Origin of the sequence: Zooshikella ganghwensis, assembly GCF_018263875.1 — a bacterium.
Taxonomy (GTDB): domain Bacteria; phylum Pseudomonadota; class Gammaproteobacteria; order Pseudomonadales; family Zooshikellaceae; genus Zooshikella; species Zooshikella ganghwensis.
Genome location: NZ_JAEVHG010000005.1, coordinates 230,686 through 288,356, shown reverse-complemented (window position 1 = coordinate 288,356; position 57,671 = coordinate 230,686). Strand labels below are relative to the sequence as shown.

At 41.2% G+C, this 57,671-nt stretch carries 46 protein-coding genes (2 of these 46 only partly in view); 22 read left to right on the top strand and 24 right to left on the bottom strand.

Annotated elements, in window-relative coordinates:
* Both KHS79_RS10240 and KHS79_RS10235 read right to left on the bottom strand, forming a co-directional pair.
* On the bottom strand, positions 1-440 hold the 5' portion of the coding sequence (locus tag KHS79_RS10240) for a DUF4399 domain-containing protein (RefSeq protein WP_267910733.1). Its footprint begins 10 nt before the window's first position; 440 of the gene's 450 nt are visible here — the first part of the coding sequence; the start codon lies at positions 438-440; its stop codon lies beyond the left edge, outside the window.
* A gap of 608 nt (positions 441-1,048) precedes the next feature.
* Positions 1,049-5,926: an NAD-glutamate dehydrogenase gene (locus tag KHS79_RS10235; protein WP_212718680.1), complete on the bottom strand. Its 4,878-nt coding sequence runs from the start codon at positions 5,924-5,926 to the stop codon at positions 1,049-1,051.
* 358 nt (positions 5,927-6,284) lie between these two features.
* Between KHS79_RS10235 and KHS79_RS10230 the strand changes: the two genes are divergently transcribed.
* Genes KHS79_RS10230 through KHS79_RS10205 form a run of 6 tightly spaced genes read left to right on the top strand, consistent with a single transcriptional unit; the run spans position 6,285 to position 13,498 of the window.
* The gene (locus KHS79_RS10230; protein ID WP_027707921.1) at positions 6,285-7,247 is read left to right on the top strand and encodes an AAA family ATPase; all 963 of its coding nucleotides are present in this window, start codon (positions 6,285-6,287) and stop codon (positions 7,245-7,247) included.
* Positions 7,248-7,252: 5 nt separating this feature from the next.
* Entirely contained in the window at positions 7,253-8,188 is a 936-nt protein-coding gene (locus KHS79_RS10225; RefSeq protein WP_038290841.1) for a DUF58 domain-containing protein, read from the top strand.
* Complete coding sequence (locus tag KHS79_RS10220) at positions 8,185-8,700, top strand: DUF4381 domain-containing protein (RefSeq protein WP_212718678.1); 516 nt, start codon at positions 8,185-8,187, stop codon at positions 8,698-8,700. Before KHS79_RS10225 ends, KHS79_RS10220 begins: the two co-directional genes overlap by 4 nt.
* Complete coding sequence (locus KHS79_RS10215) at positions 8,670-9,695, top strand: vWA domain-containing protein (protein ID WP_212718676.1); 1,026 nt, start codon at positions 8,670-8,672, stop codon at positions 9,693-9,695. Before KHS79_RS10220 ends, KHS79_RS10215 begins: the two co-directional genes overlap by 31 nt.
* Positions 9,696-11,717, top strand: a complete 2,022-nt coding sequence (locus KHS79_RS10210) for a vWA domain-containing protein (RefSeq protein WP_212718675.1) — start codon at positions 9,696-9,698, stop codon at positions 11,715-11,717. It abuts the gene before it with no gap.
* On the top strand, positions 11,711-13,498 hold the full coding sequence (locus KHS79_RS10205; protein ID WP_212718674.1) for a BatD family protein: 1,788 nt from the start codon (positions 11,711-11,713) through the stop codon (positions 13,496-13,498). Before KHS79_RS10210 ends, KHS79_RS10205 begins: the two co-directional genes overlap by 7 nt.
* A gap of 57 nt (positions 13,499-13,555) precedes the next feature.
* On the opposite strand, the gene KHS79_RS10200 is transcribed toward KHS79_RS10205, so the two are convergent.
* From KHS79_RS10200 to KHS79_RS10190, 3 genes are all read right to left on the bottom strand, one after another.
* On the bottom strand, positions 13,556-14,209 hold the full coding sequence (locus KHS79_RS10200; RefSeq protein ID WP_094787182.1) for an outer membrane beta-barrel protein: 654 nt from the start codon (positions 14,207-14,209) through the stop codon (positions 13,556-13,558).
* Positions 14,210-15,204: 995 nt separating this feature from the next.
* The gene (locus KHS79_RS10195) at positions 15,205-15,558 is read right to left on the bottom strand and encodes a hypothetical protein (RefSeq protein ID WP_094787181.1); all 354 of its coding nucleotides are present in this window, start codon (positions 15,556-15,558) and stop codon (positions 15,205-15,207) included.
* A gap of 48 nt (positions 15,559-15,606) precedes the next feature.
* The gene (locus KHS79_RS10190; protein WP_094787180.1) at positions 15,607-15,972 is read right to left on the bottom strand and encodes a hypothetical protein; all 366 of its coding nucleotides are present in this window, start codon (positions 15,970-15,972) and stop codon (positions 15,607-15,609) included.
* A gap of 780 nt (positions 15,973-16,752) precedes the next feature.
* On the opposite strand from KHS79_RS10190, the gene KHS79_RS10185 reads away from it, so the two are divergent.
* Complete coding sequence (locus tag KHS79_RS10185) at positions 16,753-17,583, top strand: HAD-IIB family hydrolase (RefSeq protein ID WP_212718673.1); 831 nt, start codon at positions 16,753-16,755, stop codon at positions 17,581-17,583.
* Between the two features lie 14 nt (positions 17,584-17,597).
* The gene (locus tag KHS79_RS10180) at positions 17,598-18,809 is read left to right on the top strand and encodes a glycosyltransferase family protein (protein WP_027709559.1); all 1,212 of its coding nucleotides are present in this window, start codon (positions 17,598-17,600) and stop codon (positions 18,807-18,809) included.
* Between the two features lie 165 nt (positions 18,810-18,974).
* Here the strand turns inward: KHS79_RS10180 and KHS79_RS10175 are convergent, their stop codons facing one another.
* The 5 genes from KHS79_RS10175 to KHS79_RS10155 form a co-directional block, all read right to left on the bottom strand.
* Positions 18,975-20,723, bottom strand: coding sequence for a sugar phosphorylase (locus KHS79_RS10175; RefSeq protein ID WP_212718672.1), 1,749 nt, complete (start codon positions 20,721-20,723; stop codon positions 18,975-18,977).
* A 137-nt stretch (positions 20,724-20,860) separates the two neighbouring features.
* The gene (cobB, locus tag KHS79_RS10170; protein ID WP_212718671.1) at positions 20,861-21,565 is read right to left on the bottom strand and encodes a Sir2 family NAD+-dependent deacetylase; all 705 of its coding nucleotides are present in this window, start codon (positions 21,563-21,565) and stop codon (positions 20,861-20,863) included.
* 7 nt (positions 21,566-21,572) lie between these two features.
* Positions 21,573-23,033: a DUF4139 domain-containing protein gene (locus tag KHS79_RS10165; RefSeq protein ID WP_212718670.1), complete on the bottom strand. Its 1,461-nt coding sequence runs from the start codon at positions 23,031-23,033 to the stop codon at positions 21,573-21,575.
* A 104-nt stretch (positions 23,034-23,137) separates the two neighbouring features.
* Positions 23,138-26,269 (bottom strand): efflux RND transporter permease subunit, encoded by a 3,132-nt coding sequence (locus KHS79_RS10160; protein ID WP_212718669.1) that lies wholly within the window; start codon positions 26,267-26,269, stop codon positions 23,138-23,140.
* Between the two features lie 646 nt (positions 26,270-26,915).
* A complete protein-coding gene (locus KHS79_RS10155) occupies positions 26,916-27,191 on the bottom strand; it encodes a hypothetical protein (RefSeq protein WP_027709556.1) in 276 nt (91 codons plus the stop codon).
* 1,197 nt (positions 27,192-28,388) lie between these two features.
* On the opposite strand from KHS79_RS10155, the gene KHS79_RS10150 reads away from it, so the two are divergent.
* From KHS79_RS10150 to KHS79_RS10120, 7 genes are all read left to right on the top strand, one after another.
* Entirely contained in the window at positions 28,389-28,940 is a 552-nt protein-coding gene (locus tag KHS79_RS10150; protein WP_212718667.1) for an NADPH-dependent FMN reductase, read from the top strand.
* A gap of 3 nt (positions 28,941-28,943) precedes the next feature.
* Positions 28,944-29,978 carry a pyridoxal-phosphate dependent enzyme gene (locus KHS79_RS10145; protein WP_094787172.1) on the top strand — a complete coding sequence of 345 codons (1,035 nt, stop codon included), beginning with the start codon at positions 28,944-28,946 and terminating at the stop codon, positions 29,976-29,978.
* Between the two features lie 58 nt (positions 29,979-30,036).
* Positions 30,037-31,245, top strand: a complete 1,209-nt coding sequence (locus KHS79_RS10140) for an ATP-grasp domain-containing protein (protein ID WP_212718665.1) — start codon at positions 30,037-30,039, stop codon at positions 31,243-31,245.
* A gap of 4 nt (positions 31,246-31,249) precedes the next feature.
* On the top strand, positions 31,250-32,443 hold the full coding sequence (locus tag KHS79_RS10135) for an ATP-grasp domain-containing protein (RefSeq protein WP_212718663.1): 1,194 nt from the start codon (positions 31,250-31,252) through the stop codon (positions 32,441-32,443).
* 160 nt (positions 32,444-32,603) lie between these two features.
* The gene (locus KHS79_RS10130) at positions 32,604-33,782 is read left to right on the top strand and encodes an ATP-grasp domain-containing protein (protein WP_212718660.1); all 1,179 of its coding nucleotides are present in this window, start codon (positions 32,604-32,606) and stop codon (positions 33,780-33,782) included.
* A 23-nt stretch (positions 33,783-33,805) separates the two neighbouring features.
* Complete coding sequence (locus KHS79_RS10125; protein WP_212718659.1) at positions 33,806-35,032, top strand: MFS transporter; 1,227 nt, start codon at positions 33,806-33,808, stop codon at positions 35,030-35,032.
* Between the two features lie 8 nt (positions 35,033-35,040).
* A complete protein-coding gene (locus KHS79_RS10120; protein WP_212718657.1) occupies positions 35,041-35,703 on the top strand; it encodes a class I SAM-dependent methyltransferase in 663 nt (220 codons plus the stop codon).
* A 176-nt stretch (positions 35,704-35,879) separates the two neighbouring features.
* Here KHS79_RS10120 and KHS79_RS10115 read toward each other — a convergent pair whose 3' ends face one another.
* A complete protein-coding gene (locus KHS79_RS10115) occupies positions 35,880-37,373 on the bottom strand; it encodes a RimK family protein (protein WP_212718655.1) in 1,494 nt (497 codons plus the stop codon).
* 421 nt (positions 37,374-37,794) lie between these two features.
* Here KHS79_RS10115 and KHS79_RS10110 point away from each other — a divergent pair, with 421 nt between their 5' ends.
* Both KHS79_RS10110 and KHS79_RS10105 read left to right on the top strand, forming a co-directional pair.
* On the top strand, positions 37,795-38,952 hold the full coding sequence (locus tag KHS79_RS10110; RefSeq protein WP_233468361.1) for a GNAT family N-acetyltransferase/peptidase C39 family protein: 1,158 nt from the start codon (positions 37,795-37,797) through the stop codon (positions 38,950-38,952).
* Between the two features lie 761 nt (positions 38,953-39,713).
* Positions 39,714-41,432 (top strand): LVIVD repeat-containing protein, encoded by a 1,719-nt coding sequence (locus tag KHS79_RS10105; protein WP_212718654.1) that lies wholly within the window; start codon positions 39,714-39,716, stop codon positions 41,430-41,432.
* Positions 41,433-41,439: 7 nt separating this feature from the next.
* On the opposite strand, the gene KHS79_RS10100 is transcribed toward KHS79_RS10105, so the two are convergent.
* On the bottom strand, positions 41,440-42,246 hold the full coding sequence (locus KHS79_RS10100) for a substrate-binding periplasmic protein (protein ID WP_212718653.1): 807 nt from the start codon (positions 42,244-42,246) through the stop codon (positions 41,440-41,442).
* 548 nt (positions 42,247-42,794) lie between these two features.
* Between KHS79_RS10100 and KHS79_RS10095 the strand changes: the two genes are divergently transcribed.
* The 4 genes from KHS79_RS10095 (at position 42,795) to KHS79_RS10080 (ending at position 46,019) form a co-directional block, all read left to right on the top strand.
* Complete coding sequence (locus tag KHS79_RS10095) at positions 42,795-43,262, top strand: DUF6174 domain-containing protein (RefSeq protein ID WP_094787164.1); 468 nt, start codon at positions 42,795-42,797, stop codon at positions 43,260-43,262.
* Between the two features lie 482 nt (positions 43,263-43,744).
* Positions 43,745-44,788 carry an SGNH/GDSL hydrolase family protein gene (locus KHS79_RS10090; RefSeq protein ID WP_212718652.1) on the top strand — a complete coding sequence of 348 codons (1,044 nt, stop codon included), beginning with the start codon at positions 43,745-43,747 and terminating at the stop codon, positions 44,786-44,788.
* Positions 44,789-44,969: 181 nt separating this feature from the next.
* Positions 44,970-45,464 (top strand): GNAT family N-acetyltransferase, encoded by a 495-nt coding sequence (locus tag KHS79_RS10085; RefSeq protein WP_094787162.1) that lies wholly within the window; start codon positions 44,970-44,972, stop codon positions 45,462-45,464.
* A gap of 192 nt (positions 45,465-45,656) precedes the next feature.
* The gene (locus tag KHS79_RS10080; protein ID WP_094787161.1) at positions 45,657-46,019 is read left to right on the top strand and encodes a hypothetical protein; all 363 of its coding nucleotides are present in this window, start codon (positions 45,657-45,659) and stop codon (positions 46,017-46,019) included.
* Positions 46,020-46,027: 8 nt separating this feature from the next.
* On the opposite strand, the gene sufT is transcribed toward KHS79_RS10080, so the two are convergent.
* From sufT to sufB, 6 genes are all read right to left on the bottom strand, one after another.
* Entirely contained in the window at positions 46,028-46,663 is a 636-nt protein-coding gene (gene sufT, locus KHS79_RS10075; RefSeq protein WP_212718651.1) for a putative Fe-S cluster assembly protein SufT, read from the bottom strand.
* Positions 46,664-46,675: 12 nt separating this feature from the next.
* Positions 46,676-47,122, bottom strand: coding sequence for a Fe-S cluster assembly sulfur transfer protein SufU (gene sufU, locus KHS79_RS10070; RefSeq protein WP_094787159.1), 447 nt, complete (start codon positions 47,120-47,122; stop codon positions 46,676-46,678).
* On the bottom strand, positions 47,119-48,402 hold the full coding sequence (locus KHS79_RS10065; protein ID WP_233468360.1) for a cysteine desulfurase: 1,284 nt from the start codon (positions 48,400-48,402) through the stop codon (positions 47,119-47,121). The genes sufU and KHS79_RS10065 overlap by 4 nt, the downstream gene beginning before the upstream one ends.
* On the bottom strand, positions 48,399-49,760 hold the full coding sequence (locus KHS79_RS10060; RefSeq protein WP_212718650.1) for a SufB/SufD family protein: 1,362 nt from the start codon (positions 49,758-49,760) through the stop codon (positions 48,399-48,401). Before KHS79_RS10060 ends, KHS79_RS10065 begins: the two co-directional genes overlap by 4 nt.
* Positions 49,761-49,849: 89 nt before the next feature.
* Positions 49,850-50,590 carry a Fe-S cluster assembly ATPase SufC gene (sufC, locus tag KHS79_RS10055; protein WP_212718649.1) on the bottom strand — a complete coding sequence of 247 codons (741 nt, stop codon included), beginning with the start codon at positions 50,588-50,590 and terminating at the stop codon, positions 49,850-49,852.
* Between the two features lie 13 nt (positions 50,591-50,603).
* The gene (gene sufB / locus KHS79_RS10050) at positions 50,604-52,052 is read right to left on the bottom strand and encodes a Fe-S cluster assembly protein SufB (RefSeq protein ID WP_212718647.1); all 1,449 of its coding nucleotides are present in this window, start codon (positions 52,050-52,052) and stop codon (positions 50,604-50,606) included.
* Between the two features lie 352 nt (positions 52,053-52,404).
* Here sufB and KHS79_RS10045 point away from each other — a divergent pair, with 352 nt between their 5' ends.
* Complete coding sequence (locus KHS79_RS10045) at positions 52,405-52,887, top strand: SUF system Fe-S cluster assembly regulator (RefSeq protein WP_212718645.1); 483 nt, start codon at positions 52,405-52,407, stop codon at positions 52,885-52,887.
* A gap of 1 nt (position 52,888) precedes the next feature.
* Here the strand turns inward: KHS79_RS10045 and KHS79_RS10040 are convergent, their stop codons facing one another.
* The 6 genes from KHS79_RS10040 to KHS79_RS10015 form a co-directional block, all read right to left on the bottom strand.
* On the bottom strand, positions 52,889-53,296 hold the full coding sequence (locus KHS79_RS10040) for a phnA protein (protein ID WP_212718643.1): 408 nt from the start codon (positions 53,294-53,296) through the stop codon (positions 52,889-52,891).
* Between the two features lie 10 nt (positions 53,297-53,306).
* Positions 53,307-53,843: a hypothetical protein gene (locus tag KHS79_RS10035; protein WP_212718642.1), complete on the bottom strand. Its 537-nt coding sequence runs from the start codon at positions 53,841-53,843 to the stop codon at positions 53,307-53,309.
* A 125-nt stretch (positions 53,844-53,968) separates the two neighbouring features.
* Positions 53,969-54,904, bottom strand: a complete 936-nt coding sequence (locus KHS79_RS10030; RefSeq protein WP_094789398.1) for a sensor domain-containing diguanylate cyclase — start codon at positions 54,902-54,904, stop codon at positions 53,969-53,971.
* A 72-nt stretch (positions 54,905-54,976) separates the two neighbouring features.
* On the bottom strand, positions 54,977-55,363 hold the full coding sequence (locus tag KHS79_RS10025; RefSeq protein WP_027707414.1) for a response regulator: 387 nt from the start codon (positions 55,361-55,363) through the stop codon (positions 54,977-54,979).
* Between the two features lie 2 nt (positions 55,364-55,365).
* The gene (locus tag KHS79_RS10020; RefSeq protein WP_027707415.1) at positions 55,366-55,881 is read right to left on the bottom strand and encodes a chemotaxis protein CheX; all 516 of its coding nucleotides are present in this window, start codon (positions 55,879-55,881) and stop codon (positions 55,366-55,368) included.
* 118 nt (positions 55,882-55,999) lie between these two features.
* Positions 56,000-57,671, bottom strand: the 3' portion of a protein-coding gene (locus KHS79_RS10015; protein WP_233468367.1) for a transporter substrate-binding domain-containing protein. 4,589 nt of this gene lie beyond the right edge of the window; 1,672 of the gene's 6,261 nt are visible here — the last part of the coding sequence; its start codon lies off the right edge, out of view — the gene reads right to left on this strand; the stop codon is at positions 56,000-56,002.

The window sequence follows — 57,671 nt, the reverse complement described above, 5'->3', positions numbered from 1 at the left end:
ACAGTAATCGTTATTTTCTCTGAAATAATGGGTTTATCATGAGGAATGTGTAAATAATTTCCCATTAGTAATTGTAATGTGTGTTTTCCTGGTTTTAACGTTATCGTTGTTTCTGTTTGCCCACCGCCAAAGTGTTTAATATGATCATTCGCAGGTAATGGCAGCTTTATATCAGGCAATGTATCAACATCAATCAACAGGTGGTGATGTCCTGTACCCTCTTTTTTTATACCTGCAGGTGCAACGCCCATACCTTGTAACCCAAACTTGACCGTCACTGTTTTTGATACGGTTTCGCCATCCTGAGGACTAATAAAATACACTTTTGCACCCTCAGGTGCTTTTGAAATTAAACTTTCTGTGCTAGCCGTTGCTGTCAATGAAAGCAATCCCATCGCTAAACCAAATATAACTTTCTTTGAATTGATAGTCAGACGCATAATGTTCACCATATTGTTAAAGTATACCCTTCACGAATCATTTTTATGTGCACTATGAATAGCGCACATAAAAACCCTTCTTTTGGGTATAGTTTTTATAATTGTTAAGTAATAAGTGCCTTTATAGAGGTACTCTCAATATTATTTTAAAATTATTATTCGTTGATAATGCAAGCATTTATAATTACACCAGCTCCTTCACTGAAGTTGCTCCGCAAAGGGTATACAACCACAAAAAAGAATATTGACGCACTAACAGCCACTAAAAATCACATACTTTTTTTCAGGATATATCCTGCCCTGCTTTAGGGATATTCTGTAAAAACTTTCTGTAAAAGTAACATGACATATGACATACTCACAATATTAAACTTTAAGGTTTACCCTTCACGAATGGTTTCTAGGTTTTGTTATCTTCACTCCTCACCCCAATCACCTATTAATATAGGCTCATGGGGTTTCGTCACTCGATGGCCGCACCTAAAAACCATTCGCATTGGGCATATAATACCTCTATATCAATCCACACTAAAAAATACATTTGTTTTTTTATGTAAAAAGGCAGCTAATGCTGCCTTTTTAGTGACCCAGTATACGTTAGTATCTTACTAACTTTCTACCAAGCCACATCGTGCAATATCAGTCAGCTCTCTATTTGCCACCGTAAACATCGCAAGCTCAGAAGCACCCTGACTATGTAAATCATCCAGCATAGAGTCCCAACGTTTGACTAAAACTTCATTAACATCTACCCAACGTTGTATTAACACAGGAATATCAACAGCCTCAATATCAGCCTCTTTAACCGAGGTATCTGTTAACAGCGCACTCACTGTCAATGCCCGCTGTAAAGAGTACAGCTCATCGCGGATACTTTCCCGGGCTAACGATTGCCAGTGATTATCCGCAGGTAATTTACCAAGTTCTTGTGTAAACCAGTTTAAGTGTAAACGTTCAGCCATAGCAAAATAAACACGTGCGACTAATGGTAAGGGACATCCAGTTTGATCTGCCGCCTGAATAATCGCTAAACCACTCACCACATGACGAAAACCAACAACAACCCCCGCTAGCACATCAGGAACACCCTGATTTATCAGCTCGTCTGTTTCAGTTTGCCAGCGTTGACATGTTTCTTCATTAAGCAATGTTGGAAACACTTCAATAAACTCGCGCATACGAGGCCCATAGTGAGCAACACAGATACTGGGTGACAGGTCTGCTCGATGATTACGAATAAACCAACGCGATGCACGCCGTAACAGACGTATTAAATTCTGCATCATTTGCAACTGAAGTGCTGCGGCCACATGATTATCTAAAGCCTCAATTTGTTGCCAATAATCACTGACAGCAAAAACATCTCGGGCAATCACAAACGCTTGAGCAATTTCAGCCGCATCGCCTCCGGTTGACAACTGCATACGGTGAACAAAGGTAATACCCATCATGTTAATTAAATGATTCGCTAATTGCGTTGCGACAATTTCGCGATGAAGCCGGTGTTTGGGAATTTCCTCGCCAAAGCGCTCAGCAAGCACAGCCGGAAAAGCAGTAAGCGCTTCTTGTGCTAAATAGGGATCATCAGGCACCTTAGAACTTACCAGTGCATTTTTCAAATCAGACTTACTATAAGAAATCAATACTGATAATTCCGGGCGGGTTAAACCTTGGTGCTGTGCTATTCGCTCTGCAAGCGTATCATCATCCGGTAAGTACTCAATACGACGATTGAGTTTTCCTTGCGCCTCCAAGTGATGAATAAAACGCTGATACTCATCTATTTTCTGTTGCGCTTGCCATGCCTCAAGAGAGATAGCCTGCACTTGTCGATAATTATTTAGCAACACCAACTCAGCCACAGCATCAGTCATGGTTTCCAGCAACTGATTTCGCTGTTTAATGGTCATATCCCCGTTAGCAACAATACTGTTTAGCAAAATTTTGATATTGACCTCATGGTCTGAGCAATCCACGCCACCCGCATTATCTATAAAGTCTGTATTAATGGCTCCCTTATTAAGTGCAAACTCCACTCGACCAAGTTGCGTCACCCCCAAGTTTCCACCTTCCCCCACTACACGGCAACGCAGATCTATACCATTAATACGTAGCGAATCATTGGCTCTATCCCCTACCTGATTATGCGTCTCCCGTTGGGCTTTAATATATGTACCGATACCCCCATTCCAAATCAAATCAACAGGCGACTTTAACAAGGCGTGAATTAACTCATTTGGTGTTAATCTAGGTGCGTGTATACCAAATCGTTGCTTCATCTCAGGAGAAATAAGGATCGATTTTGCATCTCTGGAAAAAATACCACCCCCACTAGAAATCAGCTCCTGATCATAATCCATCCAGCTTGAGCGAGGTAACTTAAATAACCGTTGACGCTCAACAAATGACGCGGCTACATCTGGATTTGGGTCAACAAAAATATGCTGGTGGTTAAATGCAGCCACCACCGCAATTTGTTTTGATAACAACATACCATTGCCAAATACATCACCAGCCATATCACCAATACCAAGAACAGAAACAGTCTCTTGCTGGACATCGATACCTTGCTCTCGGAAATGACGCTGAACTGACACCCACGCTCCACGCGCGGTAATTCCCATTTTTTTGTGGTCATAACCTACACTGCCACCTGAAGCAAAAGCATCGCCTAGCCAAAATTGATACTCTTGAGCAATTTCATTGGCAATATCAGAAAAAGTCGCGGTGCCTTTATCCGCAGCGACAACCAAATAAGAGTCTTCATCATCATAACACACCACCTGTGGTGGTTTAGTGAGTTCATTTGCAAGCAAATTATCAGTTAAATCCAATAACCCACGAATAAAGAGCTGGTAGCAGGCAATTCCTTCGCTCATAATCGCCTCTCGATCGCCAGTGGGTAACCGTTTAGGCACAAAGCCGCCTTTTGCACCCACGGGCACAATAACGGCATTTTTTACCTGTTGCGCCTTTACTAGTCCTAACACTTCAGTACGGTAATCTTCTAGCCGATCTGACCAACGTAACCCACCTCGGGCAACTTTTCCGCCCCTCAGATGAACACCTTCTACCCGAGGAGAGTACACAAATATTTCGTATTTAGGATGAGGCAGAGGCATTTCAGGAATACGCGTTGGATCAAATTTAAATGAAATATACGCCTTAGGCTGTTTACTGGTATTCGACGAATTTGAATCCACCGACTGAAAAAAATTAGTCCGTAATGTTGCACTGATAACATCAACATAGCGACGTAATGTGCGGTCCTGGTTTAATACATTAACCTCATCCAATGCCGCATCAATTTGGTATTCAATCGACTGCTGCTGTTGTTGTCGGTGTGCAATTGTTCCCTCGAATTCTGGATTAAAACGAATATTAAACAGTTCAACCAACAGCTTAGTGATGACAATGTTTTGAATTAATGTCGACTCAATATAAGGTTGGCTCAAGCTGAATCGAATCTGTTTTAAGTAGCGTGCATAGCCACGCAACATCGCCACTTGACGCCAGTTTAACTGTGCCCCAAGTATCAACCGATTAAAACCATCATTCTCTGCTCGACCAAACCATATTTCACGAAAAGCTTCCTGAAAAATACGATTAACCTGCTGAAAATTGATGGTTTGTTGGCTGTTACCTGGCTGCTCAAGCGCATACTCCAGAGTAAAATCATGGGTCCAGAAAATTTCCCCTGATTTTTTACGAATTTTATAAGGGTGTTCACTCACCACCCTTAAACCTAAATTCTCAATAATCGGTATTAAATCAGACAGCGGTAAAGGTTGAAAATAGTGATAAACCTTAAAGTGCAGTGTGGTTTCAACATCATCAATAGACTGATAAAAGCTGATTTCAAGAGGCTCATCAATACTTAAAGACTCAAGGTGCCCAATATCAACAACCGCCGTACGGGGTGAAAAAACATCACAATAGCCAGCAGGAAATCCATCAGCATACTGCGCAATAAGGTGATTGCCTAACACCTCACCTTTTGCTTCAAGCAGTGTGTCTCGAAATTCATCCTCCCATGAATACGCAACTTGTATTATTTCATTTGTCAAAGTTTGCAAGTTATAATCATGCTCGTGATCAGGGTTGACGCGTAAAATAAAGTGTACACGTGCTAAGACCGACTCAGAGAAATAAGTGGTAAACTCTGCATCCTGTACATTTAATCGATCTTCCAGAATTTGTTGCATTTTTATCCGCAACCGTGTGGTGTACACATCCCGAGGAATATACACTAAGCATGAATAAAACAGTTTATTCTTATCCTGTCGAATAAACAGCCGGATTTGCCGCCGTTCCTGAATTTGTAAAATGCCTAATGCCGTGTGGTATAGCTCATCAAATGACATTTGAAACAGCTCTTCTCTCGGCAACACCTGAAGTACTTGATTAAGCTCTTTACCATGATGTGATTTAGGATGAATACGAGACCTAGCAATAACCTGCTTTACTTTTTTACGTAATAAAGGGATATGGTGTGGACTTTGGTGATAAACAGGTGAAGTATAAAGGCCAAGAATTCTAGCCTCACCAACAACGTCGCCATGCTCATTTAACTGCTTAATCGAAATATAATCGGGGTACGCAGGCCGGTGAACCGTTGACCGCTCTCCAGCTTTTGCAAAACTAACGATTGATTCATTATCGTAAAAATCACAGTCCACTTGCGAGGATAACCTTCCAGATTTGAGTAGACCATAAGTCATCCCTTTTACTGGTTTAATGGTTTTTCGCTGTCCTTTTTGCTCAACCTTTAATTCTTCGTAACCTAAAAACGTGAAATTATCTTTAATTAACCACTGTAGAAATGCTTTGATCTCTTCAATCTCATCGTGTTCCCCCACAGGCCATTGAGTAATTTGTTCAGCCAAGGCCACTACCCGCTTCGTAATAGCTTTATGATCCATCACCACCAGACGAACATCCGATAAAACTGCCGTTATTTCTTGCTGTAATGCTTCTAGTTCGTACTGACTATCCAGCCGATCAATCTCAAGGTAAAGTAGCGCCTCTTTATGTTTAACCGTATCCGTTGTGTTTTTTCCAGACAGCACTAAGTGGTGCGAGGCATCACGCAGATGATTGAAAACACTGTTTTGTAGATAGTGTATCGTTGACCCTCGCTGATTTAATGTCATCCGCACCGAGTCAACAATAAAAGGCAAATCCTGATGCAATATTTGAATAATTGTATGCGTGGAGTGCCAGCCATGATGCTCATACTCAGGGTTTATAACCGTTATCTTTGGTTGAGCGGGATCATGATACCGGATATAACGCCATAGTGATAATGTACTTCCTATAACATCACTTTTACTAAGCCGAGCGAGGTCTTCAAAGGCCGTGACAGAAAAAAACTGCTGAGTAAAAGCCCCAAGTGGCTCATACTGCTCTTTAGGCACATGAGACTCTAGCTCATTGACTAGTTTGGCCAGGAAGTCCGCTTTGTTATCCGCCGCTATATAGCCCATACCACTCACTCCAAGAGAAGCTAAACACTACACAAGGTAGCTAAAAAATTAATAACTGGTGTGCAAGGGATAACGTAGTATGCTTCAAAAGGTATTGTTGGCGCAGTCACCCAAGCCAGCAGCTTTTTCTAATTAGTCTCAAAATTATAGGGGAACTTTCAAAAGCCTCTTAAGTCGTATTTTCCGAATACAGCCCGCTGTATAAATGTGTAAAGGGAAAAAAACCAATGTTTAGTCCTATTGAAAAACCATAGCATAACCCCCATAGCTAGCAGGACTAAACACTAAAACATAATTCATTACCGGACACTCTGTGTTGGCATGATGTGTCGTATGAGTTTTACAAAGAGAAAGGTGTATGAGTCATCGAGCTGCCATAAATGCATTACGTGATTATCTGGCTACGGTCATTATTGGGCAACAACATCTCATTGAACGCCTGCTTATTGCCTTACTGGCGGATGGCCATTTACTCGTAGAAGGTGCTCCAGGCTTAGCCAAAACCAAAGCCATCAAAATGCTAGCCCATGGGCTTGAGGCGAATTTTCACCGTATTCAGTTTACACCTGATCTACTCCCAGCCGATGTGACGGGTACGGATATCTACCGCCCTGAAAATGGTACCTTCCAGTTTCAACAAGGCCCTATATTCCATAATCTTGTCCTCGCGGATGAAATCAACCGAGCCCCCGCAAAAGTTCAGTCTGCCTTGTTAGAAGCTATGGCTGAACGGCAAGTGAGTGTTGGTAAACAGACCTATTCACTGCCTGAACTGTTTTTGGTGATGGCAACTCAAAACCCTATTGAGCAGGAAGGGACATACCCATTACCCGAAGCGCAACTTGATCGCTTTTTATTGCATGTTCTTATTGATTACCCTGATGCAGCCGCTGAGCGACAAATCTTGCAACTAGTGCGCGGGGAAGCCAAAAGCCATACCCCAGCGCCACCCTCTGAGCCTGTATCTCAAGCAACTATTTTTGCTGTACGCCAGGAAATACTTGATTTACATATGGCTGACAGCGTTATCGAGTATATTGTGCAGCTTATACAAGCCAGCCGCCATCCAGGCCAATATGACCAGCAGCTAGCCGGTTGGATTGAGTATGGCGCCAGCCCTCGCGGCACCATAGCCCTTGATAGGTGTGCCCGGACTTACGCTTGGCTACAGGGCAAAGATTTTGTCAGCCCTGATGACGTGCAAGCCGTTGTCCATGATGTATTACGCCATCGCCTTTTACTTTCGTTTGAAGCAGAAGCTGAAGGTATTCGTCCGCAACAAGTCATAGACACATTAATTTCTGTGGTGCCAATAGCCTAATTAATATGACTTATCGAGCCTATTCATCACTAGATGACTTAATTCAGCTGCGCCTTCATTCTAAGGAGCTAAGCCTGTTTCGACCACGCATTGCCAAAAGTGCATTGAGTGGACAATACCGCTCCAGTCGTAAAGGACGGGGTATTGAATTTGCCGAAGTACGAGTCTATCAGCCTGGTGACGATGTACGCACAATCGACTGGCGAGTGACTGCCCGCAGCCAAGAGCCACATACCAAAGTATTTCAGGAAGAACGAGAACGCCCAGTATTTATTCTGGTAGATCAGAGCCAGTCACTGTTTTTTGGTAGTCAAGGTGACTTTAAGTCAGTGATTGCTGCAGAAGCTGGCTCAGCGCTGGCATGGGCAGCCTTGGCCAATAGCGATCGGGTGGGTGGTATCGTTTTTTCTGAGAAAAACCATCAAGAAATCAAACCCCGGCGTCAAAAGAAAATTGTACTGCAGTTGTTACATAATATACATGCGTATAATCATGCGCTTAGTATGACGACACAGCCTACGCCCCCCTCTACCACCTACTTTGCTGACGTGCTGGGTCATGCTTGCCGACTGATAAAACCGGGTTCAACTGTCGCTATCTTTAGTGATTTTTTACGCTTTTCTGAACGTGCACGTCAGTATTTATCGCGGCTTGCCAGTCATAATGATGTGCTCATGTTTCATATTCAGGACCCTCTGGAGAGTCAATTACCACCACCAGGTTACTATACCTTTACTGATGGTCAACGACGTTGCTCAATCAATACTCAGCAAAGGCAATTGCGTCAACGCTTTGCTGAACAAGCTCAACAGCATCAGCAAACCTTAATTTCATTTTGCCGTCGCTACCGGATGGCATTTCACCCCCTGACAACTCAACAGCCAGCCATTGATCAACTAAAACAGGTATTTCATTCACCCTGGAGTAAACGTGTTGTATGAATGCCCTCAATCCTCAGCTAACACAAGCCCTGTCCGAGTTAAAGCCTATTCATGAGCCTCCGCCCATCAGTTGGTGGCCTCTGTCACCAGGCTGGTGGATATTAGCGGTAATGGCGATTGCTGTTATTATTTTTTGTGGTTGGCATCTGTTTCGGTATTGGCAGCGTTTCCAACATAAGCGGCGCCTCTTGGCTGAGCTTGATCAAATTTGGCAGCACTATCAACAGCATCAAGCCACAAGCACCTATTTGCACCAGGCTAACCAGTATTTAAAACAAACCCTGCTACAAACACAGTCACGTGCGAATATAGCCTCACTCAGTGGCCAGCAGTGGCTACAAATCCTTGATCAGGCAAGTCACTCCAAAGCCTTTACAGAAGGTGTTGGTCAAGCCCTTGGAGTGACAAGCTATCAACCTAACCCACTCTGCAATACTGAACACTTGCATGCGCTGTTAATTAACTGGACCAAAAAAGCATCATGGTTGAATTACACTGGCCCTGGATATTAATTTTATTGCCATTGCCTTGGCTTTGTTATCAGCTATTCCGACCAGCTCCCCGGGAGGAATCAGCATTACATGTACCTTTTTACCGAACGATTACCCAGCTAACAGATAGCTCATCTTCATCAACAACAGTAAGACGACGCTGGTCGTTGTTTTTTCTCATACTGATTTGGATAGCTTTACTTTTGGCGGCAAGTCAGCCTCGTTGGGTTGGAGAGCCTGTCCCCATATCAAGCAATGCACGAGACCTTATGCTTGCTATCGATTTATCTCGAAGTATGGAAATAAGAGACCTCACCCTCAATGGCCAACATGTTGACCGACTGACAGTTGTTCAGTCCGTACTGGATGACTTTTTAACCCGCCGTAAAGGGGACCGCTTAGGACTTATCCTGTTTGGTTCCCAAGCTTATTTACAAGCCCCGCTAACCTTTGATCAAGACACATTACGTATTCTACTGGAAGAGTCTTTTATCGGTATGGCCGGCAGCTATACCGCCATTGGTGATGCCATTGGCTTGTCCATTAAACAGTTAAGAAAACGCCCTGCTGAAAGTCGGATACTGATTTTACTGACTGATGGTAATAATAGTGCAGGCCAGGTCAAACCTTTGCAGGCTGCTAAGCTAGCCGCTAAAGAAAATATTAAAATCTATACCATTGGTGTAGGCGCTGAGGAAATGATTCAGCCAGGCATTTTAGGTTCTCCTCTGGGCCGAAGAAAAGTAAACCCTTCAAGTGACTTAGATGAAAAAACACTAAAAACCATTGCTGAAAAAACAGGCGGTCGCTACTTTCGCGCTAAAAACACAGAACAGCTTGAAGACATCTATCAACAACTGGATAAACTCGAACCCGTTGAACAAGAGGCGCAATTATTCCGCCCAATTAAAGTACTGCACTACTGGCCATTGGGCTTTGCCTTGTTAATTAGTTTGCTTTGGGCAGGATTTATCCTTGCCCAATCCAGTCAGCGGTGGTCAATGAGGAAGTCTTAAATGGATATATTGACCCACTTTCACTTTTTACGTCCAGGCTGGCTATTACTGCTCATTGCACTGATTCCACTGGCCATTGCATTATGGTATGTCAAACAGCAACGTGGTACCTGGCAGCAAGTCATTGCCCCAGAATTGCTACCCTACTTAGTAGGTCAACAATCACAACACTTCCAACATCGCTGGCCACTTATTGCTTTATTTTTTGGCTGGTTTCTTGCCACCATTGCACTGGCCGGCCCAAGCTGGAAGCAAATCAGTGTCCCTGTTCACCGAAGTGAAACACCACTGGTTATTGTGGTTGACCAAACGCTTTCGATGTATGCCGAAGATGTTAAGCCCAGTCGATTGGTAGCCACCAAACGAAAACTCCAAGACCTTTTCAAGCTTCGAACAGAAGGGCTCACTGGACTTGTCGCCTATTCAGGAGATGCCTTTGTCGTCAGTCCACTCACAGAAGATACTAAAACTGTCGCCAATCTCACTAAAGCGCTTCAGCCCGAAATCATGCCAAGTGTCGGCAATAATGTAGTTGCTGGCATCAAACAAGGACTGAGCTTGTTACAACAAGGAAGCAAAGGCCAAGGGCACCTGTTATTAATGACTGATGGTATTACTAAGCAAGCCTTAAAAGATATCAGTCAGCTGCTAGCTGATGAGCCTGTATCACTGAGTGTTATTGGTGTAGGTACTGATCAAGGTGCCCCCATCAAGCTTGGCAACCAGGGTTTATTAAAAGATGATAATGGTGCCATTATTATTGCCAAGCGAAACAGCAAAAGACTCGCACGTTTAGCCAATCAAAATCGTGGCACTTATAGTAACTTGACGCTGACTGACAATGATTTACACAATGTATTGCCTAATAATAATCGCACACAGCAGCGTCAGATTACTCAGCAAGGCTTCGACCAATGGCAAGACCAAGGAGTCTGGTTAACCCTTATGCTTCTGCCTATTGCGTTGCTTGCATTTCGTCGTGGATGGCTAGTCTCATTATTATTATGTTTTTATCTACCACTGCAATCTCCTTCTACACAGGCCGCTGCTTGGCAAGACTTGTGGCAAACCCCTGATCAGCAAGGCGCCAAAGCACTACAACAGAATAACCCTAAACAAGCACAAGCACTGTTCGAAGATCCTGCCTGGAAAGCCACAGCAGCCTATAAAAGCAAGGACTATAAAACAGCTGCCGAACTATTTGGCCAGCTTAATACCGCTACAGGCTTTTTCAATCAGGGCAATAGCCTGGCTAAACAAGGCCAGCTTAAGGAGGCTATTGATGCATATGAAAAAGCCTTAAAGCTTGAGCCAAAACATAATGATGCTCAACACAATAAAGCTTTGTTGGAAAAATTACTGCAAAAACAGCAACAGCAACAGCAACAGCAACAGCAACAGCAACAGCAACAGCAACAGCAACAGCAACAGCAACAGCAACAGCAACAGCAACAGCAACAGCAACAGCAACAGCAACAGCAACAGCAACAGCAACAGCAACAGCAACAGCAACAGCAACAAGAGAATTCATCATCCCAACAGCAGGGTCAATCCCAAGACCAAAAAAACGCTGGGCAACCATCACCCCAAATGGATAACCAGTCTGAAGCAAGTGAGTCCAATACCAGCTCACAGCCTAGTAACCAACAAACACAACAGAACCAATCGAATCACCAAGACAACTCACAAGAAAAAAACCCAAAAAAAGGTGAACAATCCAAAGCCGCTAAAGATAACCAACACACTGAGCCTGAAACCCAAAAGCAAGAAAATGAGCTAGCCAAAGGTAATGAAAAACCACAGCCCAGCTCGCCACAGCCTGATAATGCCAAGGGTGAAAAAAGCCAGGCTATTGCCCCTCAACATGCTGAAGCTGATGACGGGCAAACTGAAAATCAGCAAGCAGTAGAAGGCTGGCTTCGCCAAATTCCAGATGATCCTAGTGGCTTATTACGCCGTAAATTTTTGTACCAACAGCGCATGCGCAATCAACAGCAACAGGAAGATGACACGCTATGGTAAAACATGACTTCCCTTTCGTGTTTTGGTTATACCTTCGCTTATGCTTTTTGCTTTGCTGTGTCGGAGGAGTGACTCTACCTGCTTATGCGACACTGACGGCATCCGTTGATCGCACCACAATCAGTGAAAATGACACGGTAGAGTTAACGTTGCGAAGTGATAAGCAACAGTTTTTTAACGAACCAGATTTAACGCCTCTTAAAGAACATTTCAGTATCTTATCAACCCAGCAACGTAGCCAGTTTCAGTCAGTTAACGGTAAAAGCCAGGCCTGGACAGACTGGATTGTTACCATTAAACCTAAGCGCAGGGGTTATGTGATTATTCCCCCTATCACGTTAGATGGAGAACGTAGCCAACCTATCACTCTTGATGTCAAAAAAGGTAACGCAAATGTCAACAATGGCAATGTTGATGTTTTCATGGAGTCCAGACTGGATAAAGAAGAAGTTTTTGTTCAAGGGCAGGCTTTATTAACGGTACAGATATTTCATTCAGTCCCACTATACAGTGATCGTGAAATTTCAGAATTAGAGATTGCAGATGCTATTGTCAAACCGGTTGGAAAACCTCGCTCTTTTGACCGCATTATCAATGGCAAACGCTTCAGTGTGATTGAGCTACAATATGCGATCTTTCCGCAAAAAAGTGGTGAAATCACCATTCCTCAGCAAACCTTTACTGCCACAAAAGTTTTTCGCCAGCAGCCTTTTGACCGCTTTTTTAACAGCACGCTAGGTAAACCTGTCCAGGTCAATACGGCACCTATCAACTTAATGGTGCTCGCTGCACCAAGTGATTACCCTAAGCATCAACCCTGGCTACCTGCATCCGATATAACCCTAAAAGAAAAATGGAGTGGTGAACGTGAGCAACTACAGGTAGGTGACTCCATTACTCGAACAATCACCATTACGGCTGATGGAATGAGTGCTGCACAACTTCCACCCCTCCCCTCTTTAAATATGCCTGGACTAAAGACCTATCCTGATCAAACCAAAACTGAAAACCAGGCAACAGCTAATGGCATTGTTGGGCGTCGACAAGAGTCTGTTGCCCTAGTACCTACTAAGCCAGGCACATACAACTTGCCTGCTGTTAAATACACCTGGTTTGATACCGCACAACAGCGCACGAGAACAGCTAAGCTACCCGCAAGAACGCTTAAGGTGATTGCGGCCCCAGGTAGTCAAACCACCACCGAACAACCAGCAAGTACAAACCCTGCAACCTCAACGTCTACTCAAATAAATGACAGTAACACAGCCCAAAGCCAATTACCCAATGATCATTCGTCTCCTGACACTATTGATCAACCCCAAGCAACAGGCTGGATGTGGTTAAGTCTGTTATTTGCTTTGTTATGGATCTGTACACTTATCCTTTGGTGGTTTAAAGCCAAGGTTGCAGTTCGTAATATTGACAGCGCCTTAACCGTTAACCACAAAAACGACACAGAATCATCTGCATTCAAAGCACTAAAAAACGCCTGCCAACAACAGGACTACCCAACACTTTGTCAGAATTTTATAGCCTGGAGCCAACTGCATTTAAAAGCCCCACAGGCAGCAACTCTGGTGAACTGCTTACACCTTTGGCATGATGAAAAATTGAAGCAATTATTTAATCGTCTACAGCAATCACGCTATGGCAAAAGTCATTCAGCAGAAGATCCCAGTCAGCTTTATGACCAACTGCTCCTGCAAATAAAGCAGCTTAGGTCAAATCCCCCTCAACAAGAGGGTAATATTCTTCCCTCACTTTATCCTCAACCACAATAATTTCACCCCACAAAAAAAGGCACCATTAGGTGCCTTTTTTTGTGGTTACTGAATATATTAAAACGTATACTGAACTGAACCACTAATAAAATCGATATCATCGTCATCAACGTAGCGATCATCACCTACGTTGTTAAAGCGCTCATAGTCAATGCCAAGTGACAGCTGATTGGTTAAATGAATATTAACCCCTACACCATACATTAAGTCTGTACCACGCTCATCATTGTCATAAGAGAATATAGCCTGACTTGCAGAATAGCCTGTTGCTGAAGTTTCAGATTGCCAATGAAAAGCACCTATCATTGCTTTGATATCCAGGTATTCATCTGCCGGGTATAGTGTCACTAACTGTACGGCATAACCTTTAATTTCCCGTGAACCATGAGCTGTTTCCCAGCTACCCTTATAGCCATTTTCAGCATCAGCAGTGGCTTCACCTAAATCATAGTAGCCACCTTGCAGTGCAAAAAAATCATTAAAACGATAGCCTGCAAATGCTTTGTAACCTTGATCTTTTCGATCACAATCCGTTATAGACGACGCAAAACTAGAGTCAACTCCATCACAGCCATCTTGATATTTCGCTAGGCCATACCCTCCACCAACATAAAATCCTTCTCGTTTAGGCAATGAGAATGCATCGTCTGCACTCACTGTTGGGGCGACTAAACATGGTGTAATTAAAAGACCCAGAAGTGTTTTTCTCATAAAATATACCTATACAACAGCTAAACTACAGCTTGTCAGCTATTCCATTGACGCTTAGTATTGCCCCTTACGAACCACTTCAAATACCCTGATAAACTCATGCTTGTATTTATAAAAATGTTTCGTAATAAGGTTTGATTTTTTAAATAAAAAAGCAGGACACTTTACTGTTTTGTTTATGGCTGAACATATTTAACGCATTATATTTCATATAAAAAACGTGAAATAAAACAACCATTATATTTCTCTGCTTCATGACATTAAAACGGATTCAATCTAATCCATTTAAACAACATTTATTTATTACAATTTAAACAAATAATTCAGCAGACTGCACAGTGAATATCTATTTCTCTAACATCATTCAAAAAAATCAAACAAACCATTTCGCTTTAAAAACAAGAACCAATCTATTAAGCAAACCAGTCGACTTATATAGAAAGCATCAAAGCACATCTAAAAACTGAAGTTAAACATATATTTGCGTGACAAAGTCATAAGCATAACATCATCATTTTATAAGTTTATGGAATATCAATTTATAAATAACAAGGCAGTTAAAATAATTAATGAGATATTAAACACACTAAAATACCTTCCTAAAGGTTTAGTTATTGCTAACAGTTTAACGAACATTACCCTGCGTTTATCTTGCTAAGCAGTACATCGTTATCATTAATGTTTATTTCAACGCGATTGGAAGATGGATATAAACAGGTTTGCGCGGATATTGAGATGTATACCCAATACGAAGGGCTTTTAGGTGCGACCATCGAGTGACGAAGTCCCATAAGCCTATATTAGGTGATTGGGGTGAGGAGTGAAGATAACAAAACCTAGAAATCATTCGTGAAGGGTATAGATGTGGTCATCAACACCTACAGTGGACTGTTCGTACATACACAATAAAGGATATAAAACAATCCACTGTAAGTTTTAATCAAGGTATACCTTTTTCCTTAATGATATACATTTTTTATAAGTATATTGACATACTACTTATTAAACACATTTTGAAGTTTAAACTCACCAATAGTGACAAGCTTTCCTGTCTTTTTATCTAATACCTTTGGTAATTTTACTTTAAGCTGCTGGCGATAAGGCACTATGAGACAATCTGGACCATCACTTTTCACTACCATTAAAGTGGCTGGCGTCGTTTCTGTATTTACATATGCCTTAAAAAGGCCTGCATTACAGCCAAAAACAGCCTCTGTCACAAGCTGTTCACCTTTTACAAAATAACCGCCATATAATTCAGTAGACCTCAAACTACTCTGCATACTTTCTGAGGCCATAACGCTAGATGACAGCAATGCACCAACAGCTAATAATGTCTTTACTTTCACAAATAAATTCCTTTTAGTTTAACCTTATTTTATACGCTTCTCAAAGGATCAAAATGATTTTTTAAACGTATTAGTTAAAACAAATTTATCTGCTACAACAAGATTACCTGTTTCTTTATCAATGATTTTTGGTAGTTTTAACTTTAACTGCTGTGGAAAAGGAACCATCATACAATCAATGCCATCTCCTGTTTTCACAACAGTTAGCTTCATGGGTGTATTTGTAGTATCAGCATATACTTTAAATAATCCTGCATTACATGCATATACAGCCGTAGTAACTAACTCATCCCCTTTAATCGAAAATCCACCGTATAAAGTAGCAGGTCCATAGCCATTCGTCACCGTAACATCTTGGGCAAATGCTTGAGTTGATAAAATCACACATGCGGCCATAAGTGATTTAATTTTCATTGATTAGCTCCTTCCATTTCTTATTAATATTAAGCGCACTTTAAAAAAGTGCTTTCAATCAAACAAATAAATATTATTAATCCATCTTATTTTCAAAAAAAAGATGACACTGTAGGGAAGCAAGGAAAAATCTGCAAAAAATGATGACATTTTTCAAAAAAACACCCTTCACGAATCATTTTTATGCTTGCTCTCCTTAATCAACTAGGCTAGCCTCGCTAAAAAATCTTCGTTTTGGCTATAATAGTAAAACGATGCGTCAAACTCCGACACAGATTGCCAAGAAAAAGTGCACTATTATAAATAGTAAACACACCTAATCTTCGCTAATAGCTTCTGCCGAAAAACTGCTAGACAATATGGCAAATGAACACAGTACTGCACAAAGTATCCTTTTCACTGCTTATCCTTACTTATTAACAGCAGGGCCATTATAGATACACAGACAAACAAAACAACCGTATTAATACTTATAAGACATAAGTCGTTTATAAGCTTATATTTTTTATATAAATAGTTTCAACCCACTTGAATTATTTTTAAATACCAATATATCCTATTCTGCTAATAGCAAAGGGTATTTTCACCTATTACATAATAACAGACTACTTCGGCTGTTTTTCACTTTTAAAAGCCCATCTCGATGAACAAAAATCAATCAAAATAAAACTAAAATGCATAACTTCAGCAGTCGATGAATAACTTTCACAAATATTACAAAATATATGTTTATAATAAGTTCATGCCCAACTCGTTTTTCGCTGTTGGCATCAGGAGGCGATGTTGAAAAAACTGATTATCTTTACAGACCTGGATGCAACGTTACTTGATCATAAACACTATGATTTTACAGCTGCCCAGCATGCATTAAACACCATTGCACGACACCAAATCCCGCTGATTCTCAATACCAGTAAAACGGTCGCAGAAACGCATGAAATCCGTAAAAAACTGAATATACATCATCCATTCATCATCGAAAATGGCAGTGGCGTCTGTTACCCGGCAGGCTATTTTTCAACGGAACAACATGACAATACCAATAATGACTGGAAAGTATTATCTTTTGGGTTGAGCTATCAAGACATTCAAAATATATTAACCAAAATCAATCAAATTCAACACTATAAATATCAAAACTTTAACCAGTTGAATCCTGAGGAAATTGCAAAAATCACCGGACTTACGATCGATCAGGCTTGTCTAGCCAAGCAACGCAATGGTACAGAACCCTTTCTCTGGGAAGATACCCCCGAAAATCTTACGACATTTATACAGCTTCTTGAAAATGATCACTTGCACGTTACTCAAGGCGGACGTTTTTATCATATCAGCTCCCCTTGTGATAAAGGCAAAGCGATGTTGCAACTACTTCGTGATTTTCAACGTGCTTATCCACACAATGACTGGCTGACGGTTGCGCTTGGTGATAGCCCGAATGATTACCCCATGTTAGAAAATGCGGATATTGCCGTGGTTATCAAACCATCGACTGAAAAGCCTCCTCTCTCACTCACCAATCACCCTCGGGTTATTTATACCACTAAACCTGGTCCTGAGGGCTGGCAACAAGCAATGGAACAACTATTTAACGAGTTTGCGCTTGATTAAAAAGGAGATAAGTGATGTCTGATTTTTATCAAAATGGCATTGTGACTACTTTACATAACCTCTCATCTCGCTCTGTCCGCGAGCTGGAAAAAGAACTGGTTGCTTTTGCACGTCACCGTCCCATGTCGCTGGTTTTACCCAGCTTGTATTCAGAACTGGCAGAGCCAGCCCTCGCAAAAATTGTTGATGAACTGTGTGAAGTGCCCTACCTGAGCGAAGTGATTATAGGTCTGGATATGGCTGATAAAGAGCAGTTTAATCACGCCAAAGAATATTTTTCACGGCTAAATATTCCCCACCGTGTTTTATGGCATGATGGACCCCGTCTCAAGGCATTGGATACCCTGCTAAGAGAAAAAGGTCTTGCTGCCGTAGAACGAGGAAAAGGTCGCAATGTGTGGTATTGCTATGGTTATGTATTGGCTTCAGGTAAAGCCGAAGCCATTGCCCTACACGATTGTGATATTAAAACGTACTCAAGAGATATGTTAGCACGGCTTTTATATCCCGTGGCTAACCCGAAGTTTAACTATGAATTCTGCAAAGGCTACTACCCTAGAGTCGCTGATGGCCATATCAATGGTAGAGTCAGCCGTTTATTAGTCACTCCCCTACTCCGGGCACTCAAACAAACCCTTGGTCAACTTGACTATTTAGAGTATCTGGATAGCTTCCGTTACCCTTTAGCAGGCGAGTTTGCATTGCGTGTCGACGCCTTAAATGACTTAAGAATACCCAGTGACTGGGGATTGGAAATTGGTGTCTTACTAGAAATAAAACGTAATTTCGCCAATAACCGGATTTGCCAGGTTGATATCGCTGATAACTATGACCACAAACATCAACCTTTATCCGTAGATGACCCTAGTAAAGGCTTAGCCAAAATGAGTATCGATATCTCTAAAGCGATTTTCAGAAAGCTAGCCACACGCGGTAATATTTTTTCGTTGGAAACATTCCGCACGGTTAAAGCAACATACTATCGTATTGCTTTGGATTTTATCGAGTCTTATTATAATGATGCGCTTATTAACGGCCTATCGATTGATCGCCATGAAGAGGAGCAAGCTGTAGAGTTATTTGCTCAAAATATAATGGCGGCAGGTGAAGCATTTCTCAATCACCCTATGCGGCGCCCGTTTATTCCAAGCTGGAACCGAGTGACCAGTGCAATACCTGATTTCCTTGAGCGTTTTTATGATGCTGTTGAGACTGATAATGCCTAAGCAATAAAATAAACGCATGCATTAAAATGACTACATATTCTATGCTACTCTCGTAGCCGACCTTGCCCTCCTTGCCCAAGGAGTAGCATAGAATATCAAGCTATTCAGTGTTAACGAGAAACGGCTGTTACTCAATAAGACACAAGGGGTAGAATTGCTTATTTATCATACCGCATCATCAACGCTCCCATGAGGATGACTCACATGCAGCCAAACGCACTGATAAGGTAACATCTTAAGCGTATCCTGAGCCTCATTTAAGCTCCTATCGCCCATTAGATCAGCGACAACCTGTTCTCCCTCGTCTAATAAATCATTCACGGCTAACTCAACATTTACTGCAGATACATTACACAATGCATAAATGATCTGTTCACGATCCAAACTAACACGTTTAATAATAAATAATGCTTTATTAAGTGATTTAACCGTTTGACCCGCATCAGGGTGAAACGCTGGTTGCTGCTTTCGAATTTGCAATAACCGACTTAATGTATCAAACACTTCTGCATTGGGTGTATTACTGTTAGCTAACCGGGTTTCTAAATCCTTGAGTTGCCAGCGTGTGCGATTAATAGATCGCATACGCCCTGTCCGTTCGACATTAGCTAAATCATTTGGCGTCGCCGTTAAACTATGAATATAAACTGCAGGAATTCCCCGCATCGACAACATAATTATCTGCGAGCAAATAAAGCGGGTAATTTGCCACTCATCAGGACCACGTCGACTGCCCATTAATGCGTCAAATAAAGAAACATTCATTTCATAAGGCGATTCCGTTCCATCGGTATTGGTTTTCATGGTGACAAACCCTCCATACCGACGCACTGTGTCAATCATTTCCTCAACTTCATTTGCCGGTAGTAAATTCTCTACAGGCCTCACGCCAATACCATCATGTGACGCAGTAAAATTTAAATAAGTACAACCTGGGGGTAAAGGTGGAATTTGCTGTGCCCAGCTGGTGAGATAAGCAGCATTACCACGGTAAAGTGCGTGTAATACCATAGGTGGTAAACCAAACTGGTAAACCATGTGAGCTTCATCGCCCATACCAAAATAACTGATGTTTTCTTCAACCGGAACGTTGGTTTCTGTAATTAACACTACTTCTGGAGCAACGCGCTCTAAAACATCCCGCATCAATTTCACCACTTCATGAGTTTGCGGCAAGTGTATACAGGATGTGCCGAGTGACTTCCATAAATAAGCAATGGCATCAAGTCGAAGAAAGCGTGCACCAACAGCTACATAACTGAGGAAAATATCAATAAATTCCAATAGCATGGAGGGGTTATTAAAATTTAAATCAATTTGGTCTTCACTAAACGTTGCCCAAACATGCCTAACACCTCGACGTGTATGCACGGGTACCAGCAAAGGGGTATTTCTTGGTCTAACCACCATAGACACATCAGTGCCTTTATCCTGCTCAATAAAAAAATCCCGCCCAGGTGGCTGATCATTCACAAAATCCATAAACCACACACTTTCCCTGGAGGCGTGGTTAATGACCAAATCAATCATTAAATCAAAGTCATTGTTAATAGCACGTACATCATCCCAAGTACCAAACTCAGGATTCACTTCTCGGTAGTCTATGACTGAAAAGCCATCATCCGAACTAAAGGGAAAAAAAGGTAGGATATGAATTGTCGTAAACAAATCACAGCAATATTCACTTAAAAACTTCTGAAGCATCACTAATGGGCGCTCACCCTCATGCAGGATACTATCCCCATAAGTGATTAAAAATGCATCTTGTTCAGTCCAAAGGCAATCTGGTTTTTCTTTTGTTAAACTCGCATAGCGTCTTACCAAGTCACAAATGCGTTCAACAATAACTTCCGCTTCATCATCACCATACAGAAAACGTACTCGCTCCAGCACACGCTGCTCAAAAGGTGTCATAGGCTACCTATGGCATACAAATAATGCGAACTTTCACTAAAGAAAATTACTGTAAGTCACAAGCCTTAAGTAAAAGCGAAACAGCGACTTACAATAAGATTAAGTCATTTGTTAGTGTAGACGTAAACGGTACAGATTCAGGCAATTTCTGCAAAAAACCTTGGTACAACCTCACTTGCAGGACCATAATGCTGCTCTTTAAATAAAGAGCCAGATACTGATGGCTCTAAATTCAGCTCAACGGTATGTGCACCATGGTGAGAAGCTTCTTGAAAAAAACCTGCAGCGGGATACACATTGCCAGATGTACCAATCGCTACAAAGAGATCACAAGAAGTCAGTGCCGAATAAATAGCATCTAATGCCAGGGGAATTTCGTTAAACCAGACAATATGTGGACGCAAATGACCAGATAATTGACAACAGGGACAAGGCGTCGTCATCTGCAAATCTTCCAAATAAGAAAAAATCTCTCCGCAGCCTTCACAACGAGATTTCAATAACTCACCATGCATATGCACAACTTGTTGACTACCCGCCCGTTCATGAAGATCATCAATATTCTGAGTGACCAATAAATACTGCCCTGAAAAACGTTGCTCAAAAGCAGCCAATGCTTTATGAGCAGCGTTATATGTTATTTCTGGTGATAATAGCTTTTGGCGACGAGCATTATAAAAGTCATGCACTAACGTTGGGTTCCTCCTGAACCCATCAGGTGTCGCTACATCCTCAATACGATGCTCTTCCCATAACCCGTCACTTGCCCGAAATGTGCGAATACCCGATTCAGCGGAAATACCCGACCCAGTTAATACAACAACGGACTGATAGGATGGCATATTCACCTCAACGTCGATGAGTAGAACGATAGGTCACCGTAGTTTTCTGCTTGGCAGGAAGCTTCACTTGCATACGGTTATGACCAATGATTTCAGCCCCTTCTAACAGAGAGAGCGACAATAAAGAAGCATCCTGATCAGCTAATACTAAAGATACTTCTTCTGTCTTACTATTTTGAATTTCAACCTGCCAGTCAATTTGTAATGTGTTTTTATCAATTTGTTTTACATCTTGCTTTTTACGCATAATATCAATATCAAACGACTCTCCTAGCCGCAGTTTAACCTTTTGCCCAGCGCCAGTATCCGCTAAGGATGATTGACCAATCCATTGCGAGCGTCCGCGACTATCTTGCTGAAAAACACGCACTTCGCCTGAGGGTAAATCGCTTTCTGTTGTAAATTCATACAATGTTACTGGTCGTTCATGTTCACTGCTCATCTGTCGGCTAAAGGGCGACGAATAAAAGGCGTGTTCGTAATGACGCTGATACGCAATACCCTGCTCAGAAAGTAATGTCAATTGTTGCTCTGAATGGGCCGGAATAGCAAAAGCCTCTTTAAAGTGGTAAAAGTTCAACTCACCTAAGGCTTCAGGTGGTGCCGCACCTACAGCATCAGGCGCCATTGCCATTTCCATACGAGCACGCTCTTTAAATTTTGGCGAATATGCTGGCATACCGAGATCCCCTGCTGCCAAAGTCACTTCAGCCTGATTGAATTGGGTACGTGTTTTATTGGCCAAAATCGTATTTACTGTAATATTGAGCTTTTTCTGTTCAGGTTCAATCGCAATAGCATAATGGTTAGAATAGGATAAACCTGTCGTCAAATAACGTACTTTGGCCTGCTCAGTATTTTCCTTACCCTGCCACTGCGCCATTAACTGTGGTGTAAAGTTTGCTTTGGGTAAAGTTGCTTTCGGTAAGGCTATTCGTAAACCATTCTGATCACGCAAATCCACCAGCAGGTGTTCTCCATCAGCAACAGAGACAATGCCCAGCTTATTTTCATAGGCCAACAGCGTACCCTGTCGACTACTGCTTAAATAATTGCCTGACTGATACACAGAGACTGACTTGCCTATAACACTTTTCATCAGCTGATCATAAGTTAACGGCTGTCGTGTAAGTTGTACTGACTTGACATAGCCTTGACCTTGAATAGTCAAACTATCCAGCAACACTTGGTCACTAATATTTTGTAAGACAATGGTTTGCACGCCAGGCTTGATCGGCTTATTAAAACCCTGCTCAACCAGAGCAGCATTCGGGTAAAGTGTCAGCGCAGTATGTTCTGCATCTTCTGCCGCATTGAGCGACAAGGTATCAGCAACACTCACTGGACTCATAACTAAAACACTGGAAATACATACCAGCGGTTTAAGCTTATGAACGACTGTGAGGCCCTTATTTAACACTGCTTTTTCTGGTAACCATTCAGGTAACAAAAAATTAGAAAGTTGCATTCACCACCCCTGTTAACATCCCACCTAAGTACAATTCACAGCTTAAATACCCTTCGTTTTGGATACCGCTGAAGCACTATAGGCATGAAAAGGTTAAATCGCGATTAATATCCATTAATCAGACCACGCCAGTGGTGTTTAGTTGTCTTTGATAACCATTCAACGTGTACCAAAAATGCTGGAACAACCAGTAAAATGATCACAGTGCCAAAGGTCAGGCCAAATACAATAGATGTTGCCATTGGAATCAAGAATTGCGCTTGTAATGATGTTTCAAAGAGAATAGGAGTAAGCCCCGCAATCGTTGTGAGTGAGGTTAATAGCACCGCTCGCAAACGTCGACAAGCCGCTTCTACAATCGCCTCATTCACCCCCATGCCTTGCAGGCGTAATTGACGATAAACACTGAGTAACACAATTGAGTCATTAACCACAATGCCCGTTAATCCAAACAGGCCAAATAATGACAAAATCGTCAAATTCATATCCATGATAAAGTGGCCAAAAATAGCCCCTGTTAAGCCAAAAGGGATAGCCATCATTACTGCAAACGGCCAACTATAGGAAGAAAAAACCCACGCTAAAATAATATAAATCAGTAGCAGTGCAATTAAACCACCGAGTACCATATCTTCGAGGGTTTTCCCTTGCTCCGCTGTACGCCCTTCGTAACTTAGGCGAATACCATGGGTTGCTGCTAACTGTGGAAAAAACGTTTGCTGTAGTTGACTCAAAATTTCATTTGTATTCGCCCTATTTTCATCGACATCCGCACTGACAATAATCGCTAACTCACCATCAACACGATTTAAACTGTCTACTCCCCGCCTGATCTCAAAATTGACAATATTGCTTAAAACTTCTGTTGACTGATCAGGTAACACCACAGGCAACTGCTGTAAAGCAGATAAATAATCTTGCTGAGCATCCGATAAACGCAAGCGCACTTCAAGCTCTTCATTGGCATCGTGAAATACTTGAATTCGTCGCCCTTCCAAGGCTGTTCTTAAATAAAGCCCTACCTCATTAAGCGTCAAGCCCAGTGCATACCCTGCAGGTGTCATTGAGTAAATAAGCTGTTCTTTGCCAAAGGGTAAGTCATCTTCGACATTAGTGACCCCCTGAAACTGTCTTAACTTATCTTGTACTTGTTGAGAGCCTGTTTTCAAATCCGTTAAGGATGAGCCTGTCAGTTTAATCTCAATGGCTTTCCCTGGAGGACCTGCACGACGCTGTGTTAATGTAAATTTTTCAACCCCCGCAGGTAGCACAATATGTTGTCGCCACTGTCGAATTATCTCAGCATCACTAAATGATCTCTTATCGGCAGCACTGATTTCCACTTCTACAGAACCTAATTCATCCCCCTCAACTTCTTGCCCGCGAAAACCAAATGAAGCCGCGCGATGAATGACCAATACCTGATCAATAAAAGACTGACCCAGTTGCTGTTCGGTGTAACGCAACTGTTGAACCAGCGTATTTAAAAATTGAGTCACCTCTTGTTGAGACGTTCCTGCTGTAAACTGCACATTGGCACGCAAGCTATTGCCATCAATCGTTGGAAAAAAAGTAAACTTAATATGTTGGGTAATCACTAGGCCAATACTAATCACTAACAAACAGCAGGCTGCGGTAATTGTCAGTCCTCGGTAATGAACGGCACGTTGGATCAAACAACGAAAAAAACCATTGCGAAACTGGCTGAAGTGATTATCAATTGTCTCTCGTAGTTTATAGCGGCGAGACGATAACCCATTCAAACTATGATGTAAGTGGCCAGGCAATATAAAAAAACACTCCAATAGTGATGCCACAATGACACAAATGACGATGATCGGAATATCTCGTAAAATATTGCCGATATCACCTTCTAGAATCAGCAACGGAAGAAATGCCGCTATTGTCGTTAATGATGATGCAACCACTGGCGCTAACATTAAATGCGCACCACTTACTGCTGCATGCAGTGGCGTATCCCCTCCCTGGATCCGCTGCAGTGTATTCTCCCCAACAACAATCGCATCATCAACAATGATCCCCAAGGTCATAATCAAACCAAATAAGCTGACCAAGTTGATGGTGCCACCAATTAAATAAAAAATGGCCAATGCAGATAAAAAAGAAACAGGAATACCTAATGTCACCCACCATGCAACCCTGGCATTTAGAAATAGAAATAGCATGATAATGACTAAGCATAATCCACCCACTCCATTTTTCAGTAATAAGGCAATACGCTCCTGCAAATACTGCCAACGTTCATTAAACACATGTCGGGTAATTCCCTCGGGTAACTCATTAGCAGATGCTGAAAGCCACTGATGTAAAGTTTTTGCGGCTTGAAGGGTGTCATCATTTTCTGTTCTAAGCAGTGTCATTTCAACGGCAGGCATGCCTTCACTACTCAATAAAATCTGATCATCTTTTGGTTGTCGTACCACATCAGCAACATCCCCTAACCTTATCAAGCGACCTTCAGGATCAATCACTAAGGGTAATGCCGCCAGAGCAGCTGGGTCACGTGCTTGACTTAAACTCCGTACAGGTTTGGCTCCTTCCTTTCTTGCTGCAGTGCCCGCAGGTAAATCCACACTACGCTGACTGATCAAGCTATAAAGTGACTGCAAGGTAATACCTAACTCATATAGTTTTTCTGGTGCAACTTTGATTGCTATTTCTTGCTCAGGTAAACCTCTAAAATCGATCTTGCGAATACCTAAACCTAATAACTGTCGTTCAAAGCGGTAAGCCAGTTTACGTAACTCATCTAAACTAACATGACCACGTAGCATCACTTTTGCGATAGGTTCATAACGTACTAATGAGCGTATTTCTGGTTGCTCTGCTGCCTCAGGCCAGTCCCGCAAATTATCAACCACTTGTTTTACATTATCTAAAACATCTGATAATTCAGTCTCCGGCTGAACTTCAATGCGTATTAAACTCACCCCATAGGTTGATGTGGCATAAACTTTATCGATGCCATTTACACCTTTTAAAGCTTGTTCAATCGGCATTGTCATACTACGTTGAATATCCTCAGCCGCAGCTCCACTCCACACAGAAGAAACCGTGACAACATCAACTTCAAAATTCGGAAAAAACTGTGTATTGGTATGCCGCAATGCCCAAAGACCGACAATGATCGCAATTCCCATTAACAAATGCGCAGCAACTCTATGACTCGCTAATAGTGGAATAAATCCAAAAAAAGAGGACTGATCAGTCTTCATTAAGGTACCCTTAATAAAGTGTCATATCCTTTAATAATAGTTAGTTAGGCTAGGGCCTGTTAACACTATTTGAATATCACTGTTATGACGGTAAAAGCACTAATCTAGGCGCGAGAGTGAAGTTTAGTTGTTCTAAATGAACAATGAGCAACAACGAGTAGTGCTTTTACCGTCATAACCCTTCGGGCCGTGATTATTTTTCCACCTAGCAGTGTTACAAGTCATTTATGTAGAATGACTACACAGCATTCCTTGTGCCTTGCTAGGCGAAAAAATAGTCTACGGCAGTGGTGATTCAAATAGTGTTAACAGGCCCTAGGGTAATCTCATATAATTTTCTTTTAAATCACCCTTGCCCAAAGTCTGCATAATGATCGTCGAACACGCCATAAATCCTTCCCTGGTAGCTTGAGAAAGATAGGTTTTTGTTAAATTTGAATGGGTTTGAGAAACAGGTGCAGGGATACACACTATTTTTTAATACAGTTACCGTGTTAGCCCACATTGAACTATTTTTGACAAAGCTAGGCGGCTAAGTCTTCAAGGGAAGATTCAAAGCAAGTTCAAAAGCCTTACTAAAGTGCTGGACAAATGTGCTATTGAAAATGGCTTATGTAAAGTGAATAGTATATACGGTTACTCTGATTTAAGACACTGCTTGGAATATAGCATCTCCTTTTCTAACTAATACAGATGCTTCATAGTGAATGCTATCCAGACAATCCCAGGGTATAATTTTACCTTCCACGTAAACCCCTATAGGTACCATATCTGGCTGTACAGTTAAAGCCGGCGTACCATTGGATGATACTTCACTTTTAGGTTGATCTTGATTTGAAGGTAAAGTTGCAATGAACTTTTCATAGACAACAGGTGCAATATAAAAAGCCCCCTTATAAGTTACACAGAGCAAATCTTCCATGACCACAGACTTACCTCACTTGCTTCAAGATGAGTAACTAGCCGTTAAACCCTGTATAGGGTGCAATATACCCTTCACGAATCAATTTTTGGATTTGTTGTCTTCGCTATGGGTATAAAGTGTTATTGTGACAAGCACTATTACATATTAAATTGATTAACAGACGCTTTCATTACGTTAGTCGCTCGTCCTACTGTAAGTTGATGACGCCTCTTTTCTTTATAGCAACATAGCAACATCTCTTTATGGCAGCATCAGTCAGCAGTATACAGCACCCTCACAGTTAAAATGATACCATTATAGGTATTATAGGTCTTTTACGTTACTTTCAATAAAAAAATACTACACAATAGTGATATTTCTTTTTCCGTGTTCAATCCAACTAGTGAATGCCACAAAACTTTCATTGAATGCCACGAAGTTATCATTGAAAAATTATGCATCTAAAAATCAGGATGATCTCATATAACTTGCGTTTCAAACATCATTGTCTAAAGACTGTATAACACCCGTCAAACACGCAGTCAATCCACCCTTTTAGGCTTGGTTACCATTTCCTTATGGTAAACAGAACAACGGACGTTATCTATCCTTCCTTTGTCTTACAGACCATACATCAAAATATCATATATTCAAAACGAAGGTTTTTTAGCTGGAATAGCCAGCTCTGTTAAGACCAGCGACAACAACCACCCATTAAATAAAATCAACGTACTAAAAGCAAAGAAATTAGTAAGACGTTTGTTGTATATTATATGAATTACTTGCTGTTCTCCCCGATTGCAGAAGTGATACAGTTGTGTTACTTTTAAACAGTACTTTGGAGTAAACTAAAAATAAGAATGAACGGTTACCGGTTTTCTTTGATATACATCAGTAGATTACTATAAACCAGTATATAAGCCAGTAGCATCTATGTAGTATAAAAGAAATTATACAGATAATAGCCAACATATAAAACACTAAAGGATTGGCTAACTCATTAATAAGGCATGTGATGTGATAATACCTGTTATATAAGACTTTTTTCAGATAACAGCGTTTTTATTTATCCTTTGACCTCTCTGTTAGTACTATTTACACAGTATTTATAACGTAAAGTGACACAGACATCCCCACTCAAAGATTTTTTTAAAGAGGCTTGGGTATCAAATAAAGAATATACAAATCACAATATAACAGTTTGAGAAGTGAAAAATGGAAGTTTTATTTATCAATGGCAGTTTGAGTAAAAAATCATACACTCAAGCACTGATCACGTATTTATCTTCTCTTTTTGATCAAACACATCAGCTTCGGGAGTGGTCTTTTAAAGAAACTCCTTTGCCTTTTATGATTCCTGAGCTTTATGGTTGTGACACTCGCACACATCCAAATGAAAATGTGCGTAGTTTTTTTGAGGCAGTTATTTCTGCTAATGTGATTGTTCTAGCAAGCCCAACATATCATGGTACGATCAGTGGTGTACTAAAAAACGCGCTAGACTATCTACAAAAAGGCATTTTTTCAGGAAAAACGGTCGTGGCCATCAGTGTTGGTGGTGGTATCAGAGTCAGTGCCCAGACATGCGAGGCTATTCGCTCAGTAGTAAGAGCATTAGGCTCAAACTGTTTGGTTGATGCTATTGCATCGGGCGCCCCGGATTTTACAGAAAATGAAAATGTTATAAAACTAATAGATCCAGTCATTCAATCACGATGTAGGGCTATCGTCGATGAAATCCTAAGTCGACACCAATGTAAGAGCTAAAACATGGATACGGTCAATATTAAATCAATAGCCAGTACAAAAGATTGCTTTAAGGGTCAAGCACTTAATATTTTAGAACGTTTTCGATCATTAATTGTGGGTACTGATCTGATCCAGGTTCCCTCACGTTTTGCTGAAGGGGGACAGGTATTCGCAAAACTTGAAAACCAGAATTATGGAGAAACGATTAAAGCACGAGCAGTATATGCCATGATGGCAAAGGTCGTTGCTGAAAAAACTGAGGCTGAGCTGAGAAATACACATATACTAGAATACACTGGCGGCACATTAGGTGTTTGTCTTGCCATGCTATGCCAGCAGCTTGGTATCAAATTAACATTAGTGCTTCTTGATAAAACCGCAGACTCACTTACTCAGCAAATGGTAAATTGCGGCGCAAACATTATTAAGGTTCCGGCTAAAGCTGGTTTTTACCAAGTCATGGAAACAGCAAAGGCGCTATCCGCAGATCCTAAATATACTTTTCTTTATCAACATGAAAATCTGGCTAATCAAGCGTTTCATAAAAAACAAACCTCAGTAGAAATAATACAGCAATTAGAGGCTAAAGGAATAAAAAACCTCAAAGCATGGTGCGCGTCAATAGGAACAGCCGGCACACTCATGGGCGTTGGATTAGGGCTTAAAGAACGCTGGTCTTCCTGTGAAATCTACGGAGTAACGCCATCTGAGCTACCCTATGGAAGTTATAGTGAGCCTAATGGTCTGCCAAAATACCTTGGCTCTGGAGGTATTGGCTATGGTATTAAACAACGGTTTGTTCGTGAAAACGAGCATATGGTTAAGGGCCATTTTCACTATAGCTTTAAGCAATCCATAGATGCAGTAAAGCAGATTTATGCATTAACGGGCTTAAAAGTAGGCTCATCGTCTGGCGCTAATTGGCTTGCTGCCACCCTATTAGCTCGTGGATTAAAAGAACATGAATGTGTGGTTACAATATTTCCTTCAGGAACAAATAGCAGTGAATGGCCAAAGGTTATTGGTTCAAGCTCAACTCATGGTGAAACAGGATAAAACTTAGGGGTGAAATACAGGTAGGTTGTCTATTTATCTATAGCTAAGTGTACTAATCATGAGAAAAAACCTATTGATTATTGATCGCAGTGGAATGACGCATTATCTGCGAAAAGAGGGTTGCTCTGCCTTTGATCGATCATTGTATCGTGTGGTTGTCATAACCAATGCCACAAAAGCATACTCGTTTAATACACAATTTTATGACGATATTTATATTTGGGACACTGATAACGATGAATCTGGTCTTATTGATTTTGCTATGCAACTTCATCAAACAACTCCTTTTGCTAGAGTGATTGCATTTTCTGAACGGTTGTTATTACCAGCTGCTCAAATTAGACAGCTGATAGGATGCGAGGGAGACCGATATAATGACGTTATTGGTTTTCGTGATAAACATGCTATGCATCGTATTGCAAAAGAGTTTTCTCTTAAGGTACCTAACCAATGGCTTGCAAGTGAATACCAAAACTGTCTTCCTGTCGTAGAAAAACATTTAAAGCTTATCATTAAGCCAAGAAGTGGTATGGGTTCTAGAGGCATTTGGATAGTCGACAATAAGAGTATGTTGCATCAGGTAATGGCTGACATCCAATCTCAAGGGGAAGACTTAGACCATTATGTAATTGAAACCTATATTGAAGGTAGTGTATTTCATGTAGATTCAGTGATCGCCAATGGAAATGTTATTTTTGAGGTTGCTTTCGAATATCTAACACCTCCTGTACAGTTCACTGACTCTAAACCACGTGCCGCGATGTTGGTATCAGATCCTCAAACGGCCCAGGCAATTTATTCTGAAAACCAACAAGTTGTTGTTGCCTTTGATATTAAAAATGGGGTAACCCACACAGAGTTCTTTTTAACACCATCTGGAGATGTCATCTTTGGTGAAGTAGCAAAGCGAGTGGGTGGTGGTGTCATCAGTGAAGCCATTTATCAGTTGATGGGTGTTGACCTAAATAACGCCTTAGCACAATCACAGCTGGGTAATGAAATTACCCTATCTCATCATAGTGAATTGCACTATGGCGGATGGTTAAAGTTTCATCCTCGTCCAATGACTATCAATAAAATTTCAGATATCAGTGAGTTTAGCGAGGACTGGATTAAGTATGCCATCATAAAAAAGAAGGTGGGTGACCCACTGTCAGCGCCCTATATGACAGGTGATTCTATCGCTGATTTTGTAATAGCCGCGCCCAATGAACCTCTGTTAAGGTCAAGAATAAACAGTGTAATAAATACATTTTACTGCGAGTAATCTAATGAAAAAGGTTGCATTAATTGGTGGTTGGGATGCATTGGTTGATTTGGTAACAGATCTTGGCTATGAATTATACCTTTATTATTTTGACAACGATTCATACTCCGAACCATATTTAAATCGTTGCAGCCTGGCTGTTAAAATGCCCAGCGAAAACCGAGAGGCATTATTAACAACAGTTTCATCCCATCACAAAAAATATCACTATGACCTTATTTACTCTCACAAAGAACTATTGCAAGAGACTACATCATTTATATCCGAAACGTTAGGTGTAAATGGTTTAAATCAACAAGCCGTTAAATTATTTAGAAATAAGTTCGAATTTAGAAAGCTGCTAGAAAACCTAGGAGATTATACTGTTCGTTGGGCTAAAGTTGATTCACAAGCACAAGTAAGCCAGTTTTTGAATAACATTAAGGGCCCTATTATTGTAAAGCCTTATGATGGTATGGGGAGCCGTCGAATACGAAAACTGACTGAAAACGATAACCTTAACATACCAGATAACCTTGACATAACAAATGGATCATTATTTATCGCCGAAGAGTATATTGCAGGAAAAGAGTACAGTGCAGAGTTTATTTCAATTGATGGAAAGCATCACCTTGTTGGCATAACAAGTAAAACCACCTCAGAATCACCCTATTTTTTTGAAATAAGCCATACGTTTCCTGCATCTTTACCGGCTGGTATGCTAACTGAGGTTTGTTCAGCAATTAGTGCCATGTTAACTCAAGCAAAGTATGATTATGGTGCTTCTCATACTGAGTTTAAATTAAATGATAGTAGAGTTGTCTTAATTGAGTCTCACACCCGCGTTGCAGGAGATAAGATTCCTATTTTAATAAAAGAATCTTGTGGTTATGATATTATTCGCGAAAATTTGCAAACATTATTGAGAGAATCCTCCCAAGCTCCACCTAATAATCAATTTTGGCAACCAACATCAATTGTGTATTTTTATGGAGAAGGCGGAACGCTTTCTCAAGATACATTTTTGGATACAATTAAAAATGAGTGTGGAGAGAAACTATTGCTCTTGAAATTTGATTATAACGTTGGGGACTTATTACCCGAAACAGTTAGTTCATCCACACGGTATGGTTTCGTCATTATCACCAACACTAACAGTGAACTATTAAGCAATATTATTCATTTATTTAACTTAAGTGAACATTTACACCCTAGTTAAGTGATATACCCAATACGAATGGTTTTTAGATGCGGCCATCAAGTGACGAAGCCCCATGGGCCTATATAAATAGGTGATTGGGGTGAGGAGTGAAGATAACAAAACCTAGAAATCATTCGCTGTGGGTATAGTTTAGCCGCAACCTGAGACTGAGCACATTATGGAAAATATTCTTTTTATCGAAACCCGAGGAATGAATCCCACTGGCGTATTAAAAGAAGCCATTTCATGTGGGTACCACCCAATAGTAGCCACTGCGCAAAGTAACATCTGGAGAAAGCACTTAGCTGAACAGGCTATTGAGTGTACACTGATTCAAGTCGATGAACTCACAGCTGAAGCTATTTTATCCGCGCTAGCCACTCAGCCTATAGCCGTGATTACGCTTTCTGATCAATACCTTGAAATTGGTGCAAAAGTTGCCCAGTACTTATCTCTTCCTCATACATCAGCAGATGTAGTCGCTAATTGTCGTGACAAATATACTACCCGAAAGCTAGTAAGCCAAACGTCAGTTAAACAACCACTATTCATTAAACTTTCTGATTTGAACGACTTAAACACAGTCAACCTAAAACACGCAATAGGTTTCCCACTTATTTTTAAGCCACTATTTGGGCATAGTTCACTGGGTGTTCAAACATTTTACTCACAGCAAGAAGTTGATGAATTTTTTAGTCAGCCGTCGTTTACCTTCGATTTTCCATATATTGTAGAGAAACTAATAGAAAATGCTGAGTTATTCAGTGTTGAAGGGTTTATTGATCCTCTTGGTGTTCACTTTTTAGGCTGTAGTAGCCGTATACTAGGTGGCGAAGGAAATTGTGTTGAGCTTGGCGGGATATTTCCTTATCCGGAGTACGCAAAAGCATTATATACAGCAAGCAAGAAAGTTATCGGTGCGATTGGCATGACATTCGGTGCATTTCACATTGAATATCTGGTTAAAAATGAGGACGTGTATTTAGTAGAAGTCAACCCAAGGTTTCCCAATGGGCCTGCACCGAGTAATATTTCAAGAGCACTGGGTGTATCTTTGGATAGGCTGATACTCGAATTATTTATTAATGGCTGCTGTAAAAACCGACCAGTACCCACTGGTTATGCCATAGCCAGAGCTATTTACTCAGAAAAAGAAGGAAATGTAACTCATATCGATGTTCCCGAGAATTTGGATGCCGAGGTGTTTATATCTGAATCAGCACCTTTTCATGTATCAGCGCTTAAGAGCAATGCTGACAGATTTGGTTTTTTGATCACTTCTGCAGATGACCTATCTGGCTTGGATAGTAAAGTCAGCAAGTTGATGCAACTTATTAAAATACAATTTTCAGCATAAATTCAATCATATAGGTGTCTAACATGGTGTATAGCCCAAGAGATGTAAAACTCATTAGGCTGGCTTCCATACCCTGGGGATTTCTGCTACTCAATGGAATAACGTTCCCCTTCCTTATTTATAAAGGACTTTCAGTTAGTGAAGTTTTTATTATTCAAAGTGTTTTATCACTTTCAGTAGTCGTTACGGAAGTGCCTAGCGGACTGTTTACTGACAAATTTGGCAATAAGACAGCGCTAATCGTAGCGGGAATGTTCAAGGGTATTGGCGGGATGATGGTTTGGGCAATGGAAGGTTTTTGGCCCATGATCATAGCCTGGATATTTATTGGACTGGCCAATAGTTTTTATTCTGGCACGAATATGTCAGTCATTTACCGCTCTTCATTGAAGCAAGAGAAAAAGACCGTTTTTGTCTCTGATATTTATCAGTGGGGAAATTTCAGTTTTTATATTGCTATTTTCCTTGGCGCCTGGATATCAAAATATTCTATTGACCTTGCAGCACTTATTAATGGCATAGTAGCATGCACACCTGCGTTAATTTTTGCTTTTATATCACGCGACTCACGATTTACAATCGAACAAAAAGACAATAAAGACAATAAAGACAAAGAAGACTCGATATTTACTAAAATTAAAATGTCACTTACTTTTTCTCTCCATAAAGGGCATATAATTTCACTGTTTATTTTTTCTGCCATTTTTTGCATTATTGTTCGACAGTCAACCAATATCGTTCAAATATTTTTGATGGATAAAGGGTTTGAAGTCCAACATATAGGGCTGATTGTAGGTGGTTTGGGCTTACTTGGTCTTGCTGTGACAAAACTGATCTCTAAAAAAGTATTATCGCTTTCTATTCGCCAAACCTTAATACTGATTGCAGCACTGGTATTATCAGCATTAGCTCTATTTAAACAGGGTTTCGTATTAGTTTTTATTGTTGGTGTACTGGTATTGGAAGTCGTTAAATACTTGTTGGAAGTCTATATTGTTGACTCTATTAATCGTTCATACAAGGGCAAAATGATTGCGTCATTAAACTCTGTTCTGAGCTTAGTTAAACGCTTTGCCGTTATGCTGTTTGCTCCCGTTATAGGCATCATGATAGAAACGAAGGGGTTTGAAACTACGCTCACCAACCTAACATACTTTTATATATTAATGTCAGCGATTGTTATAGCTGCTATCGTGTTTTATAGCCTAAAGAAACCAGCCGTCAGCGAAAATTCGAATATATTAAGGTAACGCCACTTATGAAGAAGAGTAAAATTGCACAAAGTGTCCCTGCTTTTTCAGAGTATGAAAAAACGCTGCACGCCAGCTTTGAGCAGCATTATAAAGAAGGTCGTGATGGTTGGTCAGGTGCTGAGGCGAGCCGAAAAACCACTGTGAAACTACTTGATATGCTCAGCCCGGCTTCATCAGTATTGGACATAGGCTGTGGCAAAGGATTTGAGTCAAGAGTAATCGCAGAAAAAGGACACCAGGTATTAGGTATTGACCTTATTGATAGCTTTGAACAGCCAACGGATCAGTCGCTTAATTTGAGCTTTCAGGTTGGTAACTTCCTCGATGATAAACTAAAACTCGGAAAGTTCGATGCCATTCTTGATAACGGCTGTTTTCACCATCAGCACCCCTCTCTTTACTTACCCTATCTACACAAGGTTCATGAATGTTTAAATAATGGCGGGCTTTTTGCCATCAGTATTTTTGCGACAGAAGATGAGTTCCAGAAAAAGGGCGATTTACATGTCCATAAAGACGGCAGACTCGGTAAAGAGTTTGGAGAACATGAGATAGCTGAGCTTTTTTCAAAAGTAGGTTTTAAGTCAGTCTATAAAGAGCGCTATATCCGAGATAACATTCCGCTGCCTAATTATTTATGCATATTTCAGAAGCGATTGTGTTTATAGCGCTTTCAAACGTTGTGTTTTAAGTTATGGACATATATGAATCCATGGGGGGGGATCTCATATGGTCAAATTAAGTTTTTTGGTTATGGCTGATTTCTCAGTCATAGACATATGACATATATGATACCCTTTTTTAATTGCCTCCCCCTAGGAGTCCATTTGGAACCCAAACAATATTACAAAGCAGTGACATTTCTTTTTCCATTTTCAACACGCCTGATGAAGTCCTCAATAATAAGCTCATAAAGCTGAGCCCCTAAAAAGCCATCCTCAACGCCATAATCAATACTCGGATTATCATTTACTTCGATAACCGCTACACGATCATCAAATGCTTTAATATCTACCCCATATAACCCATCACCTATTAAGTTAGCCGCTTTTACAGCCGCTTTAATCACCTGTTTTGGCACTTCATACGTAGGAATAGTCTCGAAGTCACCGCTCTCTACTTGTGACGTATTATGCTGGTATATCTGCCAGTGATCCCTGGCCATAAAATACTTACAGGCATAAATTGGTTTACCTTGTAACACGCCTATCCTCCAGTCAAATGGCGTATACATATATTCCTGAGCCAATAACAAGGCTGACTGTTTAAACAGTTCTTTCAAGTGCTCCTGCAGCTCTGACGAGCCAGTCACCTTTACAACACCTCTGGAAAAGGAGCCGTCGGGTATTTTTAATACTAAAGGAAAACCAAGTGTTGCTTCCAACTGATCTATTTGTGCTTTATGGTTACGCATAAGCAGGATAGTTTTTGGACTTGGCACATGATGTGTTCTAAACAAATCAGCTAAAAACACCTTATTCGTACAACGCATAATAGATAGAGGATCATCGATTACTACCACCCCTTCAGCTTCCGCTTTTTTGGCAAACAAAAAAGTATGGTGGTCAATAGCCGTCGTTTCACGAATAAATAACATGTCGTACTCTGAGAGCCTCAAAAAATCTTTAGGCTGAATTAAGTCTACAGAAACACCAAGCCGTTTTCCTGCTTTAATGAACTGCTTTAGCGCCATCTTATCGCTGGGTGGAAATGCTTCTTCAGGATTATGCAGTATCGCCATGTCATAACGATACCGCTTGGCCAGCTTGGGCTTTCGCCATATTTTACGGCTATATTCATCGAGCGCTTCAGCAAACAGTGTCTCTTCCTCATCCGTTAAACTTGTTGGTGAAATTGCTTTTAATGACGTTACCAGCCAATGACCTGCTTTATCCTTTGCCAGAGAAAGCTGCATAACCGGACACTGAAAGCGCTCAAACAGTAATCTTGCAATAGGCTGTACTGACTCCTGAGGCGTTGTACCAAAATAGCATTTAAAATCTATATGCTCTCGTGTCTCTTTCTTTAAATGTTTCAAGGCAATATGCGCATCAGGCTCCATTAGCTCTAGATCAATAGCATAGATTTTTCGCTTGCGTAAATCATTCAGTGTCTTCACTGAAGGTATGACATGATGGCCCCGAGCTTCAGCAAGTAATGAACAATAATAACCTTTACTTAAATATTTATAACCCCGACACAAATTGAGCACACGAACACGCGCCTTCTTTTTTGACATAGACAGCGATACATAGTCTTCAAACGTAATCACATCCTCACTGGGATAAAAAGCCTTCCAGTCTTTGATTGATTCAACAACGATATACAAAAGAGACATAATCTCACGAGCCTTAGATTATTCAGCCAATAAAATTAGTTATTATTTTGAGCACTATACACCTGACAGCTTAATACGCCCTCGACAGCCTTTTTACATATAAATGACTGGCACCCTTCTCTTCACAAGACACAGGCCTTGTTTTTTTACTAAAACCTCATTATTTGCTCTGTAAAGCTTTTTAGCAAAAATTATTTTCAAACCATAGCAGGCCATTAGTAGACTAACAGTAGCAGGTAACACACCAAACGTTTATAGTATTAAAAGACCGTTGTGACTGCAGGTGAAAACAGAGCATTCAGCACTCACAACATCCCTATCCCTTGTGGATATAAGTAGTGTCAATACAGTTTGAATAACATAACAGTTATTCACGAAGGGTGTAGCGCAGTTAACACTAACCCATTTGTTGAGTCAACTAATGTCTTCTCCCGATCATCAACGTCCCTGCATCAACATGTCAACGGACATTCAAATTCGCCCAGCCCGCCCTGATGATTTAAGTGCACTTTTGGCTATTGAACAAATATGCTTTACCAGCGATAGATTAAGCAAACGAAGCTTTAAACACTTTTTACATTCTTCCACCGTCTCATTAGCCGTAGCTCAAAACTCTCAAGCAGACACTATACTTGGTTATGTTTTAATCCTTTATCACCGAGGTACTTCTCTAGCCAGATTATATTCCATCGCAGTTCACCCCCAAGCCCAAGGCCAGGGTATTGCCCAAAAGTTAATCCATTATAGTGAGTTACAAGCCACAGAAAGACACTGTTCGTTTATGCGCTTGGAAGTTCGCTTGGACAACCAGGCAGCCATTCGCATATATCAGCGCATGGGATACAAATCTTTTGGTATCTATAAAGAATATTATGAAGACAACGAAGATGCCCTTAGACTGCAAAAGCGAATCCTGATCCATCAAGAGTCCCGCCAGTTTCGTAAAATTCCCTATTACTCCCAAACCACAGATTTTACCTGTGGGCCAGCGGCCTTAATGATGGCCATGCAAGCATTAGAACCTGAGTTTTCGGTCACTCAGCATTTAGAGTTGCAACTATGGCGCGAGGCAACCACGATTTTTATGACATCCGGTCATGGTGGTTGTAGTCCTCATGGTTTAGCACTTGCAGCCTGGCAGCGGGGTTTCGACGTTGAAATGATGATTAGCCATCAACAGCCTTTATTTCTTGACTCAGTCCGCAGTGCCCATAAAAAGTCAGTGCTCACCTTAGTCCATAACGACTTCTTAGCACAAATAGCCAACACATCCATTCGTACACGTCATGAAACACTGACAATCCATAATATTGAAAATGCACTTAAACAAAATCAAGTTGCGATAGTACTCATCAGTACCTATCAATTAGACCGTTGCAAAACCCCCCATTGGGTGGTCGTCACCGATATTGATCAATACTTCGTGTATATCCATGACCCTTATACCGATGAAAAGTGCCATAAAACGGCACTGGACAATCAACATTTACCGATTCGGAGAGAAAGTTTTGACCGTATGTGTCAGTTTGGAAAAGTAAAACTGCGTACTGCGCTATTTATTAATAAAACAGCTATCTAGTCGTTCTAACACTGTAAGAGGGCGAATAGTTAAACAATTGAGATTAACGGTACAATAATCATTAATTGTAAAGTTAAACTAAAAAAGGAGCGCAATCCGCAAAATACTGAAGACATGGACTGTATTTTTCTTTCAACACTCACAACAGTCAAAGAAAAATAAGCTGGGCAGATTCACCACTTACCACTTTATATAGCCGTTTCCGATTACATAATAGCTTCCCCGGTAAGCAACAAATCTGCCCGGTACAATCGTACCAGCCGGCACAATACTGACATTAACACTAAATAACAACCACTTTTAATTATTTTTCACTATAAATTACACAATATTGTATTTACTGCACATAGTGCTGGTAATTTTTTAACCAATATTAAACAAATGTATGATTTATCGAAATCACACCAATAAATAAACGGTAATTTTTCATGGATAATCGGCAACCTATTTTGGAAAACTCATCTCCTTAAAAATAAAACAAAATACTCCTTCATCTTCCTTTTTTTCTAAAAGCTGAAATTAGAATAATTGTGCCCATAGGTGTAATCAAAGTGAGAGGAAAGTTATTATTGAAATAAAATAATAAATACCTTAGTTAGCTTACTTAATCGAGCAATAGTACACATCATTCGGTACACTGCATAACTCGTTTAATTTTACATAAGGGCACCCATAAATAACTTTATGTAATACGTTGCGATAGACTCATATTTTTTATGCCTAATAAATATGTTCTGAATATGGAAGAGTGGAACATTAACATGAAAAGCTATCTTACTATTTCAATCATTAGTTTCTCACTTTGTGTTGTGCAACATGCAACCTCAGATGAGCCATCACACAACATATCAGACTATTACTTAAAGAGATTGGTCAATATAACAACTGAAAGCAAACCTCTCCCTCCTACCCCTTCAAGTTACGGGTTAGATAGTAAGACAGGTGAGTTTAAACACCCAAGCCAAACACCTGAACAAACAAGACCGCAACCTTTTCCTGGACAACTTAAGTACTGGGATGTCAATGCTTATATCCATAATATGACAGTTGAAGCCTATTACCCCATTACTGTTGAGCCATTCCATACCTGGCAAAATATTGTTGACTTCAATGGCCGCCGTTATTTATATCAGTACGTACGTCGTGATTTAAAGATCTTTGATATCACTCATCCTAAACAGGCCAAGTTACTGCTCACCAAAGGCAGCACCTGGGGAAAAGAAGGACCAAGCCCTGAAATTAATCCTTTTCCACCAGGACAAATGATAGGTGCTAGTACTATTCAATGGGACTCAGTGCGACAACGCTATCTCATGGTCCAAGCTTATGAAGTGCAGCGATTTGGTTTACTCCATGATAAATACCAAGAACCTGACAAAGTAGAAGCCATCCGCTCTGCCCCACATTTAAAAGGTTTCAAGGTCTATGCCATGCATGGCCCACTACCCCACGAATGGGAGTTATTGGCGACACGTACAACAGATATTACCCATCCTGAAGCCCCCATTGGCAAGCAACAAGGCTCCGGGGTTAGAGATATTCCAAGTTTTTACGGAAAGCGTTATATGTTTGTTGCTTCAGCGCCTAGTGCTGATTATGCACTCACGGAATACCCCAATGATTTGTACAGCGCAGGCTACCAGTCTTGGGACATGAGTAATCCTGAAAGTCCAGTATTTCTTGATCAACTCACCGTTCCTGGCCAGCAAGTTAATAATCAGTGGCATGAGCATATTTACCAACAAAATCCTCGCGCAGGAAATCGAACCTCCTGGATGGGGGCCCGTATGTCGTTATTTATTCCTTCCTCATCAGATCAACATCAACAATATGGCTACGCAGCAATGGGCGGTCTTGGTTTTTATATTGTTGATATCACCAGCCCAAAACATATGAAAACCGTCGCTCACTTAGCATTTCCTCCAAGTGTCGCAGGCACAGAAGGCGACTTTATCGATATCAGCCAAATTAATCACACAGGACACGTTTATTACAGTGGTTATCCTCTGAATGAAGATTGCTGGGAACCTTATAAACATATTTATCAGATTGATGTTAGCGAACCTTACCAGCCCCAAATAACAGGTACACTACCTCGTCCTCATCCCCCTAAAACAGCCTTGTTTACTGATTTTTGCCAACGTAGAGGCAGCTTTGGTCCAAAACGGACAGGTTCATATACTCAACCTGGCATCAGTCGAAAGGGCATTCTTCCCTATAATTTTTATAATGCGGGGTTACAAGTATATGATGTGTCTAATCCTAAAAAACCTTTTATCAGTGCGTATTTCGTCCCTCCCTATGCACCTGAACGAGTCCACCCGTCAGCCATGGGCAATCTTTCACATAGTGTGTATGTTGAATATGATCGTAATTTATTTTGGCTATTTACCAACCATGGTTTTTATCTGCTAAGCAGTCCCGTCTTAGGCAAGCCACAGTTTGATGCACCTAAATCTCCCTGGCCAGCTCGAGATTAGTTCATTTTCAATTATCAGTAGGCACCTGCTCCATTTCCTGTGGAGCAGGTATTAAATCATTCGTGATTATATCTTTTGGAAAATAATGGCTATAAATTGCTTTTACTTGACCATTTTTCAGCCACAAATAAAGTAGACGATCATAATTAACGCGCCACTTGGGCAGTAATGGGTGTGCTGAGTGTTTACTGGTAGGGTTATAATAAGCCTTTGAACTCAATGGTTTGGGTAGATAGCTTATAAATTGACTCAAACCACGTTGGTGCAGCTCCATCAATGTTGGTAAGGTATTCATTGGCACAACGTCTATACGACCGTGCATCAGCTTTTCAAGATGCAGGAGATTATTGGTTTCAACATGCAAGTCCAAGTGAGCCTCCCAAAAATCCTCAGTATACGACCAGTCCTGGGTCGCCCCCACTCGCAGGGACTCCAAATCTTTAAGCGTTTGATAAGTAATACGTTCTGCGTCATTACGGCGAATAAAAAAATTCCAGGTAAACTGGCTATAGTATTGCTTGGGGTATACTAAATAAGCCAAACGGTCTGTTTTTTTTGAAAAACTCAGCACAATATCCACATCACCAGACTGTGCCATTTTAATGATACGAGAGCCTACTGGCACTAAGCGAATCGTATAATTAAAGTCCAGGGTTTGCATGATACGTTGAATGATTTCTATATCAATGCCTTTCAGCTCTCCTGCCTCATCGTGATAGCGATAAGGGATCTCTGGCGTTCCTACCACCTTTAGTGGTGGAGCTGAGTCAGCACTCAAACTCACTGTTAAAAAAAGCCAGGCAGCTGTCAACATAATAAACCATTCAAACGCTCATATAAAAAATATTCACTACAACCCTTATCTTAAAGAAAAATCAACTCATTATAACCTTTATGATTATAGCTAAAGATTTTTAGCCACGTTTTAATCAACGCCTACTTTTCACTCATATTCATGTAATGACTAAAACCATTGTGTTGCGAAAAGCTAACGTTTATTGGTTTCTATTCATCACAACCAACGGTTGATTTAGACGACAAAATATGTATTATTGGCCCCAGTCATCACTCTGGTGACGAAGTTACTCGAGCAATTATCTTAGGCTTAGACTTGATATTAAATGAGTAAAGCGATACTAGCGGAGAACAGTTACCGCTTTGATTATACTAAGCTCAAGATGTACAGGTACCGTACGTTTAACATACTTAATAACAACAGATTTATTTCTAAATATCACGGATGCTGCACGATGTTAAAATTAGATTGTGCACAACCAACGTATCGCTAAAAAAGCTTATGCAAATGATAGTTAGAAGTAAATTATTTCCTAAAATCCTCTTGTTTAGGACAGGAAGTTCAACATGAAATTACGCCACATTTTACCCATCGCATTACTGTCTGTTACCGCAAGTGCTGTTTCTGCAGACCCTATGGATAACTTCACCAAAGACTTTAAACCTCAAGTTTATGGTGCTTATGCTGATTGGTATAAAAAAGATATCACTAACTACTCCTATATTTATACCTACTCTTGTTTTTGTATAGATGCCGGAATTCCTTTCAGAGTTGATGTACTTAACAATGAAGTAAAAAATGTTGTTAACACCAGTACTGGTGCAGTTGTACCAGAAGATAGACGGGGTATGTTTAAAACCATTGATAATTTATTTGCTGAGCTAATGCAAGCCAATGGCAATGCCCACATTATTAATGCCAAATTTGACAAACGCTGGAGCCACCCAAAATCAGTGTATATTGACCGCCACCCTCAAATTGCTGACGAAGAGATTGGCTACACAATATCTAAAATATATCCTATGATGCCATAGTCAGTCGGTTTCATTTAGAATAAGCTAGCCTACGGCCTTAAAAGCTGACCACATGTCAGAGATAATTTAGCCCTTTGTAGAGAAGCGACATCACTCATTAATATGAAATGTCGCTTTTCCATATCTAACAAGACTAAGACAGGGTAATGTCCATCAAACTGTTTACCACAAGAAACCACAACCTAGTGATCCGTTCATACTGCGCTCGACACACCTTGGACCACAGTAATTTGAACATGTCTTAACGTCACAAGTTATTTGTACGATGGCTCTGTTCAATAATCTAACGTTAAGCTAAAAATACTACGGTGACCCCATAAAAATTCACTTTTTTGACATCACTCGCTATTGACTTAAAACAGTTTTTTTACACGGCATGTCCCGTACACTATATTTATTACTATTTATACCCAGCCATGATACGTTTAAACGTACTTCTAAAAATATAGTCAGTATGCTTTTCAAATGATTAGGATATCATTATGAAGTTAATTCGAGCAGTATTCTTGTTTTTAAGTATTATTCCTATACTCGCAGTGGCCAGCTCACCATTTTCAAAAATTACTTTTTTTGGTGACAGCCTTTCAGATACGGGTAATAAACACCAAGTCACAGCAGCCCTGGCCAAAGCCTCAAATCTACGGATAGGGATTCGTGCTGAAGCACCCTACTTTAATGGACGTTTTTCCAACCATTATGTATGGACTGACTACTTGTGGAGTCATTTCTTTGAAGGCGGCTTATCATCTGCTCGTCAACCCGTAAAAGGTACATTAATATTCGATAATGATCTGCACCTGCCTTTTACTATTAACGCCCATGAAGGACAAAACTGGGCTATTGGTGGCGCTCAAGTAGGACCAGGATACTTTAAAGATATAGACGTCACTACTGATGTCGAGCTGCTTGATGGCGCGGTGGTGATGCCAAATATTGGTCAACAAATAGACGACTGGGCGAAAAAAAATAGTTATTTTGAAAGGAATGAGTTAATCAGTATCCAAGGCGGTACCAATAATTTATGGTTCACCTTATTTGGCGACTTAAATCATAATGGTAAACAAGCAGCAGAACTTCTGCTGACGCATATTGATAAGTTACATCGTTTAGGTGCAAGACATATTCTAGTCAGTAATATTCCTGCATTAGAATATGCTCCTTTGCTAGCGGAACACCGTGCTAAAGCAGAAAAGTACATTAATAGGTTCAATACCGTTTTAGCCTCGGGTATCAGTGAACGACAGCAAGATAAGCGCTGGCAAGCTGTCAACATTTACTACTACGATAGTCACACAGCCTTTAAAAAAATAATGGATACTATTGATAAACAGGGTCAATATAACCACCAAGCACTTAATATAACGCTCACCAACTACACTGACTCAGCATGGGATTTTACTCAAAATACAATTGTAAATAATCCACAACAATATATATTTTGGGATGGTTTACATCCAACAGATGCCGTACACCATTTAATAGCCAATGATATTATTCAACGGTTACCTTCCTTAACTAGACACTAGTCCAGCCCCCTGCTTCAACCCGTACTTCACAACTCGTTGAAGCAGGGGTTTCACATCGCTTATTAAGTCCGCTACTATGCTCTTGCGAACATTTATTCCGTTAAAATAATATTTACTCATTATTTTATATTAGAAATTAACGTATTTTTAACGATGACCTTAAGCTAGCACGGAGCAGTAAATGAGCCATAATAACCAATCGCTAAACATTCGCCCTGCCACCAGTGATGACATTCCTACTATTCTTACCTTTATTAAAAACCTCGCTAAATATGAAAAACTAATTCATACCGTGGTGGCGACAGAAGACAAGCTCAGGGCTACTCTATTTGGTGAACAGCCTGCCGCAGAGGTAATAATTGCATTTTTAGATGATGAGCCCGCTGGTTTTGCCTTATATTTTTCCAGCTATTCAACATTTTTGGCACAGCCTGGCATGTATTTAGAAGACCTTTATGTCAACGAGTCATTACGCGGACATGGTATTGGCAAAGCCTTATTACACCAACTAGCGCAAATAGCCAAAGCCAGAAACTATGGTCGACTGGAGTGGTCGGTCTTGAACTGGAATCAACCTGCCATTAACTTTTATGAGTCTATAGGTGCTACCCCCCAGGATGAGTGGACTGTTTATCGCCTAACTGGAGACGCCCTGAGTCAACTAGCTGAGAAGTAAAGGATACTAACACAGCGCAGGGAGCGCGCTGTTTCACGAGTCATTTTTTTGAACAACGGCCCCCCCTCTTTATCCAACAAAAAAAATATATCCCAGCCTAAAGCGTATATACTCAATTTAACAGCTCACTGTTTACCAAGCGATGACTCCTTCATCGCGCGCTTTAAAGACTACGTTGTAAGGTCGTTGTAAATGTCTGATGAACCCAAATCATTCTGGGGAAAACTCGCCGTTATCACTGCATTTCTAACGGCTTTGGTCAGTATCATTACTGTACTGCAACAATGCACATTCAAAGATACAAGCAATACCAACTTACCACTCAATAACACTGTAAACACTAGAACAGAAGACCCTGTAGATTTTGATGACTATGAGCCAGTTTACCCAACCACGCGGACAACAAGCGCTCCTCCAGTGAATAACACAGCCAATAACCTTTATTGTTGCGATTTATATGGCAACAAATGGTGTCAAATTGTGATAAATCCTGGCCCTGTCGGCACTCCCTGTTTTTGTGCCGGTGTCACTGGTACTGGTTTTATCTGTCAGTAGATAGCCCATTAAATGAGCCCAAGCTGTAACTTCCCTGCTTCTGATAATTTGCTGCGGTCCCAGGGGGGATCAAAGACCAAATTGACATGAACTGCATCCACATGGGGCACCAACGCGACCTGATGTTTCACTTCATCCACCAATACCGGGCCCATACCACAGGCAGGAGCTGTTAATGTCATATCAATATGCACGACCTGTTGACCCGTTTTACGCTGAATAATATTAACGCTGTAGATAAGTCCAAGGTCTACGATATTCAATTGAATTTCTGGATCATAGCAGTGCCGCAGTACCTCCCAAATATAAGCCTCATTAACTTTTCCTTCCTCAAAATTTTCATCATTTGCCTTGGGAAAAGACAGTTGAGGTATTGCTTTACCCAAAGCATCCGCATCGTCCCCTGCTATGCGAAACAGATTACCACGCACCCTTACGGTAAAAGACAACCCCATACTTTGTACCAGCTCAACCTCCGTGCCTTTTTTAAGCCTGACAGCATCACCCGCTGGTACATGGATAGCTTTACAGGCACGTTGCAACTCAATCAAGGGGTAGCCTCGACCAGTAGGGAAAGCATTCGATGCCCCTACATTAATCACATGTGTCGGAATTAAAGAAACAGTAGAAACCTTTTTTGTCATGCTTTACCCCTATTACTCGGTGGTAACCGCTTGTCCATCATTCGCAGACAATGCATGTTCCAGAGCATGCCAAGCCAAGGTGGCACATTTCACCCGCATTGGAAATGCCTTAACACCACTTAGCACCGCCAATCGCCCCATGTCTTCTGCACTCTCACCGGACATAATGAGCTGGTGAAACTTTTTAAACAACGCTAACGCATTATCAACCGATTTCCCCTTAACCTCCTGGGTCATCATGGAAGAAGAAGCCATTGAAATAGCACAGCCATGTCCCTGAAATGCAATATCCTGAACCACGCCATTTTTCACATCAAGGTATAAGGTAAGTTGATCACCACACAGAGGATTATCGGCTTGCTGCTTATGAGTACAGGGAGAAAGCACACGAAAATTACGAGGCTGACGCCCATGATCCATGATAAGTTCTTGATATAACTGTTTCAGCTCAGGGTTCATTGCCAAAATTCCAGTGCTTGCTCTAGGCCATTGATCAATCGTGCAATATCCTCAGTAGTATTATAAATAGCCACTGAAGCACGCACTGTTGCAGGCACATTAAAAAAATCCATCACAGGCATCGCACAATGATGTCCTGCGCGTACAGCGATTCCAGAGTGATCTAGCAACGTTCCCAAGTCATGAGGATGAATACCTGCTACGGTAAAGGAGCAAACCGCTGTCTTTTCTTTTGCATTACCAATAATCTTCACACCCGGCAACGCCTTCAGCTGAGCATGAAGCTGATAGAGCAATGTCGCCTCATGCTCCCACAGTGTATGTTGGCGAAAATGGCTAAACCATTGAAGGGCTGCGCCCAAACCAATCGCTTCTGCAATGGCAGGGGTGCCAGCCTCAAATTTATAAGGTAGATTATTAAACTCAGTATGATCAAAGCTAACCCGCCGAATCATTTCACCACCACCTTGATAAGGCGGAAAGCGATCTAACCACACTTGCTTACCATACAAAATACCAATGCCTGTTGGGCCATACACTTTATGTCCAGAAAATACATAAAAGTCACAATCCAGTGCTTGTACATCAACTGGCGTATGAGCCACTGCTTGAGCACCATCCACTAACACAGGGATACCATGATCATGGGCGATAGCAATCATCTTCGCCACAGGGTTAACTGTGCCTAGCGCATTACTAACATGACTAACAGCTAATAATCGCGTCCGCGTACTTAACAACAATGGAAATGCTTCTAAATCCAGCTCACCAGATGGCAGCATAGGAATAACTTTTAAAACAGACTGAGTTCGTTGACATACCAATTGCCAGGGAACAATGTTAGCGTGATGTTCCATGGCTGAAATCAAAATCTCATCGCCAGGCTGCAAAATACTCTCTGCAATCCCATGAGCAATGAGATTTATAGCTTCCGTTGTACCGCGGACAAAGATCACTTCTTCTCGATTGGCGGCATTAATAAATTGCTGAATGCTATCTCTGGCCGACTCCATAGCCCAGGTTGCACGCTCACTTAAAGCATGCACCCCACGATGCACATTAGCATTATCACAACGATAGTAGTGATCAAGTGCTTGTAAAACAGCTTCAGGTTTCTGGGTTGTTGCGGCGTTATCCAGATAAACCAGTGGCTGACCATGGACATGTTGATGGAGTGTGGGAAACTGGTGGCGGACTTCATCCGTCAAACAACGCCCACCAGAAACCAAGGCTGATGGACTACTTTGAAGCTGCTGTTGAGAAGGCTGCTCAGCCATCATATCGCCTCCATCTGTTCACTCACTGATGCAAAACTAGGTGTAACCTGTTGTGTAAGCCATTCATATAATGGTTTTGGCAGTGACTGCCAGAGTGTCTGGATGAAAGCTGCCAGCAACAGTTGCCGTGCACTCTCTGATGCAATCCCCCGGCTGCATAAATACTGTAATGCCTGCCTATCAAGCTGACCGACCGTCGCCCCATGAGCACAACGAACAGCATCATGATAGATTTCCAGTTCAGGCTTAGTGTGCATTCGGCTTCCTTGACTCAGTAGCATATTGCGACTGTACATGTTGCCTTCAGCCTGATGAGCTTCAGGTGTCATTAATATTCGGCCATTAAAGACCCCTTTTGACTTTCCTGCCAATAAACCTTTATGTAAACAGTAGCTTTTGGTTTCTTCTGCCAGGTGGCGAAAAACCACACGATGATCATGATGTTGCTGGCCTTGCCCGAGTAGTAGCCCATTCACTGTGGCAGAACTCCCCCGCCCCGCTAAGCGCTGGATAATTTGTAAGCGTGAAGCATTCCCTCCTAACGCAGCAAGCCAACTCTGTATCTGTGCTGAAGTATCCAGATCAACCAGCAGCTGGTGGACATGCTGACATGATGAAGCACACTGATTAAGGTTCACATAAATAACTTCTGCTGAAGGGGCAACATGCAGTTGAGTCAAGCTATTCCACAAACTATCACTTACCGATAAATCAGCAGGAGAAATCGTATGCTCTAACAATGTCAACTGACTGCCAGGTTGCACATGTATACGAACACTCGGCTGATACCAGCCCGCCCTTGCAGCAATATAGGCAATGTGGAGTGTTAGTTGGCTATCCGCAGGAATGCTCAACTGAAGTGTCTCAGGTGATAATGCAAGGTTAAGTAATGCAAAACCATCACTGTCTTCATCCAGTAAATCTTGGGCCGGTATAAACAATGAGGGATCTGATACGTCACCTAATAGCCCGCCAAACAGAGAAGTATTGGTTTGGTCACTGTAAAACTGACCGTCGATACAATACAACAGTACGCTGTTTGCGTGGGGGCAAATCACTTTATCAATCAAATCAAGGTTGATACTAGCCGACAATTGTTTTATGTCAGCAATAACAGGATTACCGGTTTTTTGAGGCAAAACACTGGTTTTTTTTAGCGCATTATTTAATAGCGACTCAGTAAAAAACTGCTCAGCACGAGTATACTTCCAAGACTCTTGGTGGCGAGTAGGTAACCCCTGCTGCTGCCACCGCTGCCAAGCACGCTGTCGTACTGGTGAAATACCTTCAGCTGCAGGCTGTATGGTTGCATCCCACTGCTGTTGGCAATGCTCAGAAATTGCTTGGCGCATCATACTCATTCACGAAGCCCTCTGTGTCATTAAAGCCTTCATGTTTGGTATATATAGAAGGCTTTAAATTCATACCCTTTTTCACAGACACCAAAAACTTATGCGGCAAAAGCCTGAAACCCTTGATTAGCCACTTGGTCTGCAAGCTCAACACCTCCAGACTGGACAATACGTCCTGCCAATAAAATATGTACTTGATCAGGTGTTAGATATTCCAGCCAGTGCGGATAGTGGGTAATGAGCAAAAAGCCTGTGCCTTGTTGCTGTAAGTGTCGTATACCTTGACCAATAATTTTCAAGGCATCGACATCAAGCCCGGAGTCGATTTCGTCTACGACAGCAATCCTTGGTGATAGCAACAACATCTGTAATAACTCATTTCGCTTTTTTTCTCCGCCAGAGAAGCCATCATTCAACCCTCTGTATAAGAAGTCCTCGTTTAACCCGGATTGCTGTGCGGCCTGTTTGACTTGCGCTAATAATTCAATGGCATCCAATGGCTCCAGATTCTGCACCTGCCGATGTGCATTCACCATGGCCTTGTAAAACTGTAAGTTACTCACCCCCGGGATAGTGACAGGATGCTGAAAAGCAACAAACAAACCCTGGTGAGCACGCTGCTCTATGGACAGTGGCAATAAATCCAGTCCTCCCAGCCGCAACGCGCCTGACTCAATGGTATAGTCTGCATCCCCCAGAAGTGCTCGGGTCAAAGTACTTTTGCCGACGCCATTGGGTCCCATTAACACATGGATTTCCCCGGCATTAATCGTTAAATCTATGGCTTCAACAATAGTTTTATTGGCCACGCTGATCGCTAATGATTGTATCTCCAGCATTATTCCCCCCCTTTTAACCCACACAACCTTCCAGGCTCACTTGCATGAGACGGTTAGCTTCTACCGCAAACTCCATTGGCAATTGCTCAAAAACATCTTTGCAAAAACCATTAACCACTAACGCCACTGCCTGCTCAGGCTCTAACCCTCTTTGTTGCAAGTACAAAAGCTGTTCATCTGCAATTTTTGAAGTTGTTGCTTCGTGTTCTACCGTACCTGAGTATTCACCAGCCTCAATGTAAGGAAAGGTATTTGCAGAACAACCATCACCAATTAATAAGGAATCACATTGTGTATAATTGCGGGCACCAGTGGTCGTAGGATTGACTTTAACAAGGCCACGATAGGTATTTTGGCTTTTCCCTGCAGAAATACCTTTCGACAGAATCGTGCTTCGGGTATTTTTGCCAACGTGGATCATCTTGGTGCCTGTATCCGCTTGTTGGTAATTTCGGGTTACGGCTACAGAGAAAAACTCACCAATGGCATGATCCCCCCGCAAAATTACACTCGGGTATTTCCAGGTAATGGCTGAGCCTGTTTCAATTTGTGTCCAGCTTATTTTGCTACGAGCCCCGGCACAAAGCCCCCGTTTGGTCACAAAATTATAAATCCCACCTCGGCCTTGCTCATCACCAGGGTACCAATTCTGCACGGTGGAATACTTAATCTCAGCATCATCTAAGGCCACTAGTTCTACCACAGCCGCATGTAACTGGTTTTCATCTCGCATAGGGGCTGTACAGCCTTCGAGATAACTGACGTAACTCCCTTTATCAGCAATGATCAGTGTTCGCTCAAACTGACCAGTATTAGCCGCATTAATTCTAAAATAAGTCGATAACTCAAGTGGACAGCGAACCCCCTCAGGTACATAGACAAAGGAACCATCACTGAATACCGCGGCATTTAATGCCGCATAAAAATTATCACCCGGAGGAACCACACGCCCGAGATAGGTTTTGATTAATTCAGGGTATTGTTGGATTGCTTCTGAAATTGGACAAAAAATAACACCCGCCTTGGCCAAAGTATCCTTAAAGGTTGTTGCAACAGAGACACTGTCAAATACAGCGTCGACGGCTACCCCTGCCAGCATTTCCTGTTCATGTAATGGAATACCCAATTTTTCATACGTTTGCAGTAACTCAGGGTCAACTTCATCAAGACTTTTGGGGCGATCTGCAAGGGATTTTGGTGAGGAGTAATAAACAATACTTTGAAAGTCTATTGGCGTGTGTTGCACTTGTGCCCAGGCAGGCGGTTTCATTTTGCACCAGCGCTGGAACGCTTGTAACCGCCAATTTAAAATATATTCCGGCTCCTGTTTTTTAGCCGACAATTGCCGGATAACAGTCTCATTCAAACCTGCTGGCAAGGTATCTGTTTCAATATCAGTCACAAACCCTGCACTGTAGCGTTGTTGCAAATGCTGTTGCAAATCTGTATTTGCGGCACACATAGTGACCTTCCTCTATCACTTAAGCCTTCTATCACTTTTAACTCACTTATTAGCAAGCCATTAATTACTCACCAACACTGTGCGTCTTTAAACAATAGTCAACGTAGCAACTCATGCCTATTCAAAAGCATGTTCTTCCCTCAACTACCCTTATCAACCAAATACCATACTAAAATAGTAAACTTTATGTTTACAGCGTAATCCTCTATCAATTTAAAATCAATACTAATTTGGTATAGAATAGTCTATCAGTAAAGCTTTACTCCTACTCAAGGAGGGTGATGCAGACTGTAACTCACTATTGGGGCTGACAGCGTTGTCAGTGATGCTCAGGACAAAGAAGGGTAAAAATATGCTTCGTATCAGCCGCTTAGCCGATTACGCGCTGATTATTGCGCATCATCTACAACAGCAGGCTAACCTTATCAGCCTGGAAGCCATTGCTGATAATACGCAAATTCCACGGGCTACAGTGCGAAAGTTATTAAGATATCTGGTGCAGCATCAGCTTGTCACCTCAGTTCGAGGTGCTCGAGGCGGTTACCTTCTGGCAAGATCAGGCGATAATATTTCGATTGCGGATATTATTGAAGCGATTGACGGCCCTATTGCGTTAACCGAATGCGCTAAAGCCACTGCCCACTGTCAATGTGAGCTATCATCTCATTGCCAATTAAAAACCCCTTGGCAACAGATTAATCAACAGCTGTATTTAACCCTTAAACAGGTAAAACTCACCAGCATCAACAGCTCAGCCACTTCCAGTCAATCGGTAACATTGGAAGCTTCGCAACATACCACGCCTGTAGAGCCTTTGCCAATCAACACTGATTAGTTCATACAAAGGACTCTATTTCTGATAACCACTGATCTGCTTCAGGGGAAAGGTACAATGTGTCTTCCAAATTGGCCGCCCAGTCATATTCCTTAGCAAAATAGCGCGTTAACATGACGGCCATGACCTGAGCAGCAAGGTGCTCACTCCATACCGCAGTCGCAAGACAACGCCAGTGATCTATATTACGAAGTTTGGGATGACTGATCTGCTGCAAGCAAGTTTCACACAGTAAAATACAGTGCTCAATGTCAATTTCAGTCGATACTGGAGGAACTTCAAATACCATCAGTTTCGTTTTTCGTGCTCCACAAAGTTCACACTGCGCACTGTAACGACGCACTAATTCCCTTGTGAAGTTTTCCAGCTGCTGTTTTCTCAGCACATCCCTTTGGAAACCTTTTGCCATAGTAGTTGATCTATTCTAATGATATCAATGTATGGACCATAGCACTCGGTAACAAGAGATACCACTGTTGCTTTTTGTAAGTTAATTCAACATTAACGACATTTGACGCGCTTTTTACATTCGTTGCTGGTAGCCACTTTATACTGACTTGTGCCTGATGATCATTATGCCATGTACTAATAACCTTGAGAGTATGATATTGCCAAGGCTTTTTTTCCAAGGTTCTTTTGGCTAACCACACGAGTAATGCTTCACCTGACGTAGGCCACTGACAAGGTTTAACGCTTAACTGCCGACAAACACCTTGTTGCTCACGTGACGATGGCCACTGTTGCTGCAACGCACTTAAGGTATCAGGATCAATGTAAGCAGCCGCTTCGGTAAAATCACCTGTGACAGTCGCTTTCACCATGGCCTTTGCTAAACACTCAATGACCTCATTGGTATTATTTGACTGATAACAAGACAAGGATAAATCAGTGGAAGAAGCAAATATACTGGAACTGAACAAGATCATTAGCCCGAAAAAAAAACTCGATATTTTCAATTGATGCTCCTAACCAAAATACTCCCAGCGTTTGGGAAAGATAGAAAAACCAATTAAATCACATTGCTATTCTGTTCAGGGGTAACTTGTCGCATAGTCAACAATTGATAGCCGCTAATAGGTGACTAGCCAGGGATTTCGCGAAGGGGAATTAAATTATTGGAATCAATGACACGCACACAATTTCGCCCAGCATGTTTTGCTAAATAAAGCGCATTGTCTGCACGTTTTATCATTGTTTCGGGTCGATCACCCGAAATGTAACCTGTAATACCAAAACTACCCGTGCATTGCATAGGACCATGGTTGAAGTTTTCCAGCGCACGACGTAGCTTTTCTGCAAGAAAAGCACACTGCTGAGTACTCGTTTCAGGGCAAATAATTAAAAACTCTTCCCCACCCCAGCGACCCACGGTATCCACTTTTCGTAAGTTTGCTTTCAACAACCCAGCAATACTAACTAAAACATTATCCCCCATTTGATGACCATACTGATCATTTACTTCTTTAAAATTATCAAGATCTATTAACATAATTGAGCAAGGGTGATTAAAGCGCTCTGCTCTTTGAACTTCTTGATGGTGGATTTCATCGAGCTTCAAACGATTATTCAATGAAGTAAGGCGATCTAAATTAGCGAGTCTTTCCAGCTCACGATTTTTTAAGGCTAATTCAGCATGAGCTTCTGCTAATGAGTTTTGCACCTCTTTGAGTTGACTAATATCGACAGAGATTGAGTATTTTACCACTCTTCCATCATGCCAAATCATCGCACTTTCTTGCAGCTGATACCAGCAATCATTGGTGTCATTAAAGTACTCAAAAACAACTACTTTACCATTGGGTTTGCCAGAGCCATCAACCAGTTCAGGAATCTTACAAAAAAGACAGGGCTGATCCTGCTGGTAAATTTGCTGCCAACATTTTAAACCGGGCTTGTGCTCAACAGCTTGTTTAAATGCATGATTGACATAAACAACCTCGCGGTAATTTGCATCAACCACATAAATTCCAAATGGAATTGCATCAAACAATGCCTCAAAAATACTATCATCCAGCATGGACGAATTACCGTTATCAAACCTTACTGACTGAACACCATGCACACCTTTTTTAGCACAACAGCAATTTAATTACTCTTCATCATCACTGTCGTTTTTCAGGACTTTTTGAATTACTTCCTGCAGCCGAACTTCTTTTACCGGTTTCAACACATAGCCTTGTGCTCCAGCATCAATCGCCTCAAGTACCATCTGTTCCTGGCCATGGGAGGTTACCATTATAATGTTAGCTTGAGGATAACTGGCCATAATCGCCTTGGTTGCCTCAATACCATCCATATCAGGCATGGTAATATCCATCGTCACTATGTCAGGCTTGACTTTGGGGTAACTTGCTACGGCCACCGCCCCACTTCGACACTGGCTGACTACCTCATAGCCTAATTCTGTCAACATTTTAGTTAGCTTATTGATGGTAATGAGCGAGTCATCCACAACCATCACCCGCAACCCTGTCATACTCACTCCAGATAGTTTAAATATTGATCAAACATATCCTTAGGTCCAACACAGATAATCACTAAATCCCCAAACTGAGTGTGTAAAGAGGTCCGATAGAACCGTGCATGACGATGCTTAACAAGACTTTTACCCCCTGAAAATGCAACTGGAGGAGAAAAATGAACAAGCTCTTTGCTACCAAGAAGTGCAGTACAATTACCAATAATTGTATTCAACAAATCACTCCCCGTTTCTTCCAGATACACTTCTTTCTCTTCAGGCGGAAAGTCAATACCAGACATAAAACAGTCCATCAAGTAATGCAGTAGTGACACATCAAAACTAAATGCAATCATCATGTTGACGGGGCCACCCATACTTAAAATTGAAGTATAGTCACGCAGCGTTAATAGCTGCACATCCTCCAATACAAACTCTGTTCTTTGTACTTCGATAGCAGCTTCATCAACCAGTATCTCTTTCGCTCGATTGGCAATGAGCACCATTACATGGCCTATATCCAATGGCTTTGTCATATAATTACCCTTCGACCTGAAGTTTACACCGTTCACTTCATCTCAAGCATGTATTCATATCTTTTTACTTTTTATAAATGCAGGTAATAACCCACTCATTAGCGCAACAAAGATACCTTTATGTATCATCCTGTCGAAGAGGAACAGTAATTTTAAACTGAGTCCCTTTTCCTTGTTGACTTGAGACTTCAATGGTACCACCTAGCTCATCCACGACGTCTTTTACTGCTGCCAAACCAATACCTCTACCAGATATTTCATCAGCACTTGAACATGTTGTGATACCATGTTCAAAAATAAACGGTAATAATTCAGCCTGATCCATTTTTGCAAATTCTACTACACGTCCTATATATCGCTCTTGTAACTGAGTACGTAACGATGTAACGGAAATACCTGCCCCATCATCTGCCACTGTGATAAAACACAAATCTTCTTGTACCGCTAATGTACAGAGTATTTCACCACAAGCATCTTTGCCAGCTTCCAGCCGCACATTAGGAGCTTCAATGCCATGATCAATTGCATTTCGAAATAAATGAATCAAACTATGGATTAACTTAATAAAGCGATCAGGATTAACCGTTATCGACTCACCCACTAACACAAACCTTACTTCTTTGGCACAACGTTTTGCCAAGCGTTGAACTGTTTTTTCATAAGCCGCTAACATACTATGCAAATCAACAACTTTCATATTGAGTGCACAACCCACAAGCGCCTTTATTTTTGCTGTATCTGTGCCATCTGTTAACACTTGCCTTGCCTTTTTCACCAACGCTTCTAATTGCTGGTTACCAATAACAACGCCCCCCTTATTGACAAGAAAAGCCTCACCAAACATTCGGCGCACAATATTAAGATCCTGATCCAAACACTTCATTAGATCACTCTCAGCAACCTGAGCTAATACTTTTTTATAGTCCTTTTTATCTGGCAAGTTTATAATTTTTTGTTCAATTTCATGAATAGCATCGGGTAATCGTTTAAAGCCATACTGGTAAAATATTCCTTTATAAGTATGAAACTCCTGCAACACCTGTCTCACATTTACACTCAATGCTAACGCTTTTGAGGATGCATATAGCTGCTGTAAATTAACGATAAACTGTTCAAATTCATCTAATAAATAAAATATATCCTGACCGTCGGTTAAAATTGATACTACAAATTCAAGGTTTCGCCGTTCTTCTTCGAGATTTTCCTGTAGCTTTTTTTCTTCAGTAATGTCCGTCAAGATCATCATGATCTTTTCTTGCACATAACGGTACTCTGCAGCAATAAAGCGACCTGCTATCAAAAAGCTTGATGGTAATAGAGAAAGCAGTACCTCTCTTTTAAGAGGATTAGCCGTCCCTTTTAGTCGAGTAAGTACGCGTTCATACAAACTCACTTCCACATCATTAGCCAATGGTAGCAATGATGTTATTTTCTTACCCGAAGGAACACAATGTAAAATTCTTTCACACTCGATACTATATTGAGGCTCTACAAGGAGTTGATCATTGAAGGTTAAGAACCCTTGACCAGAGTTATGTAACAGGTTTTCAATTTGATTAGATTTATACTGTAGCTGTCGGTAGAGTGTAGTAATTTTTCTATTCCAACAAATAATCACAATGATAATTCCTCCCACAATGAGCAGGACATTCCATAGTAAACCATAGTCAACATACTCCTCCATGGTAACCTTCATCCAGTGATTGTAAATCTGCTCTTGATCCTGATTTGTAAACGTTTCTATCGTTTTATCTAGGATACTCAGTAATTCAGGGTAATATTTATTGACT

Excerpts from the sequence above, each read along its gene's own strand:
- KHS79_RS10165 (WP_212718670.1), bottom strand. The coding sequence starts at position 23,033 with ATGCAACTTTCTAATTTTTTGTTACCTGAATGGTTACCAGAAAAAGCA.
- sufC (WP_212718649.1), bottom strand. The coding sequence starts at position 50,590 with ATGCTGGAGATACAATCATTAGCGATCAGCGTGGCCAATAAAACTATT.
- KHS79_RS10045 (WP_212718645.1), top strand. The coding sequence starts at position 52,405 with ATGCTTCGTATCAGCCGCTTAGCCGATTACGCGCTGATTATTGCGCAT.
- KHS79_RS10120 (WP_212718657.1), top strand. The coding sequence starts at position 35,041 with ATGAAGAAGAGTAAAATTGCACAAAGTGTCCCTGCTTTTTCAGAGTAT.
- KHS79_RS10140 (WP_212718665.1), top strand. The coding sequence starts at position 30,037 with ATGAGAAAAAACCTATTGATTATTGATCGCAGTGGAATGACGCATTAT.
- KHS79_RS10105 (WP_212718654.1), top strand. The coding sequence starts at position 39,714 with ATGAAAAGCTATCTTACTATTTCAATCATTAGTTTCTCACTTTGTGTT.
- KHS79_RS10020 (WP_027707415.1), bottom strand. The coding sequence starts at position 55,881 with ATGACAAAGCCATTGGATATAGGCCATGTAATGGTGCTCATTGCCAAT.
- KHS79_RS10210 (WP_212718675.1), top strand. The coding sequence starts at position 9,696 with ATGGATATATTGACCCACTTTCACTTTTTACGTCCAGGCTGGCTATTA.
- KHS79_RS10180 (WP_027709559.1), top strand. The coding sequence starts at position 17,598 with ATGTCTGATTTTTATCAAAATGGCATTGTGACTACTTTACATAACCTC.
- KHS79_RS10095 (WP_094787164.1), top strand. The coding sequence starts at position 42,795 with ATGAAATTACGCCACATTTTACCCATCGCATTACTGTCTGTTACCGCA.
- KHS79_RS10220 (WP_212718678.1), top strand. The coding sequence starts at position 8,185 with ATGAATGCCCTCAATCCTCAGCTAACACAAGCCCTGTCCGAGTTAAAG.
- sufU (WP_094787159.1), bottom strand. The coding sequence starts at position 47,122 with ATGAACCCTGAGCTGAAACAGTTATATCAAGAACTTATCATGGATCAT.
- KHS79_RS10115 (WP_212718655.1), bottom strand. The coding sequence starts at position 37,373 with ATGTCTCTTTTGTATATCGTTGTTGAATCAATCAAAGACTGGAAGGCT.
- KHS79_RS10040 (WP_212718643.1), bottom strand. The coding sequence starts at position 53,296 with ATGGCAAAAGGTTTCCAAAGGGATGTGCTGAGAAAACAGCAGCTGGAA.
- KHS79_RS10025 (WP_027707414.1), bottom strand. The coding sequence starts at position 55,363 with ATGACAGGGTTGCGGGTGATGGTTGTGGATGACTCGCTCATTACCATC.
- KHS79_RS10225 (WP_038290841.1), top strand. The coding sequence starts at position 7,253 with ATGACTTATCGAGCCTATTCATCACTAGATGACTTAATTCAGCTGCGC.
- KHS79_RS10060 (WP_212718650.1), bottom strand. The coding sequence starts at position 49,760 with ATGAGTATGATGCGCCAAGCAATTTCTGAGCATTGCCAACAGCAGTGG.
- KHS79_RS10030 (WP_094789398.1), bottom strand. The coding sequence starts at position 54,904 with ATGCTGGATGATAGTATTTTTGAGGCATTGTTTGATGCAATTCCATTT.
- sufB (WP_212718647.1), bottom strand. The coding sequence starts at position 52,052 with ATGTGTGCCGCAAATACAGATTTGCAACAGCATTTGCAACAACGCTAC.
- KHS79_RS10205 (WP_212718674.1), top strand. The coding sequence starts at position 11,711 with ATGGTAAAACATGACTTCCCTTTCGTGTTTTGGTTATACCTTCGCTTA.
- KHS79_RS10200 (WP_094787182.1), bottom strand. The coding sequence starts at position 14,209 with ATGAGAAAAACACTTCTGGGTCTTTTAATTACACCATGTTTAGTCGCC.
- KHS79_RS10155 (WP_027709556.1), bottom strand. The coding sequence starts at position 27,191 with ATGGAAGATTTGCTCTGTGTAACTTATAAGGGGGCTTTTTATATTGCA.
- KHS79_RS10090 (WP_212718652.1), top strand. The coding sequence starts at position 43,745 with ATGAAGTTAATTCGAGCAGTATTCTTGTTTTTAAGTATTATTCCTATA.
- KHS79_RS10230 (WP_027707921.1), top strand. The coding sequence starts at position 6,285 with ATGAGTCATCGAGCTGCCATAAATGCATTACGTGATTATCTGGCTACG.
- KHS79_RS10080 (WP_094787161.1), top strand. The coding sequence starts at position 45,657 with ATGTCTGATGAACCCAAATCATTCTGGGGAAAACTCGCCGTTATCACT.
- KHS79_RS10130 (WP_212718660.1), top strand. The coding sequence starts at position 32,604 with ATGGAAAATATTCTTTTTATCGAAACCCGAGGAATGAATCCCACTGGC.
- KHS79_RS10125 (WP_212718659.1), top strand. The coding sequence starts at position 33,806 with ATGGTGTATAGCCCAAGAGATGTAAAACTCATTAGGCTGGCTTCCATA.
- KHS79_RS10235 (WP_212718680.1), bottom strand. The coding sequence starts at position 5,926 with ATGGGCTATATAGCGGCGGATAACAAAGCGGACTTCCTGGCCAAACTA.
- KHS79_RS10110 (WP_233468361.1), top strand. The coding sequence starts at position 37,795 with ATGTCTTCTCCCGATCATCAACGTCCCTGCATCAACATGTCAACGGAC.
- sufT (WP_212718651.1), bottom strand. The coding sequence starts at position 46,663 with ATGACAAAAAAGGTTTCTACTGTTTCTTTAATTCCGACACATGTGATT.
- KHS79_RS10135 (WP_212718663.1), top strand. The coding sequence starts at position 31,250 with ATGAAAAAGGTTGCATTAATTGGTGGTTGGGATGCATTGGTTGATTTG.
- KHS79_RS10150 (WP_212718667.1), top strand. The coding sequence starts at position 28,389 with ATGGAAGTTTTATTTATCAATGGCAGTTTGAGTAAAAAATCATACACT.
- KHS79_RS10175 (WP_212718672.1), bottom strand. The coding sequence starts at position 20,723 with ATGACACCTTTTGAGCAGCGTGTGCTGGAGCGAGTACGTTTTCTGTAT.
- KHS79_RS10190 (WP_094787180.1), bottom strand. The coding sequence starts at position 15,972 with ATGAAAATTAAATCACTTATGGCCGCATGTGTGATTTTATCAACTCAA.
- KHS79_RS10160 (WP_212718669.1), bottom strand. The coding sequence starts at position 26,269 with ATGAAGACTGATCAGTCCTCTTTTTTTGGATTTATTCCACTATTAGCG.
- KHS79_RS10145 (WP_094787172.1), top strand. The coding sequence starts at position 28,944 with ATGGATACGGTCAATATTAAATCAATAGCCAGTACAAAAGATTGCTTT.
- KHS79_RS10185 (WP_212718673.1), top strand. The coding sequence starts at position 16,753 with ATGTTGAAAAAACTGATTATCTTTACAGACCTGGATGCAACGTTACTT.
- KHS79_RS10100 (WP_212718653.1), bottom strand. The coding sequence starts at position 42,246 with ATGTTGACAGCTGCCTGGCTTTTTTTAACAGTGAGTTTGAGTGCTGAC.
- KHS79_RS10215 (WP_212718676.1), top strand. The coding sequence starts at position 8,670 with ATGGTTGAATTACACTGGCCCTGGATATTAATTTTATTGCCATTGCCT.
- KHS79_RS10065 (WP_233468360.1), bottom strand. The coding sequence starts at position 48,402 with ATGATGGCTGAGCAGCCTTCTCAACAGCAGCTTCAAAGTAGTCCATCA.
- KHS79_RS10085 (WP_094787162.1), top strand. The coding sequence starts at position 44,970 with ATGAGCCATAATAACCAATCGCTAAACATTCGCCCTGCCACCAGTGAT.
- cobB (WP_212718671.1), bottom strand. The coding sequence starts at position 21,565 with ATGCCATCCTATCAGTCCGTTGTTGTATTAACTGGGTCGGGTATTTCC.